This window comes from Mycobacterium hubeiense, assembly GCF_002838065.1.
Taxonomy (GTDB): domain Bacteria; phylum Actinomycetota; class Actinomycetes; order Mycobacteriales; family Mycobacteriaceae; genus Mycobacterium; species Mycobacterium hubeiense.
The window spans coordinates 1-55,901 of the sequence record NZ_PIZU01000033.1; the positions used below are offsets into that span (position 1 = coordinate 1).

At 66.6% G+C, this 55,901-nt stretch carries 56 protein-coding genes and 2 pseudogenes (1 of these 58 running past the window's edge); 32 read left to right on the forward strand and 26 right to left on the reverse strand.

The window, feature by feature from the left end; all coding sequences use genetic code 11:
- Positions 1–85: 85 nt before the first annotated feature.
- Both CWS39_RS21255 and CWS39_RS21260 read left to right on the forward strand, forming a co-directional pair.
- Positions 86–1,228 carry an HsdM family class I SAM-dependent methyltransferase gene (locus CWS39_RS21255; RefSeq protein ID WP_199178237.1) on the forward strand — a complete coding sequence of 381 codons (1,143 nt, stop codon included), beginning with the start codon at positions 86–88 and terminating at the stop codon, positions 1,226–1,228.
- Positions 1,225–2,166: a restriction endonuclease subunit S domain-containing protein gene (locus CWS39_RS21260; protein WP_102144900.1), complete on the forward strand. Its 942-nt coding sequence runs from the start codon at positions 1,225–1,227 to the stop codon at positions 2,164–2,166. The genes CWS39_RS21255 and CWS39_RS21260 overlap by 4 nt, the downstream gene beginning before the upstream one ends.
- Positions 2,167–2,827: 661 nt before the next feature.
- Here the strand turns inward: CWS39_RS21260 and CWS39_RS21265 are convergent.
- The 4 genes from CWS39_RS21265 to CWS39_RS30075 form a co-directional block, all read right to left on the reverse strand.
- Complete coding sequence (locus tag CWS39_RS21265; RefSeq protein WP_102144901.1) at positions 2,828–3,253, reverse strand: hypothetical protein; 426 nt, start codon at positions 3,251–3,253, stop codon at positions 2,828–2,830.
- Between the two features lie 10 nt (positions 3,254–3,263).
- On the reverse strand, positions 3,264–5,345 hold the full coding sequence (locus CWS39_RS29705) for a DNA/RNA non-specific endonuclease (protein WP_233213614.1): 2,082 nt from the start codon (positions 5,343–5,345) through the stop codon (positions 3,264–3,266).
- On the reverse strand, positions 5,342–5,617 hold the full coding sequence (locus CWS39_RS21280; protein WP_102144902.1) for a hypothetical protein: 276 nt from the start codon (positions 5,615–5,617) through the stop codon (positions 5,342–5,344). Before CWS39_RS21280 ends, CWS39_RS29705 begins: the two co-directional genes overlap by 4 nt.
- Positions 5,618–5,701: 84 nt before the next feature.
- A complete protein-coding gene (locus CWS39_RS30075; protein WP_255413040.1) occupies positions 5,702–5,824 on the reverse strand; it encodes a hypothetical protein in 123 nt (40 codons plus the stop codon).
- A 122-nt stretch (positions 5,825–5,946) separates the two neighbouring features.
- On the opposite strand from CWS39_RS30075, the gene CWS39_RS21285 reads away from it, so the two are divergent.
- Positions 5,947–7,707, forward strand: a complete 1,761-nt coding sequence (locus CWS39_RS21285) for an IS200/IS605 family element transposase accessory protein TnpB (RefSeq protein WP_142386900.1) — start codon at positions 5,947–5,949, stop codon at positions 7,705–7,707.
- Positions 7,708–7,804: 97 nt separating this feature from the next.
- On the forward strand, positions 7,805–8,350 hold the full coding sequence (locus CWS39_RS21290) for a ferritin (protein WP_102144904.1): 546 nt from the start codon (positions 7,805–7,807) through the stop codon (positions 8,348–8,350).
- Here the strand turns inward: CWS39_RS21290 and CWS39_RS21295 are convergent.
- Together CWS39_RS21295 and CWS39_RS21300 are read right to left on the reverse strand one after the other, a co-directional pair.
- A complete protein-coding gene (locus CWS39_RS21295) occupies positions 8,347–9,159 on the reverse strand; it encodes a glycerophosphodiester phosphodiesterase (RefSeq protein ID WP_102144905.1) in 813 nt (270 codons plus the stop codon). The genes CWS39_RS21290 and CWS39_RS21295 overlap by 4 nt on opposite strands.
- A gap of 4 nt (positions 9,160–9,163) precedes the next feature.
- Positions 9,164–10,171 carry a DUF4328 domain-containing protein gene (locus CWS39_RS21300; protein WP_102144906.1) on the reverse strand — a complete coding sequence of 336 codons (1,008 nt, stop codon included), beginning with the start codon at positions 10,169–10,171 and terminating at the stop codon, positions 9,164–9,166.
- A 388-nt stretch (positions 10,172–10,559) separates the two neighbouring features.
- Between CWS39_RS21300 and CWS39_RS29270 the strand changes: the two genes are divergently transcribed.
- The 5 genes from CWS39_RS29270 (at position 10,560) to CWS39_RS21320 (ending at position 13,953) form a co-directional block, all read left to right on the forward strand.
- Positions 10,560–10,721 carry a hypothetical protein gene (locus CWS39_RS29270; RefSeq protein ID WP_199178238.1) on the forward strand — a complete coding sequence of 54 codons (162 nt, stop codon included), beginning with the start codon at positions 10,560–10,562 and terminating at the stop codon, positions 10,719–10,721.
- A 134-nt stretch (positions 10,722–10,855) separates the two neighbouring features.
- A complete protein-coding gene (locus CWS39_RS21305; RefSeq protein WP_102144907.1) occupies positions 10,856–11,479 on the forward strand; it encodes a superoxide dismutase in 624 nt (207 codons plus the stop codon).
- Between the two features lie 212 nt (positions 11,480–11,691).
- Positions 11,692–12,225, forward strand: coding sequence for a peptidase (locus CWS39_RS21310; protein ID WP_102144908.1), 534 nt, complete (start codon positions 11,692–11,694; stop codon positions 12,223–12,225).
- Positions 12,226–12,485: 260 nt separating this feature from the next.
- Entirely contained in the window at positions 12,486–13,220 is a 735-nt protein-coding gene (locus CWS39_RS21315) for a TMEM165/GDT1 family protein (protein ID WP_102144909.1), read from the forward strand.
- Positions 13,221–13,554: 334 nt separating this feature from the next.
- Entirely contained in the window at positions 13,555–13,953 is a 399-nt protein-coding gene (locus CWS39_RS21320) for a helix-turn-helix domain-containing protein (RefSeq protein ID WP_102144946.1), read from the forward strand.
- On the opposite strand, the gene CWS39_RS21325 is transcribed toward CWS39_RS21320, so the two are convergent.
- The 3 genes from CWS39_RS21325 to CWS39_RS29710 are packed head-to-tail and all read right to left on the reverse strand — an operon-like array spanning position 13,950 to position 16,554.
- The gene (locus tag CWS39_RS21325; protein ID WP_102144910.1) at positions 13,950–15,143 is read right to left on the reverse strand and encodes a hypothetical protein; all 1,194 of its coding nucleotides are present in this window, start codon (positions 15,141–15,143) and stop codon (positions 13,950–13,952) included. The genes CWS39_RS21320 and CWS39_RS21325 overlap by 4 nt on opposite strands.
- Complete coding sequence (locus CWS39_RS21330) at positions 15,140–15,631, reverse strand: ImmA/IrrE family metallo-endopeptidase (RefSeq protein ID WP_102144911.1); 492 nt, start codon at positions 15,629–15,631, stop codon at positions 15,140–15,142. The genes CWS39_RS21325 and CWS39_RS21330 overlap by 4 nt, the downstream gene beginning before the upstream one ends.
- Positions 15,632–15,657: 26 nt before the next feature.
- The gene (locus CWS39_RS29710) at positions 15,658–16,554 is read right to left on the reverse strand and encodes a hypothetical protein (RefSeq protein WP_233213615.1); all 897 of its coding nucleotides are present in this window, start codon (positions 16,552–16,554) and stop codon (positions 15,658–15,660) included.
- Positions 16,555–16,768: 214 nt separating this feature from the next.
- On the opposite strand from CWS39_RS29710, the gene CWS39_RS21340 reads away from it, so the two are divergent.
- The 8 genes from CWS39_RS21340 to rraA all read left to right on the forward strand — a co-directional run bounded on the left by CWS39_RS21340 (position 16,769) and on the right by rraA (position 21,866).
- Positions 16,769–17,425: a DUF6474 family protein gene (locus tag CWS39_RS21340; protein WP_102144912.1), complete on the forward strand. Its 657-nt coding sequence runs from the start codon at positions 16,769–16,771 to the stop codon at positions 17,423–17,425.
- An 8-nt stretch (positions 17,426–17,433) separates the two neighbouring features.
- Entirely contained in the window at positions 17,434–17,961 is a 528-nt protein-coding gene (locus tag CWS39_RS21345) for a hypothetical protein (protein ID WP_102144913.1), read from the forward strand.
- Between the two features lie 31 nt (positions 17,962–17,992).
- Complete coding sequence (locus CWS39_RS21350; protein WP_102144914.1) at positions 17,993–18,640, forward strand: YcnI family copper-binding membrane protein; 648 nt, start codon at positions 17,993–17,995, stop codon at positions 18,638–18,640.
- Positions 18,637–19,143 (forward strand): copper resistance CopC family protein, encoded by a 507-nt coding sequence (locus tag CWS39_RS21355; protein WP_102144915.1) that lies wholly within the window; start codon positions 18,637–18,639, stop codon positions 19,141–19,143. The genes CWS39_RS21350 and CWS39_RS21355 overlap by 4 nt, the downstream gene beginning before the upstream one ends.
- Positions 19,140–20,060: a CopD family protein gene (locus tag CWS39_RS21360; protein WP_102144948.1), complete on the forward strand. Its 921-nt coding sequence runs from the start codon at positions 19,140–19,142 to the stop codon at positions 20,058–20,060. Before CWS39_RS21355 ends, CWS39_RS21360 begins: the two co-directional genes overlap by 4 nt.
- Positions 20,061–20,129: 69 nt before the next feature.
- Positions 20,130–20,588: a hypothetical protein gene (locus CWS39_RS21365; RefSeq protein ID WP_102144916.1), complete on the forward strand. Its 459-nt coding sequence runs from the start codon at positions 20,130–20,132 to the stop codon at positions 20,586–20,588.
- A gap of 46 nt (positions 20,589–20,634) precedes the next feature.
- A complete protein-coding gene (locus CWS39_RS21370) occupies positions 20,635–21,390 on the forward strand; it encodes a MerR family transcriptional regulator (protein WP_102144917.1) in 756 nt (251 codons plus the stop codon).
- The gene (rraA, locus tag CWS39_RS21375) at positions 21,387–21,866 is read left to right on the forward strand and encodes a ribonuclease E activity regulator RraA (protein WP_102144918.1); all 480 of its coding nucleotides are present in this window, start codon (positions 21,387–21,389) and stop codon (positions 21,864–21,866) included. Before CWS39_RS21370 ends, rraA begins: the two co-directional genes overlap by 4 nt.
- Before the next feature lie 135 nt (positions 21,867–22,001).
- Here the strand turns inward: rraA and CWS39_RS30360 are convergent.
- A pseudogene (locus CWS39_RS30360) lies at positions 22,002–22,121 on the reverse strand (DUF222 domain-containing protein); the annotation flags it as partial.
- 206 nt (positions 22,122–22,327) lie between these two features.
- Entirely contained in the window at positions 22,328–23,803 is a 1,476-nt protein-coding gene (locus CWS39_RS21385) for a flavin-containing monooxygenase (protein ID WP_102144919.1), read from the reverse strand.
- Positions 23,804–23,880: 77 nt separating this feature from the next.
- Here CWS39_RS21385 and CWS39_RS21390 point away from each other — a divergent pair, with 77 nt between their 5' ends.
- The 3 genes from CWS39_RS21390 to CWS39_RS21400 all read left to right on the forward strand — a co-directional run bounded on the left by CWS39_RS21390 (position 23,881) and on the right by CWS39_RS21400 (position 27,047).
- Positions 23,881–24,519 carry a TetR/AcrR family transcriptional regulator gene (locus CWS39_RS21390; RefSeq protein ID WP_102144920.1) on the forward strand — a complete coding sequence of 213 codons (639 nt, stop codon included), beginning with the start codon at positions 23,881–23,883 and terminating at the stop codon, positions 24,517–24,519.
- Between the two features lie 24 nt (positions 24,520–24,543).
- Complete coding sequence (dinB, locus tag CWS39_RS21395) at positions 24,544–25,749, forward strand: DNA polymerase IV (RefSeq protein ID WP_102144921.1); 1,206 nt, start codon at positions 24,544–24,546, stop codon at positions 25,747–25,749.
- Positions 25,750–25,817: 68 nt separating this feature from the next.
- Positions 25,818–27,047, forward strand: a complete 1,230-nt coding sequence (locus CWS39_RS21400) for an acyl-CoA dehydrogenase family protein (protein WP_102144949.1) — start codon at positions 25,818–25,820, stop codon at positions 27,045–27,047.
- Here the strand turns inward: CWS39_RS21400 and CWS39_RS21405 are convergent.
- Positions 27,040–27,465, reverse strand: coding sequence for a MarR family winged helix-turn-helix transcriptional regulator (locus tag CWS39_RS21405; RefSeq protein ID WP_102144922.1), 426 nt, complete (start codon positions 27,463–27,465; stop codon positions 27,040–27,042). The genes CWS39_RS21400 and CWS39_RS21405 overlap by 8 nt on opposite strands.
- 60 nt (positions 27,466–27,525) lie before the next feature.
- Between CWS39_RS21405 and CWS39_RS21410 the strand changes: the two genes are divergently transcribed.
- Positions 27,526–28,155 (forward strand): TIGR03086 family metal-binding protein, encoded by a 630-nt coding sequence (locus CWS39_RS21410; RefSeq protein ID WP_199178240.1) that lies wholly within the window; start codon positions 27,526–27,528, stop codon positions 28,153–28,155.
- Here the strand turns inward: CWS39_RS21410 and CWS39_RS21415 are convergent.
- Complete coding sequence (locus CWS39_RS21415) at positions 28,132–29,136, reverse strand: PHP domain-containing protein (protein WP_102144924.1); 1,005 nt, start codon at positions 29,134–29,136, stop codon at positions 28,132–28,134. The genes CWS39_RS21410 and CWS39_RS21415 overlap by 24 nt on opposite strands.
- A gap of 158 nt (positions 29,137–29,294) precedes the next feature.
- Between CWS39_RS21415 and CWS39_RS21420 the strand changes: the two genes are divergently transcribed.
- The 4 genes from CWS39_RS21420 (at position 29,295) to CWS39_RS21435 (ending at position 32,533) form a co-directional block, all read left to right on the forward strand.
- Positions 29,295–29,738 carry an EspA/EspE family type VII secretion system effector gene (locus tag CWS39_RS21420; RefSeq protein ID WP_102144925.1) on the forward strand — a complete coding sequence of 148 codons (444 nt, stop codon included), beginning with the start codon at positions 29,295–29,297 and terminating at the stop codon, positions 29,736–29,738.
- A gap of 423 nt (positions 29,739–30,161) precedes the next feature.
- Complete coding sequence (locus tag CWS39_RS21425; RefSeq protein ID WP_102144926.1) at positions 30,162–30,416, forward strand: ESX-1 secretion-associated protein; 255 nt, start codon at positions 30,162–30,164, stop codon at positions 30,414–30,416.
- A gap of 183 nt (positions 30,417–30,599) precedes the next feature.
- The gene (locus CWS39_RS21430) at positions 30,600–31,070 is read left to right on the forward strand and encodes a secretion protein EspD (RefSeq protein WP_102144927.1); all 471 of its coding nucleotides are present in this window, start codon (positions 30,600–30,602) and stop codon (positions 31,068–31,070) included.
- 122 nt (positions 31,071–31,192) lie between these two features.
- Positions 31,193–32,533 carry a hypothetical protein gene (locus CWS39_RS21435; protein WP_142386902.1) on the forward strand — a complete coding sequence of 447 codons (1,341 nt, stop codon included), beginning with the start codon at positions 31,193–31,195 and terminating at the stop codon, positions 32,531–32,533.
- Here CWS39_RS21435 and CWS39_RS21440 read toward each other — a convergent pair.
- On the reverse strand, positions 32,530–33,213 hold the full coding sequence (locus CWS39_RS21440) for a potassium channel family protein (protein WP_102144950.1): 684 nt from the start codon (positions 33,211–33,213) through the stop codon (positions 32,530–32,532). The genes CWS39_RS21435 and CWS39_RS21440 overlap by 4 nt on opposite strands.
- A gap of 150 nt (positions 33,214–33,363) precedes the next feature.
- Here CWS39_RS21440 and CWS39_RS21445 point away from each other — a divergent pair, with 150 nt between their 5' ends.
- On the forward strand, positions 33,364–34,869 hold the full coding sequence (locus CWS39_RS21445) for a potassium/proton antiporter (protein WP_102144929.1): 1,506 nt from the start codon (positions 33,364–33,366) through the stop codon (positions 34,867–34,869).
- A gap of 124 nt (positions 34,870–34,993) precedes the next feature.
- Here the strand turns inward: CWS39_RS21445 and istB are convergent, their stop codons facing one another.
- The 3 genes from istB to istA are packed head-to-tail and all read right to left on the reverse strand — an operon-like array spanning position 34,994 to position 37,577.
- Positions 34,994–35,779: an IS21-like element helper ATPase IstB gene (gene istB, locus CWS39_RS21450; RefSeq protein ID WP_102144930.1), complete on the reverse strand. Its 786-nt coding sequence runs from the start codon at positions 35,777–35,779 to the stop codon at positions 34,994–34,996.
- A complete protein-coding gene (locus CWS39_RS21455) occupies positions 35,776–36,060 on the reverse strand; it encodes a hypothetical protein (protein ID WP_102144931.1) in 285 nt (94 codons plus the stop codon). Before CWS39_RS21455 ends, istB begins: the two co-directional genes overlap by 4 nt.
- A 2-nt stretch (positions 36,061–36,062) precedes the next feature.
- On the reverse strand, positions 36,063–37,577 hold the full coding sequence (istA, locus tag CWS39_RS21460; RefSeq protein ID WP_102144932.1) for an IS21 family transposase: 1,515 nt from the start codon (positions 37,575–37,577) through the stop codon (positions 36,063–36,065).
- A 227-nt stretch (positions 37,578–37,804) separates the two neighbouring features.
- On the opposite strand from istA, the gene CWS39_RS21465 reads away from it, so the two are divergent.
- Positions 37,805–38,659 carry an LLM class F420-dependent oxidoreductase gene (locus CWS39_RS21465; RefSeq protein ID WP_102144933.1) on the forward strand — a complete coding sequence of 285 codons (855 nt, stop codon included), beginning with the start codon at positions 37,805–37,807 and terminating at the stop codon, positions 38,657–38,659.
- Between the two features lie 370 nt (positions 38,660–39,029).
- On the opposite strand, the gene CWS39_RS21475 is transcribed toward CWS39_RS21465, so the two are convergent.
- From CWS39_RS21475 to CWS39_RS21485, 3 genes are all read right to left on the reverse strand, one after another.
- Positions 39,030–40,496 (reverse strand): glutamate synthase subunit beta, encoded by a 1,467-nt coding sequence (locus CWS39_RS21475; RefSeq protein ID WP_102144934.1) that lies wholly within the window; start codon positions 40,494–40,496, stop codon positions 39,030–39,032.
- Positions 40,489–45,069: a glutamate synthase large subunit gene (gltB, locus tag CWS39_RS21480; protein ID WP_102144935.1), complete on the reverse strand. Its 4,581-nt coding sequence runs from the start codon at positions 45,067–45,069 to the stop codon at positions 40,489–40,491. The genes CWS39_RS21475 and gltB overlap by 8 nt, the downstream gene beginning before the upstream one ends.
- Positions 45,070–45,492: 423 nt before the next feature.
- Positions 45,493–47,544 carry a heavy metal translocating P-type ATPase gene (locus tag CWS39_RS21485; RefSeq protein WP_199178239.1) on the reverse strand — a complete coding sequence of 684 codons (2,052 nt, stop codon included), beginning with the start codon at positions 47,542–47,544 and terminating at the stop codon, positions 45,493–45,495.
- A gap of 64 nt (positions 47,545–47,608) precedes the next feature.
- Between CWS39_RS21485 and CWS39_RS21490 the strand changes: the two genes are divergently transcribed.
- Genes CWS39_RS21490 through CWS39_RS21500 form a run of 3 tightly spaced genes read left to right on the forward strand, consistent with a single transcriptional unit; the run spans position 47,609 to position 49,950 of the window.
- Positions 47,609–48,412, forward strand: a complete 804-nt coding sequence (locus tag CWS39_RS21490) for a PaaI family thioesterase (protein WP_102144953.1) — start codon at positions 47,609–47,611, stop codon at positions 48,410–48,412.
- 10 nt (positions 48,413–48,422) lie between these two features.
- Complete coding sequence (locus tag CWS39_RS21495; RefSeq protein WP_102144936.1) at positions 48,423–49,811, forward strand: chloride channel protein; 1,389 nt, start codon at positions 48,423–48,425, stop codon at positions 49,809–49,811.
- A 7-nt stretch (positions 49,812–49,818) separates the two neighbouring features.
- Positions 49,819–49,950 carry a hypothetical protein gene (locus tag CWS39_RS21500; RefSeq protein WP_431306163.1) on the forward strand — a complete coding sequence of 44 codons (132 nt, stop codon included), beginning with the start codon at positions 49,819–49,821 and terminating at the stop codon, positions 49,948–49,950.
- Here the strand turns inward: CWS39_RS21500 and CWS39_RS21505 are convergent.
- From CWS39_RS21505 to CWS39_RS21515, 3 genes are all read right to left on the reverse strand, one after another.
- Positions 49,947–50,513: a Dps family protein gene (locus tag CWS39_RS21505; protein ID WP_102144937.1), complete on the reverse strand. Its 567-nt coding sequence runs from the start codon at positions 50,511–50,513 to the stop codon at positions 49,947–49,949. The genes CWS39_RS21500 and CWS39_RS21505 overlap by 4 nt on opposite strands.
- Before the next feature lie 65 nt (positions 50,514–50,578).
- On the reverse strand, positions 50,579–51,490 hold the full coding sequence (locus CWS39_RS21510) for a DNA-3-methyladenine glycosylase family protein (protein ID WP_102144938.1): 912 nt from the start codon (positions 51,488–51,490) through the stop codon (positions 50,579–50,581).
- A 4-nt stretch (positions 51,491–51,494) separates the two neighbouring features.
- Positions 51,495–51,869, reverse strand: coding sequence for a DUF427 domain-containing protein (locus tag CWS39_RS21515; protein WP_102144954.1), 375 nt, complete (start codon positions 51,867–51,869; stop codon positions 51,495–51,497).
- A 40-nt stretch (positions 51,870–51,909) separates the two neighbouring features.
- On the opposite strand from CWS39_RS21515, the gene CWS39_RS21520 reads away from it, so the two are divergent.
- Entirely contained in the window at positions 51,910–52,374 is a 465-nt protein-coding gene (locus tag CWS39_RS21520) for an SRPBCC family protein (RefSeq protein WP_102144939.1), read from the forward strand.
- Positions 52,375–52,447: 73 nt separating this feature from the next.
- Here the strand turns inward: CWS39_RS21520 and CWS39_RS21525 are convergent, their stop codons facing one another.
- Entirely contained in the window at positions 52,448–53,812 is a 1,365-nt protein-coding gene (locus tag CWS39_RS21525; RefSeq protein WP_431306164.1) for an NAD(P)/FAD-dependent oxidoreductase, read from the reverse strand.
- A gap of 71 nt (positions 53,813–53,883) precedes the next feature.
- Here CWS39_RS21525 and CWS39_RS21530 point away from each other — a divergent pair, with 71 nt between their 5' ends.
- The gene (locus tag CWS39_RS21530; protein ID WP_102144941.1) at positions 53,884–54,366 is read left to right on the forward strand and encodes a DUF4262 domain-containing protein; all 483 of its coding nucleotides are present in this window, start codon (positions 53,884–53,886) and stop codon (positions 54,364–54,366) included.
- Between the two features lie 293 nt (positions 54,367–54,659).
- On the opposite strand, the pseudogene CWS39_RS21535 reads toward CWS39_RS21530, so the two are convergent.
- A pseudogene (locus CWS39_RS21535) lies at positions 54,660–54,857 on the reverse strand (class I SAM-dependent methyltransferase); the annotation flags it as partial.
- Between the two features lie 76 nt (positions 54,858–54,933).
- On the reverse strand, positions 54,934–55,901 hold the 3' portion of the coding sequence (locus CWS39_RS21540; protein WP_102144942.1) for an NAD-dependent epimerase/dehydratase family protein. Its footprint extends 43 nt past the window's final position; the window shows 968 of its 1,011 coding nt (coding positions 44–1,011); its start codon lies off the right edge, out of view; it ends in the stop codon at positions 54,934–54,936.

The following is a 55,901-nucleotide window of genomic DNA, read 5'->3' on the forward strand; positions in this document are numbered from 1 at the left end:
ACCCTGAATGCCTCCGAACAACCGGGCTATCGACCTTAAGCCAGCCGTAATCGCTTACGTGGTAAGCCAACTCCAGAGCTACTCGTTGCTGTACACGCCCGTGGATGTGAAGGGTGTCGCCTATGAGGAGATTGTCGGTTCTAACCTCCGCGGTGACAGGGGGGAGTTCTTCACCCCGCGTAACGCCTGCCGTATGGCGGTAATGATGCTCGACCCTCAGCCTCACGAGCGCATTCTCGACCCGTCTTGCGGAACCGGCGGCTTCTTGATCACGGCAATGAACCGCGCGCTGGAACACATTGAGGCAGAGGAACGTTCACAGTGGGCTGACCCGACCAATGGCACCGACGCTGAGCGCGAGGAGCTTCACCGTCGGCGCGCCGAGTATCTGTCCAATTACGTCTTCGGTATCGACTTGAACCCCGCCCTGGTACGCGCGGCGAAGATGAACATGGTCATGAACAACGACGGGTCTGGACAGGTTCGGCAGGCGAATACGCTCGAGAACCCGCACAAGTGGGATCGCGATCTGCGCGACAATGTCACACTCGGCAGCATCGACGTGATCGTCTCCAATCCACCGTTCGGAGCGAACATTCCGATCGACGACGAGGACATCCTGTCTCAGTACGACCTTGCCGCTATGTGGGACCAGGACGAAGACGGCAACTGGTCGATCAGGCTCGACCAGAACGGCAACCCGGTTCTGCAGAGATCCCAGCCCCCCGAAATCCTGTTCATTGAACGCGCTCTCCAGTTGCTCAAGCCCGGCACGGGCCGAATGGCGATGGTGATACCGAACGGGATCCTGAACAACCCCAGTCTCGCTTACGTTCGCCACTGGCTGCTTACACATGCGCAGGTTCTCGCCGTCGTGGACATGCACCGCGACCTTTTCCAGCCGAAGAACGACACGCAGACCTCGATGGTCCTGATGCGCCGCCTAGACGATGGGGAGGTCGCCAAAGCTCAGCAATCCGGACTGGACTACCCGCTATTTATGGCAGTCGCAGAGAAGATCGGACACGACAAGCGCGGCAACCTCATCTATAGGCGGACCGAGGACGGCGACGATGCGTTGGTCAGCCGTACGGAGATGGTGACGGATATCGACCAGACCACAGGCAAGGAAGTGCTCCGCGAGATCACTGTCACCGAGCGTCAGATCGACGATGAACTCGCCGAGGTCGCAGATGCATACCGCGAGTGGCTCAAGGCGCAGAAATGATCATCGCGCCGACGCGTGCCACCGCGCTGTACGAGGCGAACCGGCTCGATGCGCGGTTCCACGCTTCCCCCGCTGTCCGGCTACGACCTGTGCTGTCGCGTGCCAAAAAGGTATCTCTGCGGAGGATCGGAGAGTACGGAGATGTCCGAGCGCCCAACAGGTTCAAGAGGACTTATGCCGCCCCGGGCGAGGAATACATCCCATACCTCCGCCCGTACGACGTCTTCGAGTACCTGCCACCTGAGGCGGATCGGCTGTCGGTTACTCGGACCGAGAACCTTGACACCTATCGCATCAACTCGGGCGACCTGCTACAGACCTGCTCCGGCCGCAACCTGGGGCCGCTGACCATCGCGGACAACTATCTCGCGCGGTTTGTGCTGTCCCATGACATGGTCCGGATAACCATCGCCGACGAGTCCGAGCGTTACTACACGCTCGCGTTCCTGCAATCCGCAGTGGGACAGCAGCTTCTGCGGGGCGACCTCAACGGTTCGGTCATCGACCACATAACCGTCGACCAGGTCGCTGCGATACAGGTCCCCTTCGTCGCCTCGATAATCAGCAAGGTGGCGGCGCTCATGCGTGACGCAACAGCGACCAGGGAACAGTCGCGGATCACGCTCCACAAGTCGGTTGAAGCGCTCAACAAGGCATTTGACACCTCGCATGACAAGCCTCTGCGGGAGGGATGGGCTGTGAAGGGCCGCGACGCTGGGCACCAGACTCGACGCCGCGTATCACTCGACTCACGTCCAAACGATCAAGGAGAAGGTTCTCGCCGCCGGCGGTGTCGAACTCGGCGAGGTTGCGACGATCACAAAGCCGGGCGGTCGATACAAGACGTACTATGTCGCCCCTGGGCACGGGACACCACTCGTGTCCGGTACACAGCTTCTCCAGGCCGATGTCATTGGGGCAAAAAACATTTCGTCTAGAAGCATCCCGGACGGAGCCAGCTACGAACTGAGGCGCGGCGCTGTCTGCTTCCAGGCTGACGGCCGCGCCGAGGAGAGCCTCGGATACCCGTGCATGGTCACCAGCGAGCGGGATGGGTGGTTCGCATCCGGGCACGTCGGGCGTGCCACACCGAAGTCGGAGGACGACTCCGGGTGGCTCTGGGCGGCGATCGCCAGCGATGCGGTTCGGGAACAGATCGCCGCATTGGCATGCGGTTCGGTAGTGGACGCCCTATACCCAGAGGACTTGGCTTCGGTGGTACTTCCGCCTCGGCATCTGGTCGATTCAGCCGCGGTTCGCGCGGCATGGGAAGGGTTCGCTGACGCGGCGGCGAAGTCAGCGAGAGCCCGGCAGACAGTTGAGGCTGCACTTGCGAAGCTCGGAGTGGCGGTATAGGTGCTCCGACCTGCAAGAAGCCTGTGCACGTCGCGGTGAAGCAGCGCCAGTTAACTGCCCGCTGAAGACGGATCGATCCGCCGGCCAACCCGCTGCCCGACAGGGGGTTAAACGTCGGCGCCGTCAGCGGTGGGCTTCCGCTGTCACGTCAAAGCGATGGGGGCAGCGCCCTCCTGAGTTGACTTCCCTGAGGGTGACCCGCACACCGGCGAGTACCGGCTCCAGATCAACGCCGACTGGACATCACGAGGTGCGCGGGTACCAGTCGGGGATCTGTTCGGCCGGGCGCGGGTACTTCTTCAGATCCTCAATGTACGTCTCGTCGGTGGGCTGCACCGTCCAGTCCGGCCGGGTGTCGTAGTTGTAGTCGAACGTGCACTTGCCGTCTGGTTTGGCTGTGACGGTGACCGAGAGCCAGGCCCCTCGACCTTGGGTGGCCATCAACTCGCGTAGTCGCTTCAATGCGATGACCATTGGGGTCGGGGACTTCACGACCGTCGTGCCGTCGCTGCCTGTGACACTCACCCGAGACTCGGCGACCGTGCCTGCCTTGCGATACTCGACGGTGCAGCTATCCCAACCCTCACGCGGGAGAGCGTCGAACAACGCACGCACTACGGCGGTCTGCGCATCGCCCAGCTGCACCAGGTACGGTGCTTCGTCGGTCATCTCAGCCTCTCTAGTTGTCGAAATGGTATGTGCTGTGCAGGTTGCCGTCGACGTAGGTCTCCACTGAGTAAGTCTCCGGACGCAGTGAGTCCCCTGGGTATGAGAGGTCAACCTTGACCTGCACCTCGCCACCTTGTGCCGCCAGTTCCCGCCACTGCGTCTCCAAGTTGTAATAGTCCCGGCCACCGACAGCGTTCAAAGTGTCGCGCATAGCAGTGATGTTGATCGCCTCGCCCGGACCGCCAAATTGCGTACCGAAGATGTGCCCGCCATGGTCGCCGGGCAGCCGGTCGTCACCGCCTGCGATCCGCTGTTGATATACGTTGCGATCACCCGGTTGGTGCCCCTGGTCATACGTCATCTCGGCGTGACCGACGCGGCTGTTGCTGTCTGTCGTGTAGCTGAACCGGTCGTCGACGGTGTAGTGCGTGTTCGGTGCTGGGTTGTTCAGCTCGTAGTTCCACGCACCTTTCCCGCCTGACTCCACGTCCACGTGATTGAGGCCGTCGTCAGTTACCGAAGTCGCCGGCGCAGAGGGGGCGGGGTCGACATCGGCGTGTGGTGTGGGTACGTCGTCGAGGTGGCGGGTTGCGCCGCCAAGCGCGTCGAGTCCGTGCTCGATTCCTTCGGCAAGCGGCTTGGCGCCGGGGATGGGGGCCATGCCGGCTGCGTCGAGGACGGCTTGGGTTCGCTCAGCGGCGGATGCCTGGTCCCAGTTGGTGAACACCTCGATGTCTTTGGCCACGTCAGGAATGACGCCAAAGCTGCCTTCACTGAGTGCGCGGCTGCCTTCGGCGAACGCTGACGGCTCCGGCGGGAACGCTTGCACGTCAGCGTTTTCCGGAAGCGGCGGGATCGGCACCGCCCCGGCACCAGTTTCGGTCGCGGCCTGGTTGAGCTGATCGAGGATCGCCGTCTGCTCAGTCAGTTCTCGGCGCGCGTCGAACACCGCTTGGCTCAATGGGTCGGTGACGTCGCGGCCGGGACCCGCCCCACCGCCTTGCGAGTAGCCCTGCCCGGCGGCAGCATCCAGCTCGGCTTGCGCAGCATCGAGGGCCTGGCGGGCACCTTCGACTCGCGCGGCTTGTCGATCGACCACCGACGGGTCGGCCCCCACGATCGGGGAAGTCAACGGGGAACGCGTGTAACGCCCATCCTGGCCATCCCCTTTGCCGGCGTGCTGGTTGAGGATCTGGTCCAACGCGCTCGGCGGCCGCTGCTGGCTGAGCGCCGGGGGAAGGCCGCCCGGCTTTTCCTCACCCGGTTCCACGGGCGCTGCCTCGTCGGGTAGAAGCAGATCTTCGAGTGTGCCGCCGACATCGCTGGTTTCAGCGGGCTTACCGTCGGGGTCAGCCTCGGCTTCCTTCGCCGCTTCTTCGACGGATTTGGGCACCGGGAATGGACCGATCTGGCCCGGCGCCTGCTCCGGCGTCGCGTCGGGTTTGCCCTCCGGGTCCTCTTTGCCGTCTTCGCCGGGCTTGTCCCGTGGATTGAGTTTGACCTTGTTGTCGACGAGTTGAACCGTGTCATGTCCCTCGCCCTCGCCGTCGAACATGATCCCCGCCAGCTCGGCGGACTTCTCCTGGAGCCGCCCGCCGACCAACGCGTCAGCCTGGACCAACTGCTCGGCGTTCCAGCGGATGAATTCGGCGTGCTCGTCGGCCGCGATCTGCCGAGCGGCCAGAGTGGACAGGTCAATCTTCCGCGTATCGGTGACCGACAAGTCCTGCCCGACACGGAACCCGTCGGCCTCCGCCTCAGCGATGGCATCCAGCGCCGCCCTCTTGGCGCTGCGCACGTCATGGCCACCGTTCTCGGCGATGTCGGCGGCCTCGTCCTGAACAGCGCTCTGCCGACCCACCACCGCGGCGTCGGCGCTTACCCGATCCAGCGCTGCGTCCTTGGCGTCGCCCTCCCACGTGGTGCCACCTGGCGCGACGATGTTCTGGCGGTGCTGCTCGAAAAGCGCGACGGACTCCTTCCCCATCGCGCGCAACTGAGCCGCCGCGTCGTCAAGGTGCGCGGTGGGCCAATCCTCAATCTCCGCCCGACTGGGCAGCGCGCCGCCCGATCCGGAAGGCACAGCGCTCACACAGTCCCCGTGATGGCCTCGGCGCCACCGGAATCCGTGTCGTCATAGCGAGCACTGCTCACCGAGAGGTCGTCGGCCTGGCCGCTGACGCGGAGCGACTGCCGAGCGCGGACGGACTGGGCAGCAGCCAGAATCGCGGCGACGCCGGCCTGGCTGGGATGGGTGCCCTGTCCACCTTCGGCGGGCTCCGCGGCCAACTCTGCGGCGGTAATTTCACTGTTGGCGGCCGCGGTCCGCAGGCCGTCAGTGCTCACGTTCAGTTCGTTCGCCATATCAATTCCCCAACTGGCTAACACGCTGGTCGTGAGGGTACCTGACGATTTGCCCGGCATCGACACGAGAACCCCGGCTCCCGCTCAGAAGTCCTGATCTACCGGACGCAGGATGTTCGCCAGCAGGATTGCCGAGTCCGCGACGATCCCGGCCTCCCGCCGGTTCGGCTCGGTTGAGTGCTCCACGCTATGGGCGAGGTCGTTCACCTTCCCGACAACCCCGCGGATCGCTTCGGAAGGTGTGCGTTCGTGGTGTGAGACTTCGCAACGGTGGGCGCTGCTGTCGGTTATGGCGCGGGGTTGTCGGTGGTGGCTGCCAGGATGAGCATGTGGCTAGGGCGAGAGCGTTGCGTCGGATCGGGGATCCGGTGGTGGCCGCGCCGCCAAGGGGAGCGCGGATCCGGACCCGCCTGCGTCCCACAGCAAATGAGGCGGCGGCGTTGATTGCGATCGGGCAGTTTCTGGGCTCGGTGTATCGGTCGGAGCTGGCCGGGCGGATCGCATTGGGGCAGTTGGACAAGAAGTCCCAGGCCGCGTGGCGGGCTGAACGCAAGCAGGCACTGACGGTAGTGTCATCGTCGCGGTGGGCCGGATCGCTCACCCGCGCGGTGGAGGACCAATATCAGCTGGGAATGCGCGGGCTGGCTGCGCAGGTCACGGACTTGCGAGCCGCGGTGGGGGTTCTGGAGGCACGGTGCGCGCTGCGCCCGGGCCAAATCGAACCCATCGACGACTGTGACGCGGTGGGCCGGTGCGGGCGTGGGCGGCGTCGTCGGCGGGGGTATCGAAGCGCGGCGGAGCGATTCGCCAAGACCCGGCGCCTAGCGGTGCTGCGCGAGCGGCTCGACAGTGCGCAGCGGGCGTTGGCGGCGGGGCATCCCTCAATCGTCGTGGGTGGGAATCGGTTGTGGCGCAGGCGCAACAACCTCGACGCCGCCGACATGTCTGAGCAGCAGTGGCGCGAGCAGTGGGATGCGACCCGGATGTTTTTGACCGCCGATGGCGAGTCAGGCAAGGCCGGTGGCAACGAAACCATCCGCGTCGATGCCGAAGGCCAGCTGCGCATCAAGACCCCGGCCGCCCTCGCCGAGCTGCTTGGTCCGCATGTGGTGATCGACGCGCCGGTCCGGTTCGGTCACCGCGGCCAGGAGTTGGCTGAACGGGTCGCGGCTCGGCTGGCGGTGCGCTACGACCTAAGCTACGACCCGGTCCGCGACCGCTGGTATCTGGACGCGTCCTGGACCCTCACCCCCGGCCCACCCGCCACGCTGACCGAGTTGCGCGCCGGGCCGGTGCTCGGGGTGGATCTTAATGTCGGCCATCTGGCCTGCTGTGTGCTCGACGCGTCTGGTAACCCGGTTGGCGAGCCGCACACGATTGAAGTGGCCACGGCGGGATTGGCGGCCTCACGCCGCGATGGCCGGATACGCGCGGCCATCACCGCGCTGCTCGACCAAGCCGAGCACGCCGGATGCACCGCGGTCGTGGTGGAGAACCTGAATTTTGCCGACGCGCGGGCCACCGGTCGGGAGACCCTGGGCCGCGGCCAGCGGGGTAAACGGTTGCGCCGCAGCATCTCTGGTATTGCCACCGGCCGGTTTCGGGACCGGCTGATCGCCATGGCGGCCCGTCGCGGCATCGCAGTTATCGGCGTGGACCCGGCGTACACCAGCCGGTGGGGCAACCAGCACTGGACCACACCCTTGCAGCATCAGACTTCCGATCCAGCTACCGTCACCGCACATCACGCGGCCGCGGCAGCGATCGGCAGACGTGGCCTCGGCGTGGCGATCAGGCGACGGCCGGAAGGGCCCCGCACGCGACAGCGGACGCGTGCGGGCACACCACCGGCCAGGCCCGATCATCACCGCGGCCACGGTGGCAGGCACGGCAGTTCCGGCCCACCGACACACCCACCTCCCGAGGCGTGCCGGTCTACCGGAAAACACCCGCCGCCAGCGGCCAAGACCGTTCGGGCCGCACAGGACTCACTCCTACTCAGTAATCAGGAACGGTTCACCTCGCCCATCATCCGCGTCACCACGACAGTCAATCGCCGTCTTCAGCAAACCCCCGATGCGGCCTTGTAAGCTGCGCCACAATACCCGGTGCGTCTTAGGTTAAGCTGCCCTGCGTTAGGTTGACCTTCGCTGACAATGCCCGCTGACCTGCTATATCCTCGCGATCATGACTGCTGCCGGTGCGCTCGACACGAAATTCCACGCCCTATTGCAGGACCAGATTCGCAGCGAATTCTGCGCCGCACAGCAATACGTCGCGATCGCGGTGTACTTCGACGGCGCCGACCTGCCGCAGCTCGCCAAGTTCTTCTATCGCCAGGCGGTCGAAGAGCGTAATCACGCCATGATGCTGGTGCAGTACCTGCTCGATCGCGGCCTCGAGGTGGAGATCCCCGGTGTCGACCCGGTACGCAACGGCTTCGACGCGCCGCGCGACGCGCTGATGCTCGCGCTCGATCAGGAGCGCACGGTCACCGAACAGATCACCACGCTGGCGAGTGTGGCCCGCGATGAAGGCGACTATCTCGGCGAGCAGTTCATGCAGTGGTTCCTCGCCGAACAAGTCGAAGAGGTCTCGCAGATGACCAGGCTGCTGCGCATCGCCGAGCGTGCCGGCGACAACCTGTTTCACCTCGAGGACTTCGTCGCGCGGGAAATGGCAACATCGCCAAAGGATTCCACCGCGCCGAAGGCGGCGGGCGGCACGCTCTAGCCGTCGCGCCCCGCGCCCGTCAACCCGTTCTGCAGCCAGTTCTTGGTGCGGCCCGGGTGGTTGGTGGCCACCCACGCCACACCGAGATCGCGGCAATACCGGACGTCTTCGTAGTGGTCGACGGTCCAGCAGTACAACGCGCGGCCCTGCGCCGCGGCCCGGTCGACGAGCTCGGGATGCTCACGCAGTGTCGAGATCGACGGGCCGACCGCGGTGGCGCCCACCGTGGTCGCGGCACTCCCACCGAGATACCGCGACGTCTCGCCGAGCAGCACAGTCGGCAGCATCGGCGCCGCCCGGCGAATCCGCCACACCGCGGCCGCGGAGAACGACATCACCACGGCGCGTGACAGATCCGCCGACGCCGGCGACGCAATGCCGTACCGGTGCAGCAACGCCAGCACCTTGTTTTCCACCAGCGCGCCATAGCGCACCGGGTGTTTGGTCTCGATGAAGATTTTCACCGGCCGGTTCCAGTCCAGCACCAGTGCTACAAGAGCGTCGAGCGTCAACAGCCCGGTGTCACCGTGGCTTCCGTCCGCGCGCCAGCTGGCATGCCATGAGCCGTAATCCAATTGGCGCAGCTGATCCAGCGTCATCTCACTGACCAGTCCGGTGCCCGTCGACGTCCGATCGATCCGCCGGTCATGCATGCAGACCAGGTGGCCGTCGCGGGTGAGCCGCACGTCGCATTCGACGCCGTCGGCACCTTCCTTGAGAGCCAGCTCGTAGGCCGCAAGGGTGTGCTCGGGACGCTCAGCGGAGGCACCTCGGTGCGCCACCACGAACGGATGGCCGCCGACGTTCATACGGCTATGCTGCCGGGTTCTGCCCTTCAGACTCAACCGCAGGTGCTGTTTGGGTCTCGTCCGCGACGATGACCCAGCGCTTGGCGGGCCGCTCGACCGGCTTGCTCTCGAACCCGAGGAAAACCTGAAACGCCAGGAGCAGCGCGGCAAGGGCCAGCAGGTAGGCGATCGTGGTGGTCACCGTGTTGTCGGCGATGCCCTGCGGGTCGGTGGTGAAACTGGTGGCGATCGAGAACAGCGACACCGCGGTAGAGAACACCCACGCGATCCACCAGGCGACGATCGGTCGGCGCAGCTGGGCGGAGCGCCCCTCGACGTTGGCCAGTTCCAGGACGAACACCGGCGCCCACACCAGCTGGACGATCGGCACCAGAGCGCCGAGCCGCAGCTGCCACAGCGACCTCGGATCGGGGTGGCCGTGATGCGCGTACGCGGCGCCGCGACGCGCGATCAGCCAGTTCGTCAGCACCACCACACTGGCCACCACCGTGAACAGCGCCAGCACGCTGACCAGAACACCCAGCCACGTCGCGACACCGGCGATCCATGGGTTCAGCAGCACCGTGCGATTGATCAGCAGCAGGCCGTAACGAATGACGTGCACGAGCGCCGCAACGCCGAGCACCACCATCGTCGCGATCAACGTCGCGCGCACCATCGCCACCGACGGCCCGGCCTGCGCAGTGGCCTGCTGATCGTCGGTGGCCTCGTAGCGCTCCTGCAAACCCCAGCGGGGAATCATCGAATAGCGCGGCGTCGGGCCCAGTGACAGACGGCGGCGCCGTGGCGGAGGGGGCGCCCCAGGACGCACGGCGATCCACCGGTATCCGGGCGGCAGCCGCGGCGGCGCCCCTTGCGAGCTGGGCCGCAACGACGGCGCGGTCGGGCGCCACTGCTCGTCGGGCGCCGGCCCCGAGGGTGCCAGCAGGGTGCCGTGGCAGCGCGGGCACCACACACGCTGGCGGTCGCGCACATTCCACCGCGTTCCGCACTGGGAACACACCTGGATCATTCGACCAGCCTAGCGAGGCGGATCTGGGGGCATGCCCCTGCGAGATCAGCAATTCCGCGCTATCCACAGTTTCCACAGGTTCATCCACAGGCCGTCATCGGCGGAAACCGGCCTTGATCCGCGGAATCTGGGCGCTTGCAAGAGCAAGCTGTGGACAACCTGAGAGCGAATCCGGCGGCTGATCAACAGGCCGGCCGCCGCGGAGCGAAATGGCTTGCCCCACTAAGCATCTGCGCCATCCGCGTCGCGCGGGACGCGCAGCCGGCCAGCTGCGCGTGAGGCCGATTTCTCCGTCTGACTTCCGAAGGGCTATGATCGGCGTCACACGAGATGTTGTGACAGATCTCACTTGGGGGCGATAGGTGATCGTGCAGGTCAGGAGAGTGTGATGGCGTGGCATCCGACAGGTCCTGGATCCTCCGCTGTACCGCCGTCTGAATGGCACTCGTCCGCGCACATCTACACCCGTAGTCAGCTGATGGCGTGCCTTCGCGCGGGCGTCATCGCACTCGTGTTGTTGGGCATCCTCGCACTGATCGTGCTGTTCTGAAACGGGTGTTACGGGGTATGCGTGTGAGCGCCGCACGCGTCCTTGCGGTGTGCGCAGGGATGGAGCAATGTGGTCAGCGATGTTAGAGATGTTGAGGACCAAGAGCTCCATCGATCACAAGAGGAAGGAATCCCGTGGCTGAATACACCCTGCCGGAACTCGATTACGACTATGGCGCGCTGGAACCGCACATCTCCGGACAGATCAATGAGCTCCACCACAGCAAACACCATGCGACCTATGTGAAGGGCGCCAACGACGCACTGGCCAAACTCGAAGAGGCCCGGGCCAACGGTGACCACTCCGCCATCTTCCTCAACGAGAAGAACTTGGCGTTCCACCTCGGTGGCCATGTGAACCACACGATCTGGTGGAAGAACCTGTCCCCCAACGGCGGTGACAAGCCGACCGGCGAGCTCGCCGCGGCGATCGACGACGCGTTCGGGTCTTTCGACAACTTTCGGGCACAGTTCACCGCCGCGGCTAACGGGCTGCAGGGCTCGGGCTGGGCGGTGCTCGGCTACGACACCCTGGGCCAGAAGTTGCTGACATTCCAACTGTACGACCAGCAGGCCAACGTCCCGCTGGGCATCATCCCGCTGCTACAGGTCGACATGTGGGAGCACGCCTACTACCTGCAGTACAAGAACGTCAAAGCCGACTACGTCAAGGCGTTCTGGAACGTCGTCAACTGGGAAGACGTGCAAAATCGCTTCGCGGCTGCCACCGGCAAGGCCCAGGGGCTGATCTTCGGCTGACACACCGAGGGTCTTCATGCGCTCTATCGAAAGGGGCGTCGCGCAGCCGCGCGGCGCCCCGCCCTCGTTTCCGGGCCACCGATCGATCGAAAAAACGCTCGTTAGCAGTCGTGTCCAGTTGCGTGCTAGCGCATAGCTAGCGCATGCTGGCTGCATCGACCCGCAGACGCGTCGGCGTAACCGAACGTTCAAGTCCCGGAGGCGAGATCGAGATGGAGAAGGGGTCCGGTCGAGCGATTGAGATCGCTCCCTTTCATTCGCGTGGATCACTCAAAGGTTTTGTGATATCCGGCCGCTGGCCCGATTCCACCAAGGAGTGGGCGCAACTGTTGATGGTGGCCGTGCGTGTGGCCTCTCTTCCTGGATTGCTCGCCACCACAACGATTTTCGGCGCCCGTGAAGAGCTTCCCGAAGATCCGGAACCGGGAACCGTCGGGCTAGTGCTGGCCGAGGGCACCGTCGTCGGCGAATCAGCCGTTCCGCCAGGGTATTTCGCCGAGCATCAACCGCCGGCGCTGCTGATGCTGCATCCGCCGTCCGAGACCATGCCGTCGCTGCCGGAGTGCACCGGGGCGGCATCGGGTTGCGTGCTGTTGCCCGGCCTTCCGCATCTGGGCCTGGAGCATCGGGCGGCCTGGGTGGAGGCCGAATCCGACGGCACCGTCACCTCGATGGTGAGCCGCGTCGGAGTCGACCCGATCAGCCATCCCGACACCGCGATATTGGCGATGCTGCTTGCGGCATAAGGGTTTTCGAAGCATTTAATTCGGTAGCCTGAACGGTCGATTCGGGTGCCCGAAACCTCAGGAGAACTGGCGCACGCGCCCGAGGCCCGCTACTCTCGACTGCATTAGCGAAGGGGAGTAGCCCCCAATCGTCGTGTCGACATACTGGCGTGCAGCCCGGCCGGCGAACCGGACACCGTCCGGTGGGCGAGACCTTCGACCGAATGTCCGACGGACCGTGAGCTTTTGGTTCGCCGGCGCCGCGTCGAAAGGTCGTTTATATGCTCACCGCAGCACTGGTCAGCCTCGGGGTCGTCTTCGTCGCCGAACTCGGCGACAAATCTCAGCTCATGACTATGACGTACGCGCTGCGTCATCGGTGGTGGGTGGTGTTGTCCGGCATCGCAATTGCGTCTTTCCTGGTGCACGGGATGTCGGTGACGATCGGCCATTTCCTCGGCCTCACGCTGCCGGAGCGTCCGATCGCATTCGCCGCGGCCATCGCGTTTCTGTTGTTCGCGGTGTGGACCTGGCGCGAGCGCGGCGATGACGGAGAAGGCCTCCCCGTCGCCGAACCTCGACATGTCCTGTTCGCCGTCATCTCGTCATTCGTGTTGGCCGAACTCGGCGACAAGACCATGTTGGCGACGGTCGCTTTGGCCAGCGACTACCACTGGGCCGGGGTGTGGATCGGGGCCACCGCGGGCATGGTGCTCGCCGACGGCGTCGCGATCGCTGTGGGCGCGGTGCTGCACAAGCGGCTGCCCGCCGGGTTCCTGCACGGAATGGCCAGCGTGCTGTTCGCCCTGTTCGGCCTGTGGCTGCTGTTCGACGGCGCGCTGGGCTGGCGCGGAATTGCACTGGCCGTGACGGGGTCCGTCGCCCTGCTTGCCGGGGTTGTCGCGACGGCCAAGCTGGTGCGGCGCCGCCGCGAGCACTCCCTGGCGCTGCCGGCACTCGAACCGTCGCCGGAATCAGCCGGCTCGGAGCGTGGCTACCGACCGCGGAGCGGCTGACCTGCCATCGGCCCATTCAGCAAACGTCGGAATCCGTGCTGTCGGCAGCCCAGGCGGTTGCCCGCAGTGAACATCTTGAACCGGTTCACACGCCGCCTGGATAACACCACTTAGGGATTGCTACGCGAGCGTTATTATTTGCTTCGCGGGCCTCCCGTAGAAGGTCGTCGAGACCCGTCACACCCCCCGATAGCTGGTGTAGCGCCGTGCAAATTGAGAAGTCGTCTTAACTTTTACGCGGTTTGCACTTGGTTGTTGGCACAACTCTCGCTACGATGATCAGCAAATACGCCGCCTTAAAGCTCGCTCGTCTACGCATGTGGAGGTCAATTCGATGAGCAAGACGTTCGCCGCCCGCCTAAACCGCCTGTTCGACACGGTTTACCCGCCCGGACGCGGCCCGCACACGTCGGCTGAAGTGATCGCCGCATTGAAGGCCGAGGGCATCACGATGTCAGCTCCGTACCTGTCTCAGCTCCGCTCAGGCAACCGCACGAACCCCTCCCAGGCCACCATGGCAGCCCTTGCCAACTTCTTCCGGATCAAGCCGGCGTACTTCACTGACGACGAGTACTACGAGAAGCTCGACAAGGAATTGACCTGGCTCGCGAGCATGCGGGACGAGGGTGTCCGGCGTATTGCGGCGCGCACCGTCGGACTGTCCCCTGAGGCCCAGCAGGATCTCGTCCAGAAGGCCGAGGAGCTGCGTCGCCGGGAACACCTCGACGATTAGCCCGCTCGACGCTGCGTTAAGGCGTCCGGCGAATTAGTCGCGCCGGCTCCTGCGCGTTCCAACGCGCGATACTGCGCCGCGATCGCAAGGATCCATTCGCGGTCCGAGTACGACTCGGGCTGGCGCAACCACACCAGCCCGGGGAACGCCGCGTGCCTGTCTTCCGGCGGGGCGGATCGACCCTGGAAGATCCATTCCGCGATCGCCCTCGCCTGCTCCTGCGGCGGAACGTCCGGCGGCACGAGTTCCGGCAAGTCGTCATCGCCGGACGCCAGTGCGCCGTCCCCGCCGGTAGCGTCGACCGTCATGCGCGTGTTCGCCGCCGCCGCGGTGGCCTCGAGGAACAACGCATCAGAAATCAGCGACATCCGCTCGGCCACCCGGAACACCAACGGGCCGCGGGGACGCACGCCGATGCCGATATCGGGGTGCCGGTGACTGAGTTCGGTGAGCAGTGGCTGGATGATGCGCAGTTCGCGACGCGCGCCGAACCAGTCTTCGACGCTGGGCAGCAGCGATCCGGCGGCCACCACCACCATCGCGCAGCCCAACAGAGTGGCCGCCGCACCCACTCCGACAAACCGTGTGTTGCCCACTGCGCGCAACAGGAAGAACGCGCTCGCCAGAACGATCAGCACGATGCCGACCGTGAACACGAACAGCGCCCGTCCCCGCCGACTGCGGTTGGAATGACGCAATCCCGCCCACACCACCAACGTCAGCGCGAGAAGCACGTAGAGAAGCGGCAATAGCCACGACAACGAGTTGCCGTCGGAACCGAGGCTGCGCTTGAGGTACTCCTCGGGCGCCATCTCTGGTTGCTGGCCGGCCGCGAAAAACGTCGCCAGGCTGATCACTGCGATGACGCCGGCAACGACATACTGGGCAATCGCAATGCGCCGGATGGTGCCCGGTTTGCGGCCCGAAGCAACTGTGGTGATCATCACGCAGCTGCCCGCTGCGGAAGCGATGAGCGCCACCTGGCTGAGACCCATGGCGAGGTTGGGCCACCGCAGCGCGGTGTCGATCAGCAGGGTCAACGGCTGCCAGTTGAGCGCGGCCACCAACCCCAGGCTGCCCAGCGCGAGAATCATCGCAGTGCTGACGAGGGATTGTTTGTTGACCAGAGCCCAGCCGATGCGCAAACCGGTGGCCAAACCGAGCAGACCGGCGATCACCCAGATGATCAACCAAACGCCTCCCCGAGCCGCACCTGGATGATCGACGAACGATCGGAGGGCAGCCGTCCGAGGCGGTACAACAGCAGGGCCGCGAAGTCCTCGGCCTCCTGCTCGGCGTCCTCACCGGCCGGCCCCATACAGCCGGTCCGTTGGTTCAGCATGTAACCGATCAAATCAGAGCTGGCGACCTCGACGCGCTCCCGGGCCGCCTCGGCGACCGGGATGCCGTCGTGCCCGAGGACAAGGTGGCCGAGCTCGTGCGCCAGCGTGCGGTCACCGGCCGGCAGCCCGCGCTGGATCAGGAACACGTCGCGGTCGGCGTACTGGCGCCACTGGCCGCACACACCCGGCGGCAACTCGGCCATCTTCAGCTCGATGGGCCGCCCTCGGTCCTCGCTCACCGCCTGGATAAGGCTGGTCAATGACACTTCGCCGTGGTGCGGGGCAAGGTCGAGTACCGCGCTGACGGCGCGCGTGACCCGACGGCTGGCTGGCATGGCACCCCCTCTCTACGTCTTCATGTCTAGCTCATGAACCGTGCGCTGCCGGGGCGGATGGTGTGGCCGGCCTTCGCCTGCCGGTACCCGACGAATCCGCCCGCGCCGGTGAGGATCAGAATGCCCGCAACACCGGGCAGCGCGACGGCCATCAACTGCGATATCTGGGCGGTCCGCAGGTAATCGGGGTACCCGATACGGAACGACTCGGAAAGAGCGGCAATGTCTCCGTCGTTGGCGGGCAACGGGTTTGGACGTTGCGGCGGCTCGACGTCGATCGGCCTCGGCGCGGCCGGTTGGCTGGGGCCGGCGGGCGGGGCAGGCTCACCGGCGCCGCCGGTCCCGAGTGACGGCGCGATGATGACCGGCAACGTGACGATCGGCGCCAGCGGAACGATTGGGACCGCCACGGCCGCGGGCGGCAGGGCGGCGACGGCGTCGGGGATCACCGGCTCCGGCACCTCGACGGGGGCGCTGGGTTCCTCGGCCCGCAGGCTGGCCGGCAACTGCATCTCGGGCACCGGATCGGGGCCGCTCGGTCGGTCGGCGAGGCTGCCGCCGCCGCTGCCACCGCCGCCGCCCGCCGACTCCTCGGGTTCGGGGGGCGGACTCTCGGGCGGGCACGGCTCCTCGCTGGGTTTGGTGGGTTTGGTGGGCCTGGTGTTGGTGGGCGACTCGTCCGGCTTCTCGCCGGTTCGCTGCCAGCCGTCGCGCCCGCGCGGGCTGAACGCACCGCGTTCTCGTTCGCCGCCGCGCCGACCGTCCGAGTCGCGGTCGGAGGCGCTGTGCCCGCGATCGGAATCGCCGCGACCATCGCGTCCATGTCCTGGATCGGCAAACGCCATCGCGCCGCCGAGACCGGCGATAAACAGGCCAGAGGCCACCATGCAGCCCGAAATGGCGACGCGCACGCGCGAACTCACTTCGGCACCACCCTCGTTATGGCTGGCTCTAATCGGCAATATTGACGATCGAACGATTGTCGCATAATCCCACTTGGTGGTTTGCTACTGGACCAAATCGCCCCAGCCGCCCAGGGCGCGACTCCGCCGCAACATCGCCGAACGCTAATGTTGTGCTGCACCAATCGCAGCCACGATCGCCAACCGTCGACGAGATGACCTGGAGGCAGCCGGGATGGGCCTGTTCAAGCGACGCAAAAGCCGCGCTACCCGCCGGGCCGAGGCCCGGGCCATCAAGGCCAAAGCCAAGCTGGAAGCCAAGCTCGCCGCAAAGAACGAGGCCCGTCGCATCAAGGCCGATCGCAAGGCCGAAAGCAACGCCCTCAAGGCTCAACTACGGGCGCAGCGCGATAGCGACCGGGCCGCCCTGAAGGTTGCTGAGGCACAACTCAAAGCCGCCCGCGAGGGCAAGCTTTTTTCACCCACTCGAATTCGCCGGATGCTCACCGTCACGCGATTGTTGGCACCGGTTGTCGTGCCGCTTGTTTATCGGGCCGCCGTCGCCGTGCGCGGAATCATCGACGAGCGTCGCGCTGAGAAGCTCGGCGTACCGCTCAGCCAGATCGGTCAGTTCTCCGGGCATGGCGCCCAACTGTCGGCCCGCATCGCCGGCGCGGAGCAATCGCTGCGTCTCGTCGTCGAAAAGAAGCCCAAGGATGCCGAGACCAAGCAGTTCGCCACGGCCATCACCGAACGACTCACCGACCTCTCGGCGGCGGTGACGGCGGCCGAGAACATGCCCGCCTCACGCCGGCGCGCCGCGCACGCCGCGATCGCCAAACAACTCGACGGCATCGACGCCGATCTGATGGCCCGCCTCGGCGTGGCCTGACCCGCCCCATGACCGCCGCCCGGACCGATCCCGCAGCGCTGCTGCGCGGCACGGCCACGGGATGTCTGACCGCGGCGTTGGCGATCGCCGCCCACGGGCTCGCCAGTGGTGCGGCGCCGACGGGCGCGGTCGCGGCGCAGCTCGGGCTGCTCGCCGCCACGATCGGTGCGCTGGCGTCGACGATCCGGCGCGCGGCGGACCCGCGGGTGCTGATCGGACTGCTCAGTGCCGGACAACTGCTCGGACACCTACTGCTCGACGCCGTCGGGCACGCCCACACATCGAGCGCCCCGCCGCCCCTCATGCTGGCGGCGCACGTGACCGCGGTGGTGCTCGGCGCGCTGATGATCGCCGCGTGCGAGCGGCTCTGCTCGGCGATGTCGCAAACGGTGCGTGCCGTCGTATCCGCCGAATGCCCTGCGGCGCCTGCCGTGAAGACCGTCACGGTATGCGCGAACGATCAGCCGTTGCACTCCGCGTTGATGCTGAGTGCCTCTATATCGCATCGGGGTCCGCCGGTGGGCTGCGCTCTCTGACCCGCATCCCATCGACTTCGAAAGAGACCCAATGCAATTCACTACTCTGGCGTCCTCGCGCGCCCTGACCGCGGTTGCCGCGGTGTCCATCGGCCTGCTTGCGGCTGCCCCGACAGCGTCGGCCCACGTCCGGGTCGAGGCCGACAACCCAGCGCCCGGAAGCACCTCGGTGCTCACCTTCCGTGTGCCGGGCGAATCCGAAACAGGCGCGCTGACAACGCAATTGAGCGTCGCCCTGCCCGACGTGGCATCGGCCCGCACGGAGGTGATGCCCGGCTGGACGGCGCGGCTCGACCGGGACACCGCTTCGGGTACCGTCCGATCGGTGACATGGACGGCCGCACCCGGCACGGGCATCTCCTCCGACCAGTTCGCGTTGTTCCGCATCTCGGTCAAGCTGCCCGACACCGAGACGGTCAGCTTCCCCGCCACCCAGACCTACTCCGACGGCAAGGTCGTGCGCTGGGATCAAGCGCTGGAGCCCGGTGGCGCCGAGCCCGAATATCCGGCGCCGATGCTGACCATGTCGGGCGTCGCAACCGACGAACACGGCGGGCACGGACCCGCGGCCACCAACTCCGCCGCCGTCGACAATTCGGCGCGGTGGCTGGGCGGTGGCGCGCTCGTGGTCGCAGCGTTCGCGGTGGTGGCGGCACTGCTGGAGCGGCGGCGGTCATGAGTCGTCTTGTCGCCGCACTCGTCGGCGTCGCATTGACGGTGGCGGCGCTCGCCGGCGCGGGCGTCGCCGCGGCGCACGCCACCCGCATCGCCACCGATCCGGTCGAGAACGCGGTGCTCACCGAATCCCCGCAGCGGGTGAGCGCCACGTTCAACGAGCAGCTGCAAAGCGCGTTCGCCGCGATGACGGTGGTCGGACCGGACGGCAACGTGTGGTCCGAGGGCGACCCGCAGGTTCAGGGTGCGGTGATCAGCGTAGGGGTGCGACCGCTGGGCCCCGCCGGGACTTACACGGTGAACTACCGGTTGACGTCGGCCGACGGCCATGTGGTGTCGGGGTCCTGGTCGTTCTCGCTCAGCGTGGCAGGCACCGGGACACCGGGCCCGGCGGCCACCGCACCCGTCACCGATGACGACGATGGCATGCCGGTGTGGCCGTTCGTCGCGGTGGCCGCGGTGATCGTCGGCGCCGGCGCGTGGTGGGCGGTGCGACGGCAAAGATGACCGGGCGTGCGGTGACCGGCGGCGTGCTCGTCGTCGTGGCGTCGTCGGTCGCCGCATGGGCGCTCGCGGTCCCGCAGAACACTTTGGCGGGGACACTGGTGCGGGCTCTGGCCGACTGCGCGGCGGTGGTGACGCTCGGCTTGACCGTCGTGCCGATGCTCGATGTCGACCGCTACCGCGCCGAGCTGACCCGTCACGCGACCACGCCGCTGGCGATGAGCAGCGCGGCGTGGCTCGTCGCCGAGGCGGTCCGCATGGTGGTGGCCGCAGCCGACGCTGCGGCCGTGCCGGTGACACGCCTCGGCGTGCAGTCGGCACTCGATTTCGCGACGCACACGACCGTCGGCCGGGCGGGATTGGTCAGCGTCGGTGCTGCGCTCGTGGTGCTCGTCGCCGCCGTGGCAACTCCCCGCACCGGCGCCATCGGCGTCGCCACGGCCGGTGTCGCGGCGGCGGGGCTGACGGCGCGCACGTTGGCCGGGCATCTGTCCGAGAGTCCGTTGGGCGGCGCCGCCGTCGCGGTGCATGCATTGGCGGCGGCGCTGTGGTGCGGGGCGCTGGCGGCGCTGGTGTTGACCGTGTCGCATCGCGGTCAGTGGGCACGGGTGTTGCCGCGGTTCTCCCAGCTGGCGCTGTGGTGTGTGGGGGTGCTGCTGGTGGGCGGGCTGGTCGGCGCGGTGGCGACGCTGTCCTCGCCGACGGCGTTGTACGCGACCGGATACGGCCGGGTGCTGTCGGCCAAGATCGTAGTGACAGCGGGTTTGGTCGTGCTGGCATGGCGCAACCGAGCGAGCTGGCTGCCCGCGGCCCGCGCGCACCGCGCGACTGCGGTCCTCTCGCGATCGCGCTCGCTGTTCGAGCTGGCATTCATGGCCGTGGCGTTGTCACTGGCGGCGGGGCTGGCGGTGACGGGTTGACCGAACGGCCCGCCTGGCATGATGGGGAGTACTGCCGGGTAGCACGAGAAACTGCAAAGGAGCAGCCACATGGCAGACCAGCAGGATCGACCCGACGAGAAGCCCGACGCCCCGGCCGGCGCCGCTGAGCCGTCGGGTGCAAGCACAGATCCCGCTCCGCCCGAGGCTCCCGTGAAGAAGACTCCGGCGAAGAAGGCTGCGAAGAAGGCACCCGCCAAGAAGGCGCCGGCGAAGGCCGCGAAGAAAGCGCCGGCGAAAAAGGCACCGGCCAAGAAGTCAGCCGCGAAGAAGGCCCCGCCCAAGAAGGCGGCGGCACTGGCCGATACCAACGGTGATCTGGCGTCGGCGGCGAAAGAGACGGCGGCGCATGCGAAATCGACCGTCACGGCGGCCGCCAACCCGGTCAATGGGCCGGCGGTGGTGCCCGCGGTCGGCCCGGAGCAGTCCCGGCTGCCGCTGGCGGCGGCCATCGCCGCGGGTGTGTTGGCGATCTTGATCGTCGTGCTCGCGCGTCGCCACACCGACTGAAATTGCGCTTGACCCTCACGCGACGTCAGGGTCGATAGTTGGGTCCGTGAACGCCAAGACCGTCGGTGCGGTAGCCGCCCTCACGGGTGTCTCCGTACGCACGCTGCACCACTACGACCACATCGGTCTGGTGGTGCCGAGCGTGCGCACTCCGACGGGCTACCGCGGCTACACCGACGCCGACATCGAGCGGTTGCACCTGGTTCTGGTGTACCGGTCTGTCGGGCTACGGCTCGACGAGATCCGCACGCTGCTCGACGACCCCGACGTCGACGTGCTCGCGCATCTGCAGCGGCAGCATCAGCTGCTGTCCGAGCAGGCCGAGCAACTGCAGTACACCATCAAGGCAGTGGAGGGACTCATGAACGCACACCAGAAGGGAATCCAGCTCACCGCCGAGGAGCAGGTCGAGATCTTCGGTACGACCGCCTTTTCCGAGGAGTATGCGGCCGAGGCCGAGGAGCGCTGGGGCGGCACCGACGCGTGGAAGCAATCACAGCAACGGGTTTCGCGGTTCACCAAGGACGACTGGATCGCGATCCAGGCGGAGACGGTGGCGCTGCTCGACGCGCTGGCGCAAGCCAAACGTGACGGCGTGGCACCGGGCTGCGCCGAGGCCAACGAACTCGTAGAGCGGCACCGCGCGTCGATCCAGCGGTACTACGACTGCGATGACGAGATGCACCGGTGCCTCGCGGAGATGTACCTCGCCGATGAGCGGTTCACCCGCTACTACGACGACGCCGAGCCCGGGCTGGCCCAGTACGTGCACGACATCATCGTCGCTAACATCGAGCGGTGATCATCGAGGCACGTCCCACCGCTGATCTGGTCGACGAGATCGGCCCCGACGTCCGCAGCTGCGACCTGCAATTCGGCCAATACGGCGGCAGGTCGCAGTTCGCGGGGCCCATCACCACCGTCCGCTGCTTCCAGGACAACGCGCTGCTCAAATCGGTGCTGTCCGAACCCGGCAACGGCGGGGTGTTGGTGATCGACGGCGACGGGTCGCTGCACACCGCGCTTGTCGGCGACGTCATCGCCGGCCTGGGCGTCGAGAACGGCTGGGCCGGGCTGATCATCAACGGCGCGGTGCGCGACGCGGCCACGCTGCGCACCCTCGACATCGGCATCAAGGCGCTGGGCACCAACCCACGCAAGAGCACCAAAAGCGGTGCGGGACAGCGGGATGTCCCCGTCGAGTTCGGCGGCGTGACCTTTTCGCCCGGTGACGTCGCCTATAGCGACGATGACGGCATCGTCGTGGTCAGCCCCTAACCGTGTTCGGGTGGGTCGGGGTCGCCGCGGAGGCGACGGTCTTGGGGTAGGTGCCGTTGCGCGAATTCGGAAACAGCCCCGCGGCCGGATCGCCGCGCTCATAGCCGAGGTGATCGGTCAGATGGCGGCCCGAGCTCGCACCGCCGCGCTGGCCGCCTCCACATAGCAGCGGGTTTCCGGGTCGATCCAGCCCTGCAGCCGCGACATGCCGTCACGCTGCTGGGGTCCCAGGTGCAGTCCGCGCCGGCGCGCCCGCAGCCGCGCGGCGGTCTTGAAGCGCCGCTTGATCTCGTCGGGCGGGATCCGCAGCCGCGCCCGCAGCCGATCCTTGATCTCCACGGTGCCACCGAACCTGTGGATCAAACCGCCGCTGGGGACAACTGCCGCCACCACACCCGCACATGTCAGTGGGCCGTGGTATGCGAAAGCCCCCGCACATGGCGGGGGCTTAAGCGCACCGGCTAGGCCGAAGCTTCTACCGCTGCATGGTGTTTCGTGAACGACAGGGACTCGTCGTCAACCTTCCCGTTGCGGATCAGCCGCAGGTCGAGCAGGTAGTTCTGCTTCAACCGCCACGGTGCCCGCGAGCCTTGCTTCGGCAAGCGGTCCAGCGCCCGCAGGACGTAGCCCGGGGTGAAGTCCATCAGTGGCCGCTCATCGACAGCATCGCCGGGATGCTCCGGCACCACGGTGTCAAAGCCGTTGTCGTCCATGTAATTAAGTACACGGCAGACGAACTCCGATACCAGGTCGGCCTTGAGCGTCCACGACGCGTTGGTGTAGCCGATGGTGAACGCCATATTGGGCATACCGCTGAGCATCATGCCCTTGTAGGCCATGGTTTCGTTGAGCTCGATCGGCACGCCGTTGCGGAGGATCTGCGCGCCACCGAATAGCTGCAAGTTCAAACCCGTTGCGGTGACGATGATGTCGGCTTCGAGCTCTTCACCGGAGGTCAGCCGGATGCCCTTGGCGGTGAACCGGTCGATGGTATCGGTGACGACGTCGGCCTTGCCGGCCTTGATCGTCTTGAACAGGTCGCCGTTGGGCGCCAAGCACAACCGCTCGTCCCACGGGTTGTAGCGCGGGCCGAAGTGCTTCTCGACGTCATAGCCCTCGGGCAGCCGCCGCTGCGCCATCGTCATCAGCGTCTTGCGCATGAACTTGGGGAAGCGCCGCGCCAGCTGATACTGCGCCGACTGGAACAGGATGCTCTTCCACCGGTTGACGACGTAGGCCGGCTTCTCCGGCAGGGTCTTGTTCATCCGCACCGTGAACGGATCCACATCGGGCAGCGAGCCGATGTAGGTCGGAGAGCGCTGCAGCATCGTGACGTGTCCGGCGCCCGAATTGGCAAGCGCGGGAATAAGAGTCACCGCTGTCGCGCCACTGCCGATAACCACGATCTTCTTGCCGGTGTAGTCGAGGTCTTCGGGCCAGTGCTGCGGATGGATGATGGTGCCCTCGAAATCCTCGGCGCCTTCGAACTTCGGCGAGTAGCCCTCGTCGTAGTTGTAGTAGCCGCTGCAGGCGAACAGGAACGAGCAGGTGATCTCGGACTCTTCGCCGTCCTGCTCGATGCGCACGGTCCATTTGTTGTCGGCGTCGGACCACTCCGCAGCGAGTACCCGGTGGCGGTACCGGATGTGCTTGTCGATGCCGTACTCGGCCACCGTGTCCTTCAGGTAAGCCATGATCGACGGCCCATCGGCGATGGCCTTCTCCGACGTCCACGGCTTGAACCGGAACCCCAGGGTGAACATGTCCGAGTCCGAGCGGATGCCCGGGTACTTGAAGAGGTCCCAGGTGCCGCCGAGATTGTCGCGGCGTTCGAGGATTGCGTAGCTCTTGGACGGGCAGCGGTCCTGCAGGTGCCACGCGGCGCTGATGCCGGAGATGCCGGCGCCGACGATCACAACATCGAGGTGTTCGGTCATGGGACCGACGGTATCAACGCTGTGTTGAATAAGTCAACAGTGTGTTGAGAAAGTCGACACGGTGTTAAGCTGCCCTCATGACGACCGTCAGCCACGCGCCCAGAGGCCGTCGTTCGGCCCGCCCGTCGGGCGATGACCGTGAGCTGGCAATCCTCACCACCGCCGAGCGCCTCCTCGAGGAACGGCCCTTCGCCGAGATATCCGTCGACGACCTGGCCAAGGGCGCCGGGCTGTCCCGGCCGACGTTCTACTTCTATTTCCCGTCCAAGGACGCGGTGCTGTTGACGCTGTTTGAGCGGGTGATGATCGAGGCCGACTCCACGCTCGACGGCCAGGCCGCCGAGGAGTTCTCGACAGATCCCGCGCGGTCCTGGCGCGACGGCATCTATGCGTTCATGGAATTGTTCCGAGGCCACCGCGCCGTGGCACTGGCCGGCTTGTCGGGTCGGGCCACCAATCCCGAGCTGCGGGAATTGTGGTCGACGTTCATGCAGAAGTGGGTGAACCACGTCGCGACGGTCATCGAATTCGAACGCGCCCGTGGCGTCGCACCCGTCACGATCCCCGCCAAAGACCTGTCGGCGGCGCTGAACCTCATGAACGAGCGGGCGATGATCGCGTCGTTCTCCGGCGAGCAACCGGCGATGTCCGAGACGACGGTCCTCGACACCCTGGTGCACGTCTGGGTCACCAGCATCTACGGCCAAACGCCGTAACTCGTCGGGCCCCGATGCGAACATATGTTCGTGTCGCGCGACGCCACGATCCTGCACGCCGACCTCGACTCGTTCTACGCATCGGTCGAGCAGCGTGACGACCCCGCGCTGCGTGGCCGGCCGGTAATCGTCGGCGGCGGAGTGGTGCTGGCCGCGAGCTACGAGGCCAAGGCCTACGGCGTGCGCACCGCGATGGGTGGACGGCAGGCCCGCGCGTTGTGCCCGCACGCGATCGTGGTGCCACCGCGGATGTCGGCCTATGCGCAAGCCAGCGATGCGGTGTTCGAGGTCTTCCACGACACCACGCCGCTGGTCGAACCGCTCAGTGTGGACGAGGCGTTTCTCGACGTGTCCGGATTGCGCCGCGTCTCGGGCACACCGGTGGAGATCGCTGCGCGGCTGCGGGCGCAGGTGCGCGATCGCGTCGGGCTGCCCATCACAGTCGGCATCGCGCGGACCAAGTTCTTGGCGAAGGTCGCCAGCCAGGAGGCCAAACCCGATGGGCTGCTGTTGGTGCCGCCCGATCGCGAGCTCGCGTTCCTGCACCCGCTGCCGGTGCGCCGCCTGTGGGGCGTCGGGGTCAAGACCGCGGAGAAGCTGCACGCGCACGGGATCGAGACTGTCGCCGACGTCGCCGAGTTGTCGGAGTCGACGCTGGCCGCGATGGTCGGCGGTGCGATGGGATACCGGCTGTTTGCGTTGTCCCGCAACATCGATCGCCGCCGGGTGGTGACGGGCGTGCGACGTCGCTCCGTCGGCGCGCAGCGGGCGCTGGGCCGACGCGGGAACACCATGTCGGCGGCCGAGGTCGACGCTGTCGTCGTCAACCTCATCGACCGGATCACCCGGCGGATGCGCAAGGCCGGGCGTACTGGGCGGACGGTGGTGCTGCGGTTGCGCTTCGACGACTTCAGCCGGGCCACCCGATCACACACCATGCCGCGGGCGACGGCGCAGACCGACGTCATCCTCGACACCGCCAGGGCGCTGGTCAGAGCCGCCGCACCGCTGATCGCCGAGCGCGGTCTGACGCTGGTCGGCTTCGCGGTGTCCAACATCGACCGCGGCGGTGCGCAGCAGTTGGAGCTGCCGTTCGACGTGGGTACGGACCTGTTGGCCATCGACTCTGCCGTCGACCAGATCCGCAATCGCTTCGGCACCGCCGTGCTCACCCGCGGTGTGCTGCTCGGCCGCGATCCCGGACTGGAAATGCCGCATCTACCGGACTAGTTGGTTGATCACTCGCAAATATCGGGGGTAATCCACCCGCTAAGCCTGATGCGGGCAGGATGGCGCGCATGGCCATCGATTTCACCCTGACTCCCGAACTCGAAGCGATCCGGACGAAGGTGCGCGACTTCGTCGAGTCCGTCGTGAAACCGGGTGAGGCCAAGATCGGCGACCCCGACCATCTCGATCGCGGCGAGTACATCTCGATTCTGCTCGGGATGCGTCAGGAGGCCCGCGACGCCGGACTGTGGCTACCGCATATGCCCAAGGAGTGGGGCGGCATGGGGCTCGGCCACGTCGAACTCGCGATGGTCCAAGCCGAAGCGGCCAAGACGTACTACGGCCCGTTCGTGCTGAACTGCCAGGCGCCCGACGAGGGCAACATGCACACGTTACTGCATTGGGCCACCGACGAGCAGAAGGAGAAGTACCTGCGGCCGCTCTGCGAAGGCATGGCGATGAGCTGCTTCGCCATGACCGAGCCCGAGGTCGCCGGGTCCGACCCAACTCTCATCCGCACCCGCGCGGTCCAGGACGGCGACGAGTGGATCATCAACGGCCACAAGTGGTTCATCTCCAACGCGCACCGGGCCCGCTTCGCGATCCTCATCGCCCGCACCGAGAACCAGCCCGAAATACCGCAGGCCGCCAACACCGCGTTCATCGTCGACATCCCGTCGAAAGGCTGGACCGAGGTGCGCCAGATCGAGACCATGCACGGCGGCACCGGTCATTCCGAGATCGTGATCGAGGACCTACGGGTGCCGGCCGCCAATATGCTCGGCGGCCGCGGTCAGGGCCACCTGCTCGGCCAGTACCGGCTCGGGCCGGCCCGGCTGGCGCATTGCATGCGGTGGCTGGCGCAGGCGGAGACCGCGCTCGACATGATGGTCGACAGGTCGCTGCACCGGTACGCGCACGGCTCGATGCTCGCCGACAAGCAGGGAATCCAGTGGATGATCGCCGACTCGACGATGGAGCTCTACCAGGCCAAGCTCATGGTGCTGCACGCCGCCTACCGCATCGACCAAGGCCTGGACTTCAAGTCCGAGGTGTCAATGGCCAAGCACTTCGTCGCCAACATGCTGAACCGGGTGATCGATCGGTCGATCCAGGTGCACGGCGCCCTCGGCTATTCGACCGACACGCCGCTGGCGCACATGTATCAGCACGCCCGCTGGGCTCGGCTGGCCGACGGTGCCGACGAGGTGCACCAGATGCGCATCGCCCAACGGGCCATCGCCGCCTACGAGGAGCACGGCTCCACCCGCACCGCCACCGGCGATCTTCCTATTTGACCTCGCCGAGCTGACTCAGGACGCGCAGGAACACGCGCCGGTCGTCGGGGTCCAGCGCGCCCAGCCACCGCTCTTCCCCGCGCTGAATCTCGGCCTGCGCAGCGTTTTTCACGGCGCGGCCGGATTCCGTGATGGCCAGCAGCCGGGCACGACGATCGTCCGGGTCGGGTTGACGCTCGATGTAGCCCTGCTCCTGCAATTCGTCGAGCGTGGCGATGATCCGGGTCTTGTCGGCACCGATCGCCTCCGCGAGCGCCGCCTGGGTGCGGATGGGCGACCGATCGAGGGCGACGAGCACGCTGTATCCCCACATCGACAGGCCGTGTTTCGCCAGCACGGGCTGCTCGGCGGCGATGAGGGCGCGCATCAGCGGTGCCAACATCTCCGCGAGATCGGCCCGCTTCCGGTGGGAGGTCATGCGCTGATCGTAGTGATTGACAGATGATATGCAGACACATATTATCTGCATATGCAGATCATTGATGAATCGACCGATATTCGCCGGGAGCACCGGACTGCCGTGCTGGCTTCCGTGGATGTGGTGAATACCGTGAAGCATGCCGACCTCGCGCTCCAGACACCTTGCGCCGGTTGGGATCTCGCCCGGTTGCTGACACACATGACCGCGCAGCACCGAGGATTCGCGGCCGCCGCACGCGGCAACGGGGCCGACCCCACCATCTGGGAAGAGGCGATGTGGGCGGACGCGGTCGCGACCGATCCTGCGGGCGCGTACGCGGCCGCTGCCGCCGACGTCCTCGACGCATTCGCCGCCGAAAACATGCTGGAGGCGATGTTCACCCTGCCCGACTTCGGACCCGACGCGAAAATCCCTGGCGCGCAGGCGATCGGATTCCACTTCGTGGATTACGTCGTGCACGGCTGGGACGTCGCCCGCGCGCTCGGCGTGCCGTTCACCCTGCCCGACGACGTCATCGCCACGGCACTGCCAATGGTTCTTGCCATCCCCGACGGGGACATCCGCACGTCAGAGAAATCGCCGTTCGGCCTGGCCGTCGCGGTCCCGGAAGGGGCCGACGACCTCGACCGCATTGTCGCGCATTTGGGACGCACACCCGGGTGGTCAGGAGGCCGTCCACTCCAATAGCTTCTCGGCCGACCAGGTGTTGACGATGCGCTCCGTCGGCACGCCGGCGTCCAGGGCCCGCTGCGCGCCGTAGCCGAGGAACTCCAGCTGCCCGGGTGCGTGCGAATCGGTGTCGATGGCGAACAGGCAGCCCATCTCCAGCGCCAGGTTCAACAGGCGGGTGGGCGGGTCGCGGCGCTCGGGCCGCGAGTTGATCTCGACGGCGGTGCCGCTGTCGCGGCATGCGGCAAACACCTTCTCCGCGTCGAACTTTGACTCCGGGCGGATCCCGCGATTGCCACTGACCAGCCGCCCGGTGCAATGGCCGAGGACGTCGGTGTGCGGGTTCTCCACTGCCTTGATCATCCGCCGGGTCATCGAGGGCGCGTCCATCGCCAGCTTCGAATGCACGCTGGCCACTACGACGTCGAGGCGCTCGAGCAGCTCGGGTTCCTGATCCAGCGAGCCGTCCTCGAGGATGTCCACCTCGATGCCGGTGAGAATCCGCATCGGGGCGACCGTGTCCCGTAGCTCGTCGATCACGTCGAGCTGTTGGCGGAGCCGCTCCGGGGACAGCCCGTTGGCGATGGTGAGCCGCGGTGAGTGGTCCGTCAATGCACAGTACTCGTGGCCCAATTCCCTTGCGCTGAGCATCATTTCTTCGATCGGCGCGGAGCCGTCCGACCAGTTCGAATGAACATGCAGGTCGCCCTTGAGCGCGGCACGCAGGTCGCCGCCGCCGAGATCCTCTGCTGCGGAACGTAATTCGACCAGGGCATCCGGTTCTCGTCCGGCCCACGCCTGGGCGATCACCTTCGCGGTCTTGGGCCCGATGCCGGGCAGCGACTGCCAGCTGTTGGCGGCGCCGTGTCGTTCCCGTTCGGCGTCGCTCAACCGCTCGATAATGTCGGCGGCGTTGCGGTAGGCCATCACCCGCCGAGGATCCTCGCGCGCCCGGTCCTTGTAATAGGCGATACGGCGCAGCGCGACGACGGGGTCCATGACTCCAGGGTATGCGTCATCACATATGGGCCGTGGCTGCCTACTCCCAGTCGAAACGGCCTGCGCAAACCTGTGCCGCAAAGCTCGGCCATGCGAATTCGTGTCGTTCCCCCCTTAAGGCGTTGGTACGCTGACCAGCGTCGAAGGGGTTAAGCAGCATGGGGCTATTGGACGACGCGCTAGATTTCATCAAGCGCCGCGCCGAAGATGTCCTGGGCGTGAAGTGGGACAAGGGACCAGGAATCCTGGATAAGGTCTCGGTTCTCAACGAGTTCATTGGTATGGCGGGTTCGCCAATCCTCGCGGCTGCGCAAACTGCGATCCGAGGAATGAAGGCCACGACGGGGTCCGGCGAACCTGAGGACGGCGAGGCATTCAAGAAATCTTCGGACTTACTCGATGAGGCGGCGGACCTCGTCATCGCCGCTGATCCAAAGAGCGACAGATGGGACGGCACGGCGTCGGAAACATACGGGAAACAAATCTCACTCATCGACGCCACGTCTATGGCGTTGCCCACGCTGACCAGGAGATCCAAAGGATCGTCAGCGACCAGGCCGGCCAGGTTGTCGGCACCCGCAAGGATCTCGATGATCAGCTGAAGTTCCTCTCCGACTTTGACACGTCGACATCGTGGCTGAACTTCGTTCCCGGCGGTGCAGCGGTCAAAGCGACCATGGATATGGCTACCGCGGCTGCAGCATTAGCGGTGTCCCAGAACACAATGCGCACTCTCGTTTGGAACTCTTTGCAGAACGCGGGGAAGATACGCGACCAGCAAGGTGCATACCAGGCCGCGGCCGAACAGGAGTTGCCTGCAGGTGATGCATGCGCGCCGTTCGTCGATCCGCGTATCGACATGCAACCTGGCCATCGACCCGGCCGCCTAGATCCGGCAGAACCATACGTCGTTCCCGAACCTGAGGGGCCGACCGTCGAATACCCGCCTGCTACGCCACTGCCCGCGCCCGCGCCGCCGAGCGGGCCCGCGCCCCGGTAATACTTCAGACGAGAAGGGGGAAACGATGTCGGCTCAAGAACAAAACCTCAAGGTCCTAACAGACCACATTCGCGATCTGGCAGGTAGGCAACAAGCAGCGGCCGGACGAATCAACGTCTCGGGTGATGCTTTAAGCGGAGTCGCCGACAACATGTGGAGCACGCACGGCATAGCGTGTGCGGCAACCAACATGGCAGTGTCGGGAGCTGAGACGGCCCGCGAGACTGCAGGAAACCGCTTGTACAAAGTATCTGTTGAGCTCTCCGAGAATCTCAACTGACCGGAAAATGCGTAACTGATGTGCCTGGTGGTGCTGGTGAGGCGAATTTTCACGCCTACGAGGCGTCCCCTGAAGGAAAAGTAGAGCTACGCAGCAGATAACTACGACAACGTCGACTATCGAGAAGGCCGCAACATCGACGCTTGCGGACTATGAGATGGCGTCGGCACGGGGCACGACACCATGGGCGATGACATCTCGGGGCGAGATCCCTGGGAAGAGGACGACGACCTTGCAGACGGCGATGAGGGCTCCGTCCTGGATGCGTTCGAAATATTCATGCCGGCCGATGAGTTCGACGATGCAGATGACGCCATACTCCCGCCGCAGTACACATTGGCGAACCCACAGAGAACAGTGTCTGTAACAGTGTCGCTCGATGGTCGGGTCGTCGGAGTCGAGTTGTCACAGCAAGTCGACAGTATGACCGAATCACAACTGGCTGAAGAGATAACGGTCATCGCGCGACTGGCCCAGCAGCAGGCGCGTGCTACTCAGCATGCGCTCATCGCACTGTTCATGTCTGAACTCGGAAATGACTCGGTGATGACGCGCGGGTTCCTAGAACACGAAGTCAGCTTGCCGTCACCAGAAACCGCCAACGTGGAACTAGCGCGTGTATTCGCCATTCGCTACTCGGACGACTACCGATGACCCACTGGCCGGGATATCAGCCAGCACAAGAGAATCCTGTCACTCAGGGCGCCGGCCTTGAAATACGTTCACGCAGACGTCGATGGTGGACACTTTTCGCAGCCGTCGCTGCTGTCGTCCTCGTGGCTACAACCGGCATGTACTTCATCCATCGGGTCCGCAGTGCGGACGATGGTCGTATCCTGCGCGAGTCTCTGCCCCCGCAGAACTTGCTGTCGTCTTCGATGCGACGACAACCGGTACCCGGGTGGCGGGCTGGCGCGGCACACCTCGGATTGCCCGAGGGCAGCATCATCGCAGCAGCGGATCGTTCGCAAACGGCATTCGTCGGATCCCTCGATGAGCGGGGGTACTTCCTGGCCGGAAGCGCCACCACTCCGACCCCTCACTGGTGGTTGGTCGGACTCGACATGCGAGATGGGCACCGGTTGTTTGCCCCCGTTCCCCTGGGCAACGCGACTAAAGGCCCTGAATGCTTCCTCAACGGGCCGACGGCCCTGCTATGTCTCGCTGACGACGCGCAGACCGCAACGGCGTGGGTGATCGACGCAGACACCGGCTCTGTGTCCTTCACCGGTCCGACTGATTTACGCCTGCGTCCACCGCGGCTCGCCGTCAAGCAAGTGGGGATTTTCGCTGTCGCCGAAACGGAGGACGAGGGCGTCTACGGTGTGGGTGCGAAAGCCGAGGCGACGTGGTTCGTGCCCGGCGATGGAGCCGTCTCAACCCCACTGATTCCCAACATCGGCACTGCGCCGCAAACGATTGCTACGCAGACTGCGGCATCCGGTCGGTCGGAGACTAAAGTTGTCTTTTCGCTCTCCGACGGTGCGATAATCACACCCCAGGTGGGCGAGGACGTCCGCACACTCGGCGCCGTCGTTTACCCCGGCGGCTTCGCGGTCGAATTGATTGGCGGCGAAAGTCGCTCAAAGGCAGCAAGTCCCGACGGGATTGGTTTTTTCGACACCACCGGCAAGCGATTAGGTCAGACGCAGGATTCGGGGAATCTCGCCGCTAATTCACCGGACGTCGCGGTCGTGGTGTCGTCGCCGGAGTCGCGTGTATATACCGCCAACGGTCGTCCGATTGCACAGATTCCGGACTTTGAAGTTCTGTCGGGTGCTCGGGTGGTCGGCACCCGGCTGTTCGTCGACGAGTCGGAGAGTCCGTCCTTCCCGCGCTGGCAACAATACGACCTACTCACTGGCGAGAAGGGCAACGCGTGCGAATTCGACATGGGTTTCCGGTATCTCGGAACCGATGGCTCCGTCGGCGTGTTCAAGGTCCTCAATCCGGATGCCGGACTCGTCGCCAAGGCCGTAGACCTCACCAACTGCGAAACCGCATGGACGCTTCCCGCTGAAGTCCGTTCGGCGGCAACGATATTTCGGGTAAGCAACACCTTGGTGCAGTTGTCCGACGACGGAACAGAACTTTTCTCCTTGGTCGCGCCAGCTTAGCCATTACCAGGAAGCGGTGGCACGGCGGCGTGCACAAGCGCCCTGACCTGATTCTCGACTGCGCCGCCGGAGAAGAACAGCATCTCGTCGCCGGCCTTGAGCACGTCGTCGGGCTGCGGCAGCAGCACCTCGCCGTCGCGCAGCACGATGGCCAGCGCGCTGTTGGCGGGCAGTTTCACGTCGCGCACTTTCTGCCCGACCAGCGGATTGTCCTCCGGCAGCGTCAGTTTGGCCAAACTCACCTGACCTCGGCGCAGCTCCATCAATCGCACCAGGTGCCCGATGTCGATCGCGCCCTCGATCGCGGCGACCATGGCGACCGGTGTGGAGACTGCGACGTCGACGCCCCACGCCTCGGTGAACAGCCATTCGTTGCGCAGGTCGTTGACCCGTGCCACCACCCTGGGCACCCCGAATTCGCTCTTGGCCAACAGGGCCATCGCGAGGTTCGACCGGTCTTCACCGGTCGCCGCGATCACCACGTCACACGTCTGCAGCCCCGACTCCTCCAACGCGGACAACTCACACGCGTCGGCCAGCAACCAGTCCGCGTCGGGCACCGCGTGGGGTTCGTAATGCCGGGGATTGCGCTCGATCAGCAAGACCTTGTGGCCGTCGCCCAGCAGTTCGAGGGCGACGGACCGCCCGACCGCCCCGGCCCCGGCGACGGCAACCCGCATCGTCCGCCGGTCGAGATGCTGCGCATTCTCGTGTCCAGCGGATCGACGCCTGATGCGGAACACCATGTCATCCTCGCCTACGCCACGCCATCCGACCACCGCCCTGGTACTGGTTTACTGACAGACCATGCCGGCCTGAGCGGGGATGCCATGACGATGCAGCAGCTGTACCTGACGCTGCTCGCAGCTGGGCTGGTGCTGCTGGCGAGCATCGTGGCCACCCGCGTCGCCAGCCGCGTCGGGTTGCCGAGCCTGTTGCTGTTCCTCGGTGTGGGCGTCGCCGTCGGCGAGGACGGGCTGGGCTTCGACTTCGACAACATCCTGCTCGCCGACCATCTCGGCACCGTGGCGCTGGCCATCATCCTCATCGAGGGCGGTCTGACGACGCGCTTCGCCGATATCCGGCGCGTATTGGCGCCCGCCGGCGTGCTGGCCACTGTCGGCGTGGCGGTCAGCATGCTCATCACCGCCGCCGGCGCGCATCTTCTGCTCGGAATCAACTGGCAGCTGGCACTTCTGCTCGGCGCGATCGTGTCCGTCACCGACGCGGCCGCGGTGTTCTCCGTGCTGCGGGTGGTGCCGTTGCCGCGGCGGGTGGCCGGGCTGCTCGAGGCCGAGTCGGGGTTCAACGACGCGCCCGCCGTAATTCTCGTGCTGATGTTCAGTGCGGTACCGCTGGAGCTGTCCCCGGTGCACGCGCTCGGTCAGTTGGTCTACGAGTTGGGCGTCGGCGCCGCCATCGGTCTGGGCTGCGGTGTCATCGGTGCGATCACGTTGCGCCGCATCGCACTTCCCGCGTCGGGCCTGTATCCCATCGCGACGTTCGGCTTCGGCATGGTGGCCTTCGCCGCGGCGGGCACCGCGCACGCCAGCGGCTTCCTCGCCGCGTACCTGGCCGCGGTGGTGCTGGCGAATGCGGGTCTCCCCCACCGCTCGGCCACGAGGTCGTTCGCCGAAGGGCTCGGCTGGCTCGCCCAGATCGGGCTCTTCGTCCTGCTCGGCCTGTTGGTGGACCCGAGCGAGCTCCCCCGCGAGCTGGTACCCGCGATCGTCGTCGGCCTGGTGCTGCTTCTGCTGGCGAGGCCGGTGTCGGTGTTCGTGTCGCTCATCGGTTTTCGAATGCCCCGATGGTCCCTGCGCGAGCAGGTTTTCCTGTCATGGGCCGGGCTGCGCGGCGCGGTTCCCATTGTGCTGGCGACGTTTCCGATCGTGGAGGGTGTCCCCGACAGCCACCGCCTGCTCAACATCGTGTTCATCCTCGTGGTCGTGTTCACGCTGATCCAGGGGCCCAGCCTGCGTCCGCTCGCGCACCGACTGGGACTGATTCCGCGGGAGGCCACCCGCGAGATCCAGGTGGAGTCGGCTCCCCTCGACGTCCTGGAGGCCGAGCTGTTGACGATGACGGTGTCGCCGCCGTCGCGCTTGCACAACGTAACGGTGCTCGAACTTCGGCTCCCCGATCCCAGCGTGATCACGCTGATCATCCGCGACGGGCACACCTTCGTGCCGCAGCCTGATACCCGCATCGCACACGGCGACGAACTCCTTATCGTCACCACCACGAAGACACGGGCCGCCGCCGAACGACGCCTGCGCGCAGTGAGCCGCCGCGGCAAGCTCGCCTACTGGTTCGACGAGTACGGCGAACCCGACTGATTTCGGCCAATCAGGAATTATTGTCAAGGGACATGAGAAGTTGCCCGGTGGCGGTCATGAGAACTGCCCGCTGGTGGCCACGAGATCTGCCCGGTCGTGGCCACCAAACGTGCCCGGGTGGTGGTTAGGTCAAGGCGTTCACCCCCTTGCCGGCCATGGCCTGGGTGAGACGCACGCTCTCGCCGCTGGTTTGGCAGATGTGGGCGTGGTGCAGGAGCCGGTCGACGGTGGCGGTGGCCAGGGTCTTGGGCATGAGCTCGTCGAATCCGGCCGGGTGAAGGTTGCTGCTCAACGCGATTGAGCGTTTCTCGTAGGCGGCATCGACGAGCCGGTAGAGCCCTTCGGCGGCGTCGGCGCCGACCGAGAGCAGCCCGATGTCATCGACCTCGATCAGGTCGGCGCGCAGGATGCGGCCGATGGCCTTGGTGACGGTGTCATCAGCGCGGTGCCGACGCACCAGCGCACCGAGAGCTTCGAGGCTGAACCATGCCACGTGCAGCCCGGCTTCGACGGCTTGCTGGCCCAGGGCCTCGAGCAGGAAGGTCTTGCCGGTGCCCGAGGGCCCGCAGACCACCAGGTTCTCCCGGCGGTGGATCCATTCCAGGGTGCGCAGCGCGGACTGGGTGGGTGCCGGTATCGACGACAGCGCCGGGTCCCAGGCGGCGAAGGTTTTGCCGGTGGGGAACCCGGCGCGAGCGCGGCGGGTGGCCAGCGCGGATCGGTCCCGCCCGGAAACCTCTTCGGCCAGAAGCGCTTTGAGCACCTCGGCGGGGTCCCAGCGTTGCGCCTTGGCGGTGGCCAGCAGCTCGGGGGCGGCGCGGCGGATATAGGGCAGCCGCATCCGTTTGAGCAGCCGCACCAGCTCGGCATCCAGCGGCGGCGCCGATGGTGTGGGTGTCGTGGTGCTCATGGCTGGCCCCGATCCCCGTCGAGCAGTGCGGCGACGCGCTCGGCGATGTGGCAGAGGAACCATGCGGTTTTGTCGGTGCCGCGGTAGCCGCCGAAGAACCGGTCGAAGTCGGCGCGGGTGTGCTCGTCGGCGTTCTCGAGCCAGCCGGCGAGCTCGCCGATCAGCCATGCCCATTCGAACAGTTCCCCGGCCGCCACGCCGATCAGCTGGTCGGGGTCGTCGGTGCCGTCGGTGTTGAGCATGATCGATGTGGTCTTCGATGAGATGTCGAGGTAGGCCATCGTCAGTTGGCCTCCTGCTCACCGAGCTTGGCCCAGGCGCCGGTGCCCTGGGCGAGGCTGTTGTGCTCGCCCGCGCACGCCGGCTGCGCTGCGTTGCGGTGGTCGGGGTCGCCGGCCTGATGGGCCAGGATGGCGGCCAGGTCGCCGTGCCCGAAGCGGCCCGCGGTGGCGGCCTGCCCGAGCGCGCGGTCCACCGCGGCGGGGTCGTGCAGCGCGGCCAGATCGACGGCCTCGGCCATCTTGGCCCGGATCCGTGAGCATCCCGCGGCGGCGGCCTCGGTCAGCCACAACTCTGCGCCCCCACCCAGACTCAGGAACTGTTGTTCGGCAACAGTTGTCGGGCGTGGAGTGCGCTGCAGTGGTCCCTCCGGTTGCGGCGGGAAGTGCGCGTCGTCGATCCGCGGGTTACCGGGGGTGGTGCGGGCGTGGCGGGCCACCTCGACTGGGCCGGCGTCGCCGACATGGGTGATCACCACCTGCTCGGCGTAGGGCCGCACCCACACCGTCTGCCCGGCCAGGGTGTGCGGCACCGAATACGAGCCGTGCTCGAAGGTGATCATCGGGGTGTTGGCCGGCACCGTGCGGGTCACCCCGAACGCCGCGGTGTAGGGGTGCTCGGGCAGCGGGTGCAGCCGGGCGCGTTCCTCGGCCAGCATCTCGGCCGGGACGCGACGCGTCACCCGATGCGGGCGCGTGTTGACCTGCCGGCAGAACTCCGTGCACGCCTGTTCAAGCTCGGTGAAACTGTCGTACTCCGGCAGCAGATTCGCCGCGGTGGGCACCAGGTCGGCCTTGGCGATCTTGACCGCGTTCTCGCTGCCGCCCTTGCTGGCCGGATCGGCCGGCACGCAGGTGGCGATTGTCAGCCCGTAATGGCGGGCGAAACCCAGCATCTGGGCATTGCGCACCGGTATCCCCGCGACATGCTCGCTGGTCACCGTCTTCTCGTTGTCGGTCAACCCGTAGGTCGGCACGCCGCCGAAGACCCGCAGCGTCTGATCGATCGCGGCCATCACCGACGGCAGAGTCTTATCCAGCAGCGCCAGCACCACCCTAAACCGGCACCACGCCAGCCACGCGCAAAACAACTGTGTGCCAACACCATTCACGCGTGGGCCGTCACCGAAATCGTATTGGAACCACATCCCCGGCTCCGGGATCCACGGCCGATGCACCCGCCGACGCCCGGCCCGATACGCCGCCTTGACCTGCGCGACCGCCCGCCGGGTGGTGCGCTCAGAACCGGTGTATCCCAACGCGATCAGCTTCTCGTGGGCCACATCGGCGCGGACCTTGCCACGCGAACGCTCGACCCACTCCTCCAGCTTCTCCAGATACGGATCCACCAACATCTCCCGCCGCGCCGGGCGCCCCGGCGCCAGCTCGCCGCGCTCCCGCGCGGCCACATACTCGGCGACGGTGTGATGCGAACACCCCGCCAGCTCCGCAGCATCACGAAACGAACCGGTCAAGTCATAGGCTTCCAGAATTTCCATGATCTCCTCGGCAGACTTCACTCATCCCCTCCTCGGGAACTGAACAACGGTTGGCGCCGTTCAGCGCACCCGAGGAGGGGCCCCGCACCCCGTAGGCGCGCGGGACGAACAACAAGTCAGGTGGGCAGATCTCGTGACCGCCAGCGGGCAGTTTTCATGACCGCCAGCGGGCACTTATATGGCCGTCACTGGGCATTTTTCCGTGGCCGCCGACAAATTATTCAGCCGACGCGACTAGTTTCCGAAGTGTGCGCTTCGCCTTCAAAACCTCACCGCAGAACACCACCTGGGCCGACATGCTGGCCGTCTGGCAGGCCGCCGACGACATCGACATCTACGAGTCCGGCTGGACCTTCGACCACTTCTATCCGATCTTCTCCGACTCCACCGGCCCGTGTCTGGAGGGCTGGATCACGCTGACGGCGCTGGCGCAGGCCACCCAGCGGCTACGCGTCGGCGTGCTCGTCACGGGCATTCACTACCGCCATCCCGCGGTGCTGGCCAATATGGCGTCGGCGCTGGACATCGTCTCGAACGGACGGCTGGAGCTCGGCATCGGCGCCGGCTGGAACGAAGAGGAATCCGGCGCGTACGGCATCGAACTCGGCAGCATCAAGGAACGCTTCGACCGGTTCGAAGAGGCCTGCCAGGTGTTGATCGGCTTGCTGAGCCAGGACACGACGACGTTCGACGGGAAGTTCTATCAATTGAGGGATGCCCGCAACGAGCCGAAGGGCCCGCAGCAGCCGCATCCCCCGATCTGCATCGGCGGCAGCGGCGATAAGCGCACGCTGCGCATCACGGCGCGCTATGCCGACCACTGGAATTTCGTCGGCGGGCCGCCCGAGGAGTTCGCCCGCAAGCGCGAGGTGCTCAAGGCCCATTGCGCCGACATCGGTCGTGATCCGAAGGAGATCACGCTGTCCGCGCATGTGCGGCTCGGTGAGGACCGCGATTACGCCAAGGTGGTCGACGAGGCCGCCGCGCTGGGCGCCGAGGGTCTGGATCTGGCGATCATCTACCTGCCGCCGCCGTATGACCCAGCGGTGCTGGAGCCATTGGCCGAGGCGATCAAGGATTCGGGCCTGGTAACGGTTCGATAACGGTCAGCAATCAGCTAGCTACGCCGCGTGTGAGGTGTCAATGCCGGTCGATCGAATCGTTAGACGCCGTAGCGAAGTAGCTCGTCGGCGGTGATCAGACGTTCGTTGCGGGCCGGAAATTCGCGGCTCTTTACTGGATGACGGAACAATGACCAGGCGATTCGACCCACCCGTGACCGGGTTAGCGGGTTGATGTACACGGTGATCACTCCTGCGGTTTGGCAATAGCTGAACCTAAGCCCTACGTTACCGCAGAGCTCTCATGAAGTCATTAGAAACCTGGAGCCCGGCAAACAGTGTTAGGCGCGCCGACAAATCATCTGATGTTTTTCATGAGGCTGCAGTGACGCAAGGGGTTTGATGAACGCCCCTACCGCTGCGGCACCGCGGTGGGTTTGATCGGCGCCGGAAGCGCCGTCCGACCCATCAGATACCGGTCGACGGCCGACGCCGCGGCCCGGCCCTCCGCGATCGCCCACACGATCAGCGACTGACCCCGGCCCATGTCGCCGGCGACGTATACGCCGGGCACCGAGGTCGCGAAGTTGTCATCGCGCGCGACGTTCCCGCGGTCGGTGAACTCCACACCGAGATCGGTCAGCAGACCCTCCCGCTCCGGCCCGACAAAGCCCATCGCCAGCAGCACCAGGTCCGCGTCCATCTCGAAGTCGGTGCCCTCGACCTTGACGAATTTGCCGTTCTCCATGCGCACTTCGTGCCCGCGCAGGCCGACGACATGCCCGTCGCGCCCGAGGAACTCCTCGGTGTTGACGGAGTACACCCGCTCGCCGCCCTCCTCGTGCGCCGAGGACACCCGGAACATCAACGGGTAGACGGGCCACGGCGTGGATTCCGCGCGGGTGTCCGGCGGTCGCGGCATGATCTCGAACTGGTGCACGCTGACGGCACCCTGGCGGTGCACGGTGCCCAGGCAGTCGGCGCCGGTGTCGCCGCCGCCGATGATGATGACCTTCTTGCCCTTCGCATGGATGGGCGGCAGGCCTTCCTCGTCGACCACCGGATCGCCCTGCTGTACCCGGTTGGCCCACGGCAGGAACTCCATCGCCTGATGGATGCCGTCCAGCTCGCGACCGGGGATCGGCAAGTCGCGCCACGCCGTCGCGCCGCCCGCGAGAACCACCGCGTCGAACTGGCTCCGCAACTCCGAAGCGGTGATGTCGACGCCGACGTTCACGCCGGGCCGGAACTCGGTGCCCTCGGCGACCATCTGCTCCAGCCGACGGTCGATGTGGCGCTTCTCCATCTTGAATTCCGGGATGCCGTAACGCAGGAGACCGCCGATGCGGTCGTCGCGCTCGAACACCGTCACCGAGTGCCCGGCGCGGGTGAGCTGCTGCGCGGCGGCCAGGCCGGCGGGGCCGGACCCGACGACGGCGACGGTCTTGCCGGTCCGCACGTTCGGCGGCAGCGGCACCACCCAGCCTTTGTCGAAGGCGTTGTCGATGATCTCGACCTCGATCTGCTTGATCGTGACCGGATCCTGGTTGATGCCCAGCACACACGACCCTTCACACGGCGCCGGGCACAGCCGCCCGGTGAATTCCGGGAAGTTGTTGGTGGCGTGCAGCCGCTCGATCGCGTCGCGCCAACGGTCGGTGCGCACCAGATCGTTCCACTCGGGAATCAGGTTCCCGAGCGGGCAGCCGTTGTGGCAGAACGGGATCCCGCAATCCATGCAGCGGGTGGCCTGCTGTTGCAGCTTGTCGTGGGAGAAGTCTTCGTAGACCTCTTTCCAGTCGCGCAGCCGCAGCGGGACCGGCCGCCGTTGCGGGGTCTCGCGTTGGGTGTACTTGAGGAAGCCGCTGGGATCAGGCACTGGCAGCCGCCATGATCGCTTTGTCGACGTCCTCGCCCGTTACTTTGGCCTGGGCGATCGCCTGCAACACCCGCTTGAAGTCGCGCGGCATCACCTTCACGAAATTCTTCAGCTCATTCTCCCAGTCGGCGAGGACGCGTTGTCCCACAGCCGAATCCGTGGCATCGACATGGGCCTGGATCATGCCCCGCAGCCACTCGACGTCCTCGTCGTCGAGCGCATCCAGGTCCACCATCTCGGCGTTCAGGTTCTGCGGGAACGTGCCCGCGGGGTCGTAGACATAGGCCACGCCACCGGACATGCCCGCCGCGAAGTTGCGGCCGGTGGCTCCCAGGATGACCACCTTGCCGCCGGTCATGTACTCGCAGCCGTGGTCGCCGACGCCCTCCACAACAGCGTGCGCACCGGAGTTACGCACCGCGAAGCGCTCGCCGACCACACCGCGCAGGAACATCTGCCCGCTGGTCGCGCCGAACAGGATCACGTTGCCCGCGATGATGTTTTCCTCGGCGACGAAGTCGGCCGGCGCGTTATCCGACGGGCGCACCACGATGCGACCACCCGACAAGCCCTTGCCCACATAGTCGTTGGCGTCGCCGTACACCCGCAGTGTGATACCCCGCGGCAGGAAGGCGCCCAAGCTGTTGCCCGCCGAGCCGTCGAACGTGATGTCGATGGTGCCGTCCGGCAACCCTTGGCCACCATAGGCTTTGGTCACCTCGTGGCCGAGCATGGTGCCGACGGTGCGGTTGGTGTTCGCGATGGTCGTCGAGAAACGCACGGGCGTCCCCGAATCCAGGGCCTCGCGACACATCACGATCAGCTGTTGGTCGAGCGCCTTGTCCAAGCCGTGGTCCTGGCTGGAGCTGCAGTACAGGTCCTGGTTCATGAACGCCGACTCGGGCTCGTGCAGCACCGGCGACAGGTCCAGCTTGTAGGCCTTCCAGTGCTCGGCGGCCTTGGTGGTGTCCAGCGCGCCGACCTGGCCGACCATCTCGTTGACGGTGCGGAAGCCCAACTGCGCCATCATTTCCCGGACTTCCTCGGCGATGAACATGAAGAAGTTCTCGACGAATTCCGGCTTGCCCGTAAAGCGCTCACGCAGCACCGGGTTCTGGGTGGCCACCCCCACCGGGCAGGTGTCGAGGTGGCAGACCCGCATCATGATGCAGCCCGACACCACCAACGGAGCGGTGGCAAATCCGAACTCCTCGGCGCCCAGCAGCGCCGCGATCACCACGTCGCGACCGGTCTTGAGCTGACCGTCGACCTGCACCACGATGCGGTCGCGTAACCCGTTGAGCAGAAGCGTCTGCTGCGTCTCGGCCAGGCCCAGCTCCCACGGTGCGCCGGCGTGCTTCTGCGACGTCAACGGCGTGGCGCCGGTGCCGCCGTCATGGCCGGAGATCAGCACGACGTCGGCGTGCGCTTTGGACACCCCGGCGGCGACGGTGCCGACCCCGATCTCAGAGACCAGCTTGACGTGCACGCGGGCCTGCGGATTGGCGTTCTTCAGGTCGTGGATCAGCTGTGCCAGATCCTCGATCGAGTAGATGTCGTGGTGCGGCGGAGGCGAAATCAGGCCCACACCCGGAGTGGAATGGCGCACCTCGGCCACCCACGGGTACACCTTGTTGCCCGGAAGCTGGCCGCCCTCACCGGGTTTCGCGCCCTGGGCCATCTTGATCTGGATGTCGGTGCAGTTGGTCAGGTAATGGCTGGTGACACCGAACCGGGCCGACGCCACCTGTTTGATCGCGCTGCGCCGCCAGTCACCGTTCTCGTCGCGCTCGAAGCGGCTGACGTGCTCGCCGCCCTCACCCGAATTCGACCGGCCGCCAAGTCGGTTCATCGCGATGGCCAGCGTCTCGTGCGCTTCGGCGGAGATCGAGCCGTAGCTCATCGCGCCGGTGGAGAACCGTTTGACGATCTCACTGGCCGGCTCGACTTCCTCGAGCGGCACCGGCGGGCGCACGCCCTCCTTGAACTTCAATAGCCCACGCAGCGAGGCCATCCGCTCGCTCTGGTCGTCGACGAGCTTGGTGTACTCCTTGAAAATCGAGTACTGCCCGGTGCGGGTGGAGTGCTGCAGCTTGAACACCGTGTCCGGGTTGAACAGGTGGTATTCGCCCTCGCGGCGCCACTGGTACTCACCGCCGACCTCGAGTTCGCGGTGCGCCCACTCGTCGGGCCGATCCAGGTAGGCCAGCTCGTGCCGGGCGGCGACGTCGGCGGCGATGTCGTCGAGATCGATTCCGCCAGTGGCACAGGTCAGGCCGGTGAAGTACTCGTCGAGCAGCTGCTGCGACACCCCGACAGCCTGGAAGAGCTGTGCGCCGGTGTAGGAGGCCAGCGTCGAGATGCCCATCTTGGACATCACTTTCAGCACACCCTTGCCAGCGGCCTTGACGTAATTGGCCTTGGCCTGGTCGCTGGTCATCCCGGTGATCACGCCACGGTCGACCATGTCCTCGATCGACTCGAACGCCATGTAGGGGTTGATGGCCGCCGCGCCGAAGCCGACCAGGCAGGCCATGTGGTGCACCTCGCGGGCGTCGCCGGATTCGACGACCAGGCCGACCTTGGTGCGGGTGCGTTCGCGGACCAGATGGTGGTGCACCGCCGAAACGGACAGCAGCGACGGGATCGGCGCCATCGTCTCGTTGGATTCCCGGTCGGAGAGCACGATGATGCGCGCACCGTCGCGAATCGCCTCCGACACATTGGCGCGGACGTTGTCGAGCGCCTCTTTCAGACCCTGGCCGCCCCGGTTCACCGGGTACAGGCAACGGATCACGGCGGCCCGCATCCCGTGCTTGTGGCCGCGGACCTCATGATCGGGGTCGACGCAGATGAGCTTGGACAGCTCGGCATTGCGCAGGATCGGCTGCGGCAACACGATCTGGCGACATGAATCCGGCGTCGGGTTCAGCAGGTCGCCCTCCGGGCCGACGGTGCCCTGCAGGCTGGTCACCACCTCTTCGCGGATGGCGTCCAGCGGCGGGTTGGTCACCTGGGCGAACAACTGCTGGAAGTAGTCGTAGAGCATCCGCGGCCGCTGCGAGAGCACGGCGACCGGGGTGTCGGTGCCCATCGAGCCGATCGGCTCGACGCCGGTGCGCGCCATCGGCGCGACCAGCAGGTTGAGCTCCTCGTAGGTGTAGCCGAACGCCTGCTGGCGCAGCACGACCCGGTGATGCGGCATGCGCACGTAATCGCCCGGCGGCAGCTCGTCGAGGTGGAACAGGCCCGCCTCCAGCCACTCCTGGTACGGGTGCTCGGCGGCCAGCTCGGCCTTGATCTCCTCGTCGTCGACGATGCGGCCCTGCGCGGTGTCGACCAGGAACATGCGGCCGGGCTGCAGCCGCATCTTCTTGACGACGGTGGACGGGTCGAGGTTGAGCACACCGGCCTCCGATGCCATCACCACCAGGCCGTCCTTGGTCACCCAGATGCGCGACGGGCGAAGGCCGTTGCGGTCGAGCACCGCGCCGATCACCGTGCCGTCGGTGAACGTCATCGACGCCGGGCCGTCCCAGGGCTCCATCAGCGACGCGTGGTACTGATAAAAAGCCCGCCGGGCCGGGTCCATCGACTCGTGGCGCTCCCAGGCCTCGGGGATCATCATCAGCACGGCGTGCGGCAGGCTGCGCCCGCCGAGGTGCAGAAGCTCGAGCACCTCGTCGAAGCGCGCGGTGTCCGACGCGCCCGGGGTGCAGATCGGGGAGATCTTCTCCAAGCCGTTGGGGCCGAACACGTCGGTTTTGATCAACGCCTCGCGGGCGCGCATCCAGTTCTCGTTGCCGGTGACGGTGTTGATCTCACCGTTATGGGCGATCCGGCGGAACGGATGGGCCAGCGGCCACGACGGGAAGGTGTTGGTCGAGAAACGCGAGTGCACGATGCCCAGCGCGCTGGTCAGCCGCTCGTCCTGCAGGTCGAGGTAGAACGCCTTGAGCTGCGGCGTGGTGAGCATGCCCTTGTAGACGAAGGTCTTGCCGGAAAGGCTTGGGAAGTAAACGGTTTCGCGACCGGGGCCGTCCTGGCCGGGTCCCTTGGTGCCCAGTTCGTGTTCGGCGCGCTTGCGCACCACGTAGGCGCGGCGCTCCAGGTCCATGCCGGAGGCGCCGCCCATGAAGACCTGGCGGAATGTCGGCATCGCATCGCGGGCCAGCGCGCCCAGCGACGAGTCATCGGTGGGCACTTCGCGCCAGCCGAGCACCTGCAGGCCCTCGGCCTCGGCGATCTTCTCCACCGCTTCGCAGGCCTGCGCGGCGTCCTTGGACGACTGCGGCAGAAACGCCATGCCGGTGGCGTAGCTGCCCTCCGGCGGCAGCTCGAACTCGACGACCGACCGAAGGAACGCGTCGGGAACCTGCAGCAGGATGCCTGCGCCGTCGCCGGTGTGCGGTTCGGCGCCCTGGGCACCGCGGTGCTCCAGGTTCACCAAGGCGGTGATCGCCTTGTCGACGATGTCGCGGCTGCGACGGCCGTGCATATCAGCCACCATCGCCACGCCGCACGCGTCGTGCTCGAACGCGGGGTTGTACAGCCCTTGTTTACGGGGCGTCATTCCCACCTACCTTTTTCCGCACGCCTTCTCAGAGCTTCTGCATGCAACCGTCGATTGACGGCCCTTTTGAGCGTTAGCCGACTTGGCGGTGGGGGTGCCTTCGTGCAGCACTGAACGACGGCCCTATGCCACTCGCCGCAAGTGGAGAAAACGATATGACAAACACCGCCTGACATGCCAACTTAGTCGAACCTAACTATACTCGCCGGGCGCGACGTGCCGGCTGCCGTCGGCGCGCGCCCGCTGAAGCGGATACCGTTGCCGCCGTTGCCTTTTCAAGGCCGGGCCGGGCCGGGGCGTCGGGTGCACGGCACATGGCGTCTGTTGCCAAGACTCTAATCAAGTTTGCTGTGATATGCGTCTCTACCGTCTTTGTGCTGGTAATCGGCTCATAGCAGCTTTGCGCAAAGCTTAGTCAGATTCTTAGAGAATGGCCGCGACGCTCGCCTCCGGACGCAGATCCAGCCGTCGCAGCAACTGGGCGTTCAGCGCGACCACGACCGTCGAGAGCGACATCAAGATCGCGCCCACCGACATCGGCATGACAAAGCCGATCGGCGCCAGCACGCCCGCCGCCAGCGGCACCGAAATCAAGTTGTATCCCGCTGCCCACCAAAGGTTTTGCTTCATCTTGCGGTAGGACTCGCGCGACAGTTGAATCACCGAGAGCACCGACCGCGGATCCGAGCTGGCCAGGATGACGCCGGCCGACGCGATCGCAACGTCGGTGCCCGCGCCGATGGCAATCCCGACGTCGGCCTGCGCCAGCGCGGGGGCGTCGTTCACGCCGTCACCGACCATCGCCACCTTGCGGCCCTCCGCCTGCAGTGACGTCACCTTGGCGGCCTTGTCCTCCGGCCGCACCCCGGCGAACACCCGGTCGACGCCGAGCTGGGCCGCGACGGATTCGGCCACCGCCTCCGCGTCGCCGGTGATCATCACCACCTCGATGCCGAGCTTGTGCAGTGCGTCGACGGCTTGCTGGGACTCCGGCCGCACCTCGTCGGCAAGCGCCAGTGCGCCCACCACCGCATCGTCGACCAGCACGTGCAGGATGATGGCGCCCTCCTCGCGCCAGGGTTTGGCGTCCGGCAGCTCAGGCGCACCGGCCTCCTGAAGCAACCGGGGCCCGCCGACGCGGATGATGTGGCCGTCGACCGTGGCGGTCACTCCCACGGCGGGCGACGAGCTGAAGTCCGAGGACGACAGCACCGTCACCTTGCGGCGCCGCGCGGCGTCGACGATGGCGCGGGCCAGCGGATGCTCGGAGTCGGACTCGGCGGCTGCCGCCAGGGCGAGCACCTCATCCGCGGGTCGCCCGGTGGTGGCGACGGCCGTCACGGTCGGTTCGCCCTTGGTCAGCGTGCCGGTCTTGTCGAACAACACGGCGTCGACGGTGCGCATGCTCTCCAGCGCCAGCCGGTCCTTGACCAGGACCCCGCCGCGGGCCGCGCGTTCGGTGGCGATGGACACCACCAGCGGGATGGCCAGGCCAAGCGCGTGCGGGCACGCGATCACCAGCACCGTGATGGTCCGCACCACGGCTTCCTGGGGCAGACCGAGGAAGCTCCACACCACCGCGGTGACGACGGCCGCGCCCAGCGCGAACCAGAACAGCCAGCCGGCGGCGACATCGGCGATGCGCTGCGCGCGCGACGACGAGTTCTGCGCCTCGGTGACCAGGCGCTGGATGCCGGCCAGGGCGGTGTCGTCGCCCACTGCGGTCACCTCCACGCGCAGGCCGGAGTCGGTGGCGACGGTGCCGGCGACGACGTCGTCACCGATCCCGCGCCGGACCGGTCGGGATTCGCCGGTCACCATCGATTCGTCCATCTCGGCGGTGCCGTCGACGATCTGCCCGTCGGCGGGCGCGCTGGCGCCCGGGCGCACGATCACGACGTCGCCGACCCGCAGATCGGCCGGGGCGACCGTTTCGGTGCCGCCGTCGGTGACCCGCTCGGCCTCGTCGGGCAGCAGCGCGGCCAGCGAGTCCAGCGCCGACGTGGTTTGCGCCAGGGAGCGCATCTCGATCCAGTGGCCCAGCAGCATGATCACGATCAGCAGCGCCAGCTCCCACCAGAAGTCCAGTTGGTGATCCAGCACGCCCACGCTCGCACCCCATGAGGAGATGAAGGCGACCGTGATGGCCAGGCCGATCAGCAGCATCATCCCCGGTGCGCGCGAACGGATTTCGCTGACGGCGCCGGATAGGAACGGCCGGCCGCCCCACAGGTACATCACCGTGCCCAATACGGGCGAGACCCATCGGGCGCCGGGGAAGTCAGGCAATGGGTAGCCGAGGATCATCGCGAACATCCCCGACAGCGCGACCGTCGGAACGGCCAGCACGAGCATCACCCAGAACAGGCGACGGAACTGGGCGACGTGATCGCCATGGCCGCCGTGGCCCTCATGTTCGCCGCGTCGCGCGTGCTGATCGTGCTCCGCGTGCTGGAGGTGGTCGGTGTGGGTCATACCGGTCACTATATACCCCCTGGGGGTATATAACCACCTCCCGTGGACGCCAGGCTGGGTCGCGATGTCATACCCGCCGAATACCCCGTTGGGCCGATTAGGTGTCGAGACACTCGACGAGAATCCGCGCCGATGCGTGGCGTCGATCCCGGTCGGCGGGCTGGTCAACCCCTTGACCGGCGCGCCCACGATCGCGCCGATGGCGATGCTGGTCGACCATGTCGGCGGCCTGGTCAACCACTACCGCCGCGAGCCCGGCGAGTGGACCGTGTCCAGCGAACTGGCGCTGGAGTTGACCCCGGACGCCACGGCGCTGATCGCGGCCGCGCCGCAGATCCCCGTGGTCGCGACGGGCCGACCGTTCGGCACCAGAGGCGCCGCCGCGCTAGGACTGTGTGAACTCACCCACGGCGGTGAGCTGGTCGCGACGGCAACCGTGAGGTCGTTCTACGTCCGCGCGCCGGAGGACATCGCCGAATGGCGTCCCGCTCCGTCAGCCGCTGCCCCGCCCGCCGGCCTCGCCGAGAAGTTGGCGGTGCGCGTCGCCGAAAGCGGCGGTTCCGCAATGGTTTTGCAGCAGCTGCCCGATCCGGTGCTCAACAACTTGATCGGCATCGTGCACGGTGGCGTGTCGTCCGCCGCGCTCGAGTTGGTGGCGTCGGCGGCAGTCAACGATGGGCGTGCCGATCCGCTGCACACCGCATCGCTGCGCGTCAACTTCCTGCGCCCGTTCCAGGGCGGCACCGAATCCCGTTACGAGGGAACCGCTTTACGCGTCGGCCGCAGCAGCGGGGTGGGCGAGGCGCGGGCCGTCGGCGACGACGGAGAAGTGGCGATCATCGCCCGGCTGACCGCATATTCCAGATAGCATTCGCAGCATGCCCGAGGCAGCCGACGAGCGGGGCGGGCCGGGCGGCTTCATCCGTCGTTCCGGATACCTGCGTAAGTGGCTGATCCTGGGCATCTCGATCGGTGTCATCGCGGGATTGGGCGCGGTGCTCTTCTACCTGGCGCTCGACTACGCCGGCCAGTTTCTACTGGGCTATCTCGCCGGCTACCACATCCCCAAACCTGTTGGCGACGGCGGAGATCCGGGCTCAGCAGGGTTCGATCGGCCGTGGGCGATCCCGTTGGTGGCGTTCGGCGGTGCGCTGGTATCCGCGTGGCTTGTCGCCAAGTTCGCACCCGAGGCGGAAGGTCACGGCACCGACAGCGCGATCGAGGCGGTGCACACCGACCCGCGGTCCATCCGCACGCGGGCGATCGTGGTGAAAACCGTTGCAAGCGCACTGACCATCGGCTCGGGCGGCTCCGGCGGTCGTGAGGGGCCGGCGGCCCAGATCTCGGCGGGTTTCGGATCGCTGCTGACGCGCCGGCTCGACCTCTCCGACGAGGACGGCCGGCTCGCAGTGTCGCTGGGCATCGGGTCGGGCATCGGTGCGATCTTCGGGGCGCCGCTGGGCGGCGCGGTGCTGGCCGCGTCGATTGTCTACCGCGAGGACTTCGACTACAAAGCGCTGGTGCCGGGATTCATCACTTCGGCCACCGCGTATTCGGTGTTCGGGTCGATCCTGGGATTCGACCCGCTATTTGGCTTTCTCGCCGCGGATTTCCGGTTCGACCATCCGCTGCAACTGATTTGGTACGTCGTGCTGGGCATCGTGGCCGCGGGCGTGGGCCTGCTCTATGCGCAGACGTTCTACGGCACCGTCGCGTTGACCGCACGACTGCCCGGCCACAAGGTACTGAAGCCGGCCGTCGGGGGTTTATTGGTCGGGCTGCTGGCACTGGTGATTCCGCAGGTGCTGGCGAGCGGCTACGGGTGGGCGCAGAAGGCGGCCTCCACCGAGGATCTGATGGCGATCCCGCTGTGGATCGTGCTCATTTTGCCGATCGCCAAGATCGTCGCGACGTCGCTGTCCATCGGCACCGGCGGTTCGGGCGGCATCTTCGGCCCCGGCGTAGTCATCGGCGCCTTTGTCGGCGCGGCGATCTGGCGGCTGGCCCACGACATCGGGATGCCAGGGCTACCGGACGGTCCCGCGGTGTTCGTCGTGGTGGGGATGATGGCGTGCTTCGGCAGTGTCGCGCACGCGCCGCTGGCCGTAATGATCATGGTGGTCGAGATGACGGGCTCGTTCTCCGTCGTACCGTGCGCGATGGTCGCAGTCGGCATCGCCTCCCTGCTTGTCTCCCGCACAGATGTGACGATCTATCGGGCCCAGCGCCTCAACCGCGACGCTGCCCTTCCCCGCGGGAAGACGTAAACAGCTCGTGTTCTGGCTGGCACCGCTCATCGGCGCAGTGATCGCCGGCATCGCCTACCCGTATCTGTTCGGCCGGCACGAAGAACTGGCCGAACACCCGGTGCGTGACGACGCGCTGGAGGAGGGTCGGGCCGACTAGGACTTGGTCCCCGCGCCGGCCTTGCGGCGTGCCGTGCTCGCAGCGCTGCGTTCGGTGGACTTGCCCTCGTGGGCCAGCTTCCCACCGGCGTTCTCGAGGTGCGCCCGCACGAACCACTGGAACTTCTCCAGCTCGGCGGCGTGCTCCTCGAGGATGTTCTCGGTCACCGGGTCGAGTTCAGAGATACGGTGTATGGCCTTGCGGGTGTCCTCGATCACGCCGTTGTACACCAGATCCAACGCGGCCAAGTGCGCCTGCACGTTGTCGCGGCCGACGGAGTAGTCGTCCCAGGTGCGGTCCTTGATGATCGCGCCGGGCGTACCCTGCGGCGACTTGCCCAGGGTGGCGATCCGCTCGGCGGCCTCGTCGGCGAACTTACGCACCAATTCGACCTGCGGATCAATCATCTCGTGGACGCCGATGAAGTTGGGCCCCACCACATTCCAGTGGATGTGCTTGAGCGTCAGATGCAGGTCGTTGTACGTGCTGAGCTGCTTCTGCAGCAGGTCGGCGACCTCCGCGCCCTCCTTCTCCGAAAGCCCCGGGATAGTGAATTCGGTCATAAATAGCTCCTTCGCATGATCGGTCCCGCCCGCACGGTTACCCGGGCAGGACCGTCGGTAATCACTCAGAGCGCGCGCAGATTGGGAATGGCTTGCCGGGCGCCGAATCGGGGATTGCGCGCCAGACCGCTGACTTCGAGCAGCCGCACCGCGCGGTGGCGATGCGGGCGCAGCGGTTCCAGCAGCTCCACCATTGCCGCGTCGTCGATCGGCCGTCCCAGCAGGCTCCACCCGATCACCTTGGCCAGGTGGTAGTCGCCGACCGAGAGCGCGTCGGCGTCGCCGAAAGCCCGCTGAGCGGTCTCAGCCGCGGTCCATTCCCCCACGCCGGGCAGCGACGTCATTGCGGCCCGGGCGTCTTCGGGCGTGCGGGTCGCCAGCCTCTCCAGAGCGTCCGCGCGCTGCGCACAGCCGACGACGGTGCGGGCGCGGCCAGGATCGACGTTGGCCCGGTGAAACTCCCACGACGGGATTCGCCGCCACACGTCGGCCGACGGCGGAACCCGCATGTGAGTCGGCGCCGGGCCCGGTGCGGGCGCCCCGTAGCGCGTCACCAGATGACGCCAGGCCCGTCGCGCATCCATGCCCGACACCCGTTGTTCGAGCACCGCCGGGACGAGCGCTTCGAGCACCCGGCCGGTGCGGCCCAGCCGCAGATGCGGCACCCGCTGATGGGCGGCGGCGATGGTCGGCTCGTAGGGCACGAAGCCCGAACGGTCATCGTCGGCGCCGAGCAGCGCCGGCAGCGCTTCGGCGAATTCCGTTGCGCCGCTTCCCCACGCCTCGCAGTCAACGGTGTCGGGAGCCGACCGGGTGATGCGGGCGGTGACGGGCCCGCTGCTCATCAGGCTGGTGCGCCAGATCGCGCCGTCGGGCGCGACGTGGTAGCACGGATCGCCGCGGCCGCGGCGCAACGGCGACAGGGTCAGCGACGGGCTGGCCGGCCCGTCGAAGACCACACTGGCCTGCGCATGCACCGCATCAGGTTACGGCGATGTCCGCCTTGTCCGGATAGAACGCGACGTGTCCGGCGATGGCAGCGACCGCGGGATAGGGCTGCTCGTAGGTCCAGATCGCATCCTTGACGGTGCGGCCATCGGATGTGACGACGTGGTAGTAGCCGGCCTCGCCCTTGAACGGGCAGTAGGTGGTGGTGTCGCTGCGGGTCAGCCGCGCGTTGTCTACGTCACGCATCGGGATGTATTGCACTGCGGGGTAGGTGGACTCCTGCAGCGTCAGGGCATTGTCGCTCTCGGCGATGACGTCATCGCCGACCTTTACCGTCACGTGTCTGCCGGTCGGCTCGACGGTGATCGGATGCTCGGCGGTGGGCTGTAGGACGGGGCGGTCGGTCATGCTGACCTCCAACGTGACGACGACCACTATTGTTCCTCACATGACTGCCCCCGCCACCGCCCAAGCCGACGTGACGATCGCCGCCGACCCCGGCACCGTCTACCGCATGATCACCGACCTGCCGACATTGGCGTCGCTCGCCGAGGAAGCCCACGCGATGGAGTGGCAGAAGGGCGATGCGGCCCAGCCGGGCGCGGTGTTCAAGGGCCACAACCGCAACGGCTCGCGCACCTGGACCACGGTGTGCACGGTCACCGACGCCGAACCCGGGCGCAGATTCGCCTTCGACGTGAAGTCGATGATGTTGCCCGTCGCGCACTGGCGCTACGACATCACGCCCACCGACGGCGGCTGCACCGTGACCGAGGCGACGTGGGACCGTCGGCCGGGATGGTTCAAGAAGGTCGCCGGCCTGGCGACGGGCGTGCGCGATCGCACCGCCGCCAACGCCGAGCACATCCGGCTGACGCTGCAGCGGCTCAAGGAGAAGGCGGAAAGCGCTTAGCCCGTCGCGAGATTGCTTACAGGCAGGCCCCTACTCGCACTTCGTCTGCCGGAACGCAATTTCGCGATCGGAATCAGGGCTTGCGGGCGATCCGGTCGGCCAGCTTCGCGATCGGCGAGGTGCTCGCCCGCCCCCGTGCCTCATGTCGGTCGGCAAGCTTGTAGGCGAGGTAGAGACCGCGAACGCCCAGCCAGCGCAACGGCTCCGGCTCCCAGTTGCGTGAGCGATGGCCCACCCAGGGCAGCTCGGTCAATGGGGTTCGACGGCCACACACCAGGTCGGCCAGTGTCCGACCGGCGAGATTGGCGGCGGTGACGCCGTGGCCGACGTATCCGCCGGCCCAGCCCAGGCCCGTCGCCCGGTCCAGCACCACGCTGGCCTCCCAGTCGCGGGGCACCGCGAGCACACCGCACCACCCGTGTGCGATCGGCACATCGCGGACTTGTGGCAGCACCGCGTGCAGCGTCGCGGTGAGGTGCTTGATGGTGCGCTCGGGCACGCGTCCGTCGATGTCGGTGCGCGACGCGTAGCGGTACGGCACGCTGCGGCCGCCGATCGCGATGCGATTGTCGACGGTGCGTTGGGCATAGAAGAAGCCGTGCGCGGTGTCGCCCAGGGTTTCGCGGCCGTGCCACCCGATGGAGTCCCAGATGTCGTCGGCAATCGGCTCGGTGGCGATCATCGAGCTGTTCATCGGCAACCATTGGCGTCGCAGGCCCGGCAGCGCGGCGGTGAATCCCTCGGTGGCGCGCAACACGATTGGCGCACGAACGGTGCCGAGCGGCGTCGTCGCGCGACCCGGCTGGAGGTCGGTGACCGGTGACTGTTCGTAGAGGTCGACACCGAGCCGCCCTACTACATCGGCCAGGCCGCGCGCCAGCTGAGCCGGCTGTACCCGCGCGCAGTGTGGATTGTGATAGGCCGAAACCACGCCACTGAGCCGGATCCGTTCGCCCGCTTCGTCTTTCATCAAGGGGACAACGTCGACGTGCCAACGCCGTTCCTCCTCGATCTCCGCGGCCAGCCGGGCGGCCTGAGCGGGATTGCGGGCGACGTGCAATGTCCCGCCTTTCACGATGCCGGCGTCGATACCTTCCCGCTCGGTGACGTCGATGACCTCGTCGACTGCGTCGTTGAGCGTGCGCTGCCAGGCCAGCACGGAGTCACGCCCGTAGAGCGCGGCCATCCGGTTGCGGTCGCCAGGCACGAGGCCGGACAGCCAGCCTCCGTTGCGGCCGGACGCACCGAAGCCGGCGAAGCGGGCCTCGAGGATGGCGATACGCAGCGACGGGTCGGCGCGCTTGAGGTAGTACGCCGTCCATAGCCCGGTGTAGCCGGCGCCGACGATGCACACGTCGGCGTCGCGGTCACCCGGCAGCGGCGGTCGAGACTGCGGTAACCCGTCGAACCAATGCGACACCCGACCATTCACAGGCACCGCCAGATTCTGTCAGGACTTGTCGTACCCCGGGTGCATGGTGGCGGAAGTACCAACGGAAGGAGCACGGAATGTGCTGGCAATGCGATCACCCCGACGCGACCCGGGAGGATTACCACGACGTCCTGCGTCGGGTGGTGCGCGAGCACGGCTGGGCGGTGCAGCACGTCGAAGACGACCGGGTCCCGTTCACATACACCATCGGGCTGTGCCAGGCCGGCCTGCCGGAGTTACTTGTCACCGGCCTTTCGCCCAAGTGGGCGGCGAGACTGCTGAACACGGTGGCCGAGTACATGGTTCGCGAAAAAGTCCCGAAACCGGGCGACACCATGACGCTGCCCAACGACTGGTTCGCCGAGTTCGTCGAAGTCGCACAGCCCGATGCGCACATGGGTCTGGCCGCCAAGTTGTACGGCACCGACCTGCGGGCCATGCAGATCGTCTGGCGTGACAAGCAGGGCCACTCGCCGTGGTGTCCCGAGTTCAACCTCGGTGGTCGACGGCAGCCGGTGCTCGGTGTGCGCGGGGCGCTGAGGCGCAGGACGGTGATGTAGCTGCCGGACGTGGACCTCGCCGCGTAGAGCGGCCGTGAACTAAAGGGGTGTCACCTCGACGACGATGGCGATGATCCGCGACGCGGCGTCGTTCGGCGGCCGGCCGCAGTTGTCGGTGCGCACTGTCTCCCGCGCCAGTCAAGGCCAGCTGCCAGCACAGCAGCATCACGACGAGGATCGCGAATCGACGCATGTATTCAGTATGCGTAGCGGTGGTACTGGGCCATGTAGCGCAGCGACGGCGTCAGCATCATGCCCTTGAGCGTCGCTCGGTAATACCACGGCACGCTGGCGAAGTGCGCACTACGAGTCGTGACCGACGGTGAGTTACCCGGCGTGATCGCAGTCGTCGACCAGTCGTAGTCAATGCGGTCGACGATCTCCTTGGCCCACCGGTCGCCGAGGATAGGGTTATCCAGGTCGGCATCGAGCGCCTTGGCGTAGAACGTCGCGAGCATGGTCTGCGGTGCACCGCTGAGATCGACGCGCAGTTTCTCGGTCACGTCACCGACGCTAGTCCCGTTGGGGTCGCCACGCGTACCGGCTGAACGACGGTCGGCGTGGCGTTCAGCCAGCGGCTTTGGCCTTGCGCCGGGCTTCCCGCAATTGCACCCAGAATTGCGCCGCCTCGCGGATCGACTCCTCCACTGGCCTTGGCTGCCAACCCAATTCGCGCGCCGCCTTGCTGCAATCGACCGGCGCCTCGGCGCGCATCAGCCGCAGCGACGCCAGCGACAGCCGCTCATCAGTGCCCCGCAGCCGCCCCTTGATCGTCCCGAGGGTGGCCAGCACATAGGTCACCGGAAGCGGTATCGACTTTGTCGGCGGCGCCACCCCGGCGGCCTCCGCGGCAATGCGGGCCACCTCGGCGTTGCTGATCATCTTCTCCGAAATCAGGTACCGCTCACCGACGCGACCCTTCTCGGCGGCGAGGATGAGCGCCCGCGCTGCATCGGTCACCCCGACGGCTTCCAGCTCGATGCCCTTCATCACGAACGGCAGCTTGCCGAACGCGGCGCCCGCGATGATCTCACCGTGCGGTGTGCGACCCCAGTCGCCGCTGCCGTAGGTGGTCGACACGCACATCGCCACCGCGGGCAGGCCGTGTTCGCGCGCATACCGCAGCACCAGCTCCTCGGCCTGCACCCGCGAACGCACGTACGGCGTCAGACCGCGGTCGCGGATGATGTCCTCCTCGGAGGCGCGGTGGCCACGTCGCCGACCGACCGTCGCATAGCTGCTCGTGTAGACAAAGCGATGCAGCCCAGCATCTTTCGCGATGTCCACGACGTTTCGCGTGCCGTCGACGTTGGTGCGGAACAGCGGCGACGGGTCGCGCAGCCAGCCGCGGGTGTCGACGACGCAGTAGTACACGTCGTCGCAGCCGTCCATCGCCTCGCGCAACGTGTCGTCATCGAAGATGTCGCCGTGGAACCGGGTGACGTCCAGATCGTCGATGCCGATGGTGTTCGCCGTCGGCCGCACCATCACCCGCACATCGTGGCCGTCGGCCACCAACTGCCGGGTGACGTGCG

Bases quoted from the DNA above. Each gene is read 5' to 3' on its own strand.
- CWS39_RS21260 (WP_102144900.1), top strand. From the start codon at position 1,225: ATGATCATCGCGCCGACGCGTGCCACCGCGCTGTACGAGGCGAACCGG.
- CWS39_RS21265 (WP_102144901.1), bottom strand. From the start codon at position 3,253: ATGACCGACGAAGCACCGTACCTGGTGCAGCTGGGCGATGCGCAGACC.
- CWS39_RS21280 (WP_102144902.1), bottom strand. From the start codon at position 5,617: ATGGCGAACGAACTGAACGTGAGCACTGACGGCCTGCGGACCGCGGCC.
- CWS39_RS21290 (WP_102144904.1), top strand. From the start codon at position 7,805: ATGACTGCTGCCGGTGCGCTCGACACGAAATTCCACGCCCTATTGCAG.
- CWS39_RS21295 (WP_102144905.1), bottom strand. From the start codon at position 9,159: ATGAACGTCGGCGGCCATCCGTTCGTGGTGGCGCACCGAGGTGCCTCC.
- CWS39_RS21300 (WP_102144906.1), bottom strand. From the start codon at position 10,171: ATGATCCAGGTGTGTTCCCAGTGCGGAACGCGGTGGAATGTGCGCGAC.
- CWS39_RS29270 (WP_199178238.1), top strand. From the start codon at position 10,560: ATGGCGTGGCATCCGACAGGTCCTGGATCCTCCGCTGTACCGCCGTCT.
- CWS39_RS21310 (WP_102144908.1), top strand. From the start codon at position 11,692: ATGGAGAAGGGGTCCGGTCGAGCGATTGAGATCGCTCCCTTTCATTCG.
- CWS39_RS21315 (WP_102144909.1), top strand. From the start codon at position 12,486: ATGCTCACCGCAGCACTGGTCAGCCTCGGGGTCGTCTTCGTCGCCGAA.
- CWS39_RS21320 (WP_102144946.1), top strand. From the start codon at position 13,555: ATGAGCAAGACGTTCGCCGCCCGCCTAAACCGCCTGTTCGACACGGTT.
- CWS39_RS21330 (WP_102144911.1), bottom strand. From the start codon at position 15,631: ATGCCAGCCAGCCGTCGGGTCACGCGCGCCGTCAGCGCGGTACTCGAC.
- CWS39_RS21340 (WP_102144912.1), top strand. From the start codon at position 16,769: ATGGGCCTGTTCAAGCGACGCAAAAGCCGCGCTACCCGCCGGGCCGAG.
- CWS39_RS21345 (WP_102144913.1), top strand. From the start codon at position 17,434: ATGACCGCCGCCCGGACCGATCCCGCAGCGCTGCTGCGCGGCACGGCC.
- CWS39_RS21350 (WP_102144914.1), top strand. From the start codon at position 17,993: ATGCAATTCACTACTCTGGCGTCCTCGCGCGCCCTGACCGCGGTTGCC.
- CWS39_RS21355 (WP_102144915.1), top strand. From the start codon at position 18,637: ATGAGTCGTCTTGTCGCCGCACTCGTCGGCGTCGCATTGACGGTGGCG.
- CWS39_RS21360 (WP_102144948.1), top strand. From the start codon at position 19,140: ATGACCGGGCGTGCGGTGACCGGCGGCGTGCTCGTCGTCGTGGCGTCG.
- CWS39_RS21365 (WP_102144916.1), top strand. From the start codon at position 20,130: ATGGCAGACCAGCAGGATCGACCCGACGAGAAGCCCGACGCCCCGGCC.
- CWS39_RS21385 (WP_102144919.1), bottom strand. From the start codon at position 23,803: ATGACCGAACACCTCGATGTTGTGATCGTCGGCGCCGGCATCTCCGGC.
- CWS39_RS21390 (WP_102144920.1), top strand. From the start codon at position 23,881: ATGACGACCGTCAGCCACGCGCCCAGAGGCCGTCGTTCGGCCCGCCCG.
- dinB (WP_102144921.1), top strand. From the start codon at position 24,544: ATGTTCGTGTCGCGCGACGCCACGATCCTGCACGCCGACCTCGACTCG.
- CWS39_RS21400 (WP_102144949.1), top strand. From the start codon at position 25,818: ATGGCCATCGATTTCACCCTGACTCCCGAACTCGAAGCGATCCGGACG.
- CWS39_RS21405 (WP_102144922.1), bottom strand. From the start codon at position 27,465: ATGACCTCCCACCGGAAGCGGGCCGATCTCGCGGAGATGTTGGCACCG.
- CWS39_RS21415 (WP_102144924.1), bottom strand. From the start codon at position 29,136: ATGGACCCCGTCGTCGCGCTGCGCCGTATCGCCTATTACAAGGACCGG.
- CWS39_RS21420 (WP_102144925.1), top strand. From the start codon at position 29,295: ATGGGGCTATTGGACGACGCGCTAGATTTCATCAAGCGCCGCGCCGAA.
- CWS39_RS21425 (WP_102144926.1), top strand. From the start codon at position 30,162: ATGTCGGCTCAAGAACAAAACCTCAAGGTCCTAACAGACCACATTCGC.
- CWS39_RS21430 (WP_102144927.1), top strand. From the start codon at position 30,600: ATGGGCGATGACATCTCGGGGCGAGATCCCTGGGAAGAGGACGACGAC.
- CWS39_RS21440 (WP_102144950.1), bottom strand. From the start codon at position 33,213: ATGCGGGTTGCCGTCGCCGGGGCCGGGGCGGTCGGGCGGTCCGTCGCC.
- CWS39_RS21445 (WP_102144929.1), top strand. From the start codon at position 33,364: ATGACGATGCAGCAGCTGTACCTGACGCTGCTCGCAGCTGGGCTGGTG.
- istB (WP_102144930.1), bottom strand. From the start codon at position 35,779: ATGAGCACCACGACACCCACACCATCGGCGCCGCCGCTGGATGCCGAG.
- CWS39_RS21455 (WP_102144931.1), bottom strand. From the start codon at position 36,060: ATGGCCTACCTCGACATCTCATCGAAGACCACATCGATCATGCTCAAC.
- gltB (WP_102144935.1), bottom strand. From the start codon at position 45,069: ATGACGCCCCGTAAACAAGGGCTGTACAACCCCGCGTTCGAGCACGAC.
- CWS39_RS21485 (WP_199178239.1), bottom strand. From the start codon at position 47,544: ATGACCCACACCGACCACCTCCAGCACGCGGAGCACGATCAGCACGCG.
- CWS39_RS21490 (WP_102144953.1), top strand. From the start codon at position 47,609: ATGTCATACCCGCCGAATACCCCGTTGGGCCGATTAGGTGTCGAGACA.
- CWS39_RS21495 (WP_102144936.1), top strand. From the start codon at position 48,423: ATGCCCGAGGCAGCCGACGAGCGGGGCGGGCCGGGCGGCTTCATCCGT.
- CWS39_RS21505 (WP_102144937.1), bottom strand. From the start codon at position 50,513: ATGACCGAATTCACTATCCCGGGGCTTTCGGAGAAGGAGGGCGCGGAG.
- CWS39_RS21515 (WP_102144954.1), bottom strand. From the start codon at position 51,869: ATGACCGACCGCCCCGTCCTACAGCCCACCGCCGAGCATCCGATCACC.
- CWS39_RS21520 (WP_102144939.1), top strand. From the start codon at position 51,910: ATGACTGCCCCCGCCACCGCCCAAGCCGACGTGACGATCGCCGCCGAC.
- CWS39_RS21530 (WP_102144941.1), top strand. From the start codon at position 53,884: ATGTGCTGGCAATGCGATCACCCCGACGCGACCCGGGAGGATTACCAC.